This is a genomic window from Ruegeria sp. CDSB113, assembly GCF_059611045.1.
Window position 1 is genome coordinate 1 of sequence record NZ_JBXWOU010000012.1, and the last position, 56,665, is coordinate 56,665.

At 57.0% G+C, this 56,665-nt stretch carries 57 protein-coding genes (1 of these 57 cut by a window edge); 32 read left to right on the forward strand and 25 right to left on the reverse strand.

Features of this window, described 5'->3' with window-relative positions; all coding sequences use genetic code 11:
- Positions 1–409 precede the first annotated feature (409 nt).
- Positions 410–1,597 carry a hypothetical protein gene (locus AC2FIS_RS17885; RefSeq protein ID WP_496774743.1) on the forward strand — a complete coding sequence of 396 codons (1,188 nt, stop codon included), beginning with the start codon at positions 410–412 and terminating at the stop codon, positions 1,595–1,597.
- Positions 1,594–1,962 (forward strand): toxin-activating lysine-acyltransferase, encoded by a 369-nt coding sequence (locus AC2FIS_RS17890; RefSeq protein WP_496774744.1) that lies wholly within the window; start codon positions 1,594–1,596, stop codon positions 1,960–1,962. Before AC2FIS_RS17885 ends, AC2FIS_RS17890 begins: the two co-directional genes overlap by 4 nt.
- A gap of 35 nt (positions 1,963–1,997) precedes the next feature.
- Here AC2FIS_RS17890 and AC2FIS_RS17895 read toward each other — a convergent pair.
- From AC2FIS_RS17895 to AC2FIS_RS17905, 3 genes are all read right to left on the reverse strand, one after another.
- A protein-coding gene (locus AC2FIS_RS17895) for an IS3 family transposase (protein WP_496774745.1) occupies positions 1,998–3,349 on the reverse strand; the annotation gives its coding sequence in 2 pieces (ribosomal slippage) (positions 1,998–3,013 and positions 3,013–3,349; 1,353 coding nt in all).
- Between the two features lie 493 nt (positions 3,350–3,842).
- Entirely contained in the window at positions 3,843–5,111 is a 1,269-nt protein-coding gene (locus tag AC2FIS_RS17900) for a helix-turn-helix domain-containing protein (RefSeq protein WP_496774746.1), read from the reverse strand.
- 365 nt (positions 5,112–5,476) lie between these two features.
- Positions 5,477–5,935, reverse strand: coding sequence for a hypothetical protein (locus AC2FIS_RS17905; protein WP_496774747.1), 459 nt, complete (start codon positions 5,933–5,935; stop codon positions 5,477–5,479).
- Between the two features lie 419 nt (positions 5,936–6,354).
- Between AC2FIS_RS17905 and AC2FIS_RS17910 the strand changes: the two genes are divergently transcribed.
- The 16 genes from AC2FIS_RS17910 (at position 6,355) to AC2FIS_RS17985 (ending at position 20,842) form a co-directional block, all read left to right on the forward strand.
- Positions 6,355–6,711, forward strand: coding sequence for a hypothetical protein (locus AC2FIS_RS17910; protein WP_142638830.1), 357 nt, complete (start codon positions 6,355–6,357; stop codon positions 6,709–6,711).
- Between the two features lie 48 nt (positions 6,712–6,759).
- Complete coding sequence (locus tag AC2FIS_RS17915) at positions 6,760–7,170, forward strand: thermonuclease family protein (RefSeq protein WP_496774748.1); 411 nt, start codon at positions 6,760–6,762, stop codon at positions 7,168–7,170.
- 474 nt (positions 7,171–7,644) lie between these two features.
- Positions 7,645–8,064 (forward strand): TSCPD domain-containing protein, encoded by a 420-nt coding sequence (locus AC2FIS_RS17920; protein ID WP_496774749.1) that lies wholly within the window; start codon positions 7,645–7,647, stop codon positions 8,062–8,064.
- Positions 8,061–9,410 carry a DUF1173 family protein gene (locus AC2FIS_RS17925; RefSeq protein ID WP_496774750.1) on the forward strand — a complete coding sequence of 450 codons (1,350 nt, stop codon included), beginning with the start codon at positions 8,061–8,063 and terminating at the stop codon, positions 9,408–9,410. Before AC2FIS_RS17920 ends, AC2FIS_RS17925 begins: the two co-directional genes overlap by 4 nt.
- Entirely contained in the window at positions 9,403–10,041 is a 639-nt protein-coding gene (locus AC2FIS_RS17930; protein ID WP_496774751.1) for a lytic transglycosylase domain-containing protein, read from the forward strand. The genes AC2FIS_RS17925 and AC2FIS_RS17930 overlap by 8 nt, the downstream gene beginning before the upstream one ends.
- 28 nt (positions 10,042–10,069) lie before the next feature.
- Positions 10,070–10,372: a TrbC/VirB2 family protein gene (locus AC2FIS_RS17935; protein WP_496774752.1), complete on the forward strand. Its 303-nt coding sequence runs from the start codon at positions 10,070–10,072 to the stop codon at positions 10,370–10,372.
- Positions 10,372–10,662 (forward strand): VirB3 family type IV secretion system protein, encoded by a 291-nt coding sequence (locus AC2FIS_RS17940; protein ID WP_372579140.1) that lies wholly within the window; start codon positions 10,372–10,374, stop codon positions 10,660–10,662. Before AC2FIS_RS17935 ends, AC2FIS_RS17940 begins: the two co-directional genes overlap by 1 nt.
- Before the next feature lies 1 nt (position 10,663).
- Positions 10,664–13,105 (forward strand): VirB4 family type IV secretion/conjugal transfer ATPase, encoded by a 2,442-nt coding sequence (locus tag AC2FIS_RS17945; RefSeq protein WP_496774753.1) that lies wholly within the window; start codon positions 10,664–10,666, stop codon positions 13,103–13,105.
- Positions 13,102–13,281: a hypothetical protein gene (locus AC2FIS_RS17950; RefSeq protein ID WP_496774754.1), complete on the forward strand. Its 180-nt coding sequence runs from the start codon at positions 13,102–13,104 to the stop codon at positions 13,279–13,281. The genes AC2FIS_RS17945 and AC2FIS_RS17950 overlap by 4 nt, the downstream gene beginning before the upstream one ends.
- Before the next feature lie 23 nt (positions 13,282–13,304).
- Complete coding sequence (locus tag AC2FIS_RS17955) at positions 13,305–14,063, forward strand: type IV secretion system protein (RefSeq protein ID WP_496774755.1); 759 nt, start codon at positions 13,305–13,307, stop codon at positions 14,061–14,063.
- On the forward strand, positions 14,063–14,467 hold the full coding sequence (locus AC2FIS_RS17960; RefSeq protein WP_496774756.1) for a hypothetical protein: 405 nt from the start codon (positions 14,063–14,065) through the stop codon (positions 14,465–14,467). Before AC2FIS_RS17955 ends, AC2FIS_RS17960 begins: the two co-directional genes overlap by 1 nt.
- Positions 14,464–15,543, forward strand: coding sequence for a type IV secretion system protein (locus tag AC2FIS_RS17965; RefSeq protein WP_496774757.1), 1,080 nt, complete (start codon positions 14,464–14,466; stop codon positions 15,541–15,543). Before AC2FIS_RS17960 ends, AC2FIS_RS17965 begins: the two co-directional genes overlap by 4 nt.
- 159 nt (positions 15,544–15,702) lie before the next feature.
- Positions 15,703–16,440 carry a VirB8 family type IV secretion system protein gene (locus AC2FIS_RS17970; RefSeq protein WP_496774758.1) on the forward strand — a complete coding sequence of 246 codons (738 nt, stop codon included), beginning with the start codon at positions 15,703–15,705 and terminating at the stop codon, positions 16,438–16,440.
- Entirely contained in the window at positions 16,440–17,255 is an 816-nt protein-coding gene (locus AC2FIS_RS17975; RefSeq protein WP_496774759.1) for a TrbG/VirB9 family P-type conjugative transfer protein, read from the forward strand. Before AC2FIS_RS17970 ends, AC2FIS_RS17975 begins: the two co-directional genes overlap by 1 nt.
- Positions 17,255–18,559: a TraB/TrbI/VirB10 family type IV secretion system protein gene (locus tag AC2FIS_RS17980; RefSeq protein WP_496774760.1), complete on the forward strand. Its 1,305-nt coding sequence runs from the start codon at positions 17,255–17,257 to the stop codon at positions 18,557–18,559. Before AC2FIS_RS17975 ends, AC2FIS_RS17980 begins: the two co-directional genes overlap by 1 nt.
- Before the next feature lie 102 nt (positions 18,560–18,661).
- Positions 18,662–20,842 carry a type IV secretory system conjugative DNA transfer family protein gene (locus AC2FIS_RS17985; protein WP_496774761.1) on the forward strand — a complete coding sequence of 727 codons (2,181 nt, stop codon included), beginning with the start codon at positions 18,662–18,664 and terminating at the stop codon, positions 20,840–20,842.
- 356 nt (positions 20,843–21,198) lie between these two features.
- On the opposite strand, the gene AC2FIS_RS17990 is transcribed toward AC2FIS_RS17985, so the two are convergent.
- From AC2FIS_RS17990 to AC2FIS_RS18025, 8 genes are read right to left on the reverse strand one after another with little or no spacing between them, the layout of a single operon-like run.
- Positions 21,199–22,266, reverse strand: coding sequence for a 3-hydroxyacyl-CoA dehydrogenase (locus AC2FIS_RS17990; protein WP_496692114.1), 1,068 nt, complete (start codon positions 22,264–22,266; stop codon positions 21,199–21,201).
- Positions 22,263–23,453 carry a beta-ketothiolase BktB gene (bktB, locus tag AC2FIS_RS17995; protein ID WP_496774762.1) on the reverse strand — a complete coding sequence of 397 codons (1,191 nt, stop codon included), beginning with the start codon at positions 23,451–23,453 and terminating at the stop codon, positions 22,263–22,265. The genes AC2FIS_RS17990 and bktB overlap by 4 nt, the downstream gene beginning before the upstream one ends.
- Positions 23,450–23,965 carry a rhodanese-like domain-containing protein gene (locus AC2FIS_RS18000; protein ID WP_496692112.1) on the reverse strand — a complete coding sequence of 172 codons (516 nt, stop codon included), beginning with the start codon at positions 23,963–23,965 and terminating at the stop codon, positions 23,450–23,452. Before AC2FIS_RS18000 ends, bktB begins: the two co-directional genes overlap by 4 nt.
- Positions 23,962–24,426, reverse strand: coding sequence for a CoA-binding protein (locus AC2FIS_RS18005; RefSeq protein ID WP_496692111.1), 465 nt, complete (start codon positions 24,424–24,426; stop codon positions 23,962–23,964). Before AC2FIS_RS18005 ends, AC2FIS_RS18000 begins: the two co-directional genes overlap by 4 nt.
- A complete protein-coding gene (locus AC2FIS_RS18010) occupies positions 24,427–24,828 on the reverse strand; it encodes a 2Fe-2S iron-sulfur cluster-binding protein (RefSeq protein ID WP_496692110.1) in 402 nt (133 codons plus the stop codon). It abuts the gene before it with no gap.
- Positions 24,825–26,174, reverse strand: a complete 1,350-nt coding sequence (locus AC2FIS_RS18015; RefSeq protein ID WP_496774763.1) for a selenium-binding family protein — start codon at positions 26,172–26,174, stop codon at positions 24,825–24,827. Before AC2FIS_RS18015 ends, AC2FIS_RS18010 begins: the two co-directional genes overlap by 4 nt.
- A 3-nt stretch (positions 26,175–26,177) precedes the next feature.
- Entirely contained in the window at positions 26,178–26,984 is an 807-nt protein-coding gene (locus tag AC2FIS_RS18020; RefSeq protein ID WP_496692108.1) for an enoyl-CoA hydratase, read from the reverse strand.
- 2 nt (positions 26,985–26,986) lie between these two features.
- Entirely contained in the window at positions 26,987–28,153 is a 1,167-nt protein-coding gene (locus tag AC2FIS_RS18025) for an acyl-CoA dehydrogenase family protein (RefSeq protein ID WP_496692107.1), read from the reverse strand.
- 183 nt (positions 28,154–28,336) lie between these two features.
- Here AC2FIS_RS18025 and AC2FIS_RS18030 point away from each other — a divergent pair, with 183 nt between their 5' ends.
- The 9 genes from AC2FIS_RS18030 to AC2FIS_RS18070 all read left to right on the forward strand — a co-directional run bounded on the left by AC2FIS_RS18030 (position 28,337) and on the right by AC2FIS_RS18070 (position 39,629).
- On the forward strand, positions 28,337–29,257 hold the full coding sequence (locus tag AC2FIS_RS18030) for a LysR family transcriptional regulator (protein WP_496692106.1): 921 nt from the start codon (positions 28,337–28,339) through the stop codon (positions 29,255–29,257).
- A gap of 328 nt (positions 29,258–29,585) precedes the next feature.
- Complete coding sequence (locus tag AC2FIS_RS18035) at positions 29,586–31,070, forward strand: ABC transporter substrate-binding protein (RefSeq protein WP_496692105.1); 1,485 nt, start codon at positions 29,586–29,588, stop codon at positions 31,068–31,070.
- Positions 31,071–31,152: 82 nt separating this feature from the next.
- Positions 31,153–32,100: an ABC transporter permease gene (locus AC2FIS_RS18040; protein WP_496774764.1), complete on the forward strand. Its 948-nt coding sequence runs from the start codon at positions 31,153–31,155 to the stop codon at positions 32,098–32,100.
- Between the two features lie 4 nt (positions 32,101–32,104).
- On the forward strand, positions 32,105–32,992 hold the full coding sequence (locus AC2FIS_RS18045) for an ABC transporter permease (RefSeq protein ID WP_496692103.1): 888 nt from the start codon (positions 32,105–32,107) through the stop codon (positions 32,990–32,992).
- 1 nt (position 32,993) lies between these two features.
- Complete coding sequence (locus AC2FIS_RS18050) at positions 32,994–35,048, forward strand: dipeptide ABC transporter ATP-binding protein (protein WP_496774765.1); 2,055 nt, start codon at positions 32,994–32,996, stop codon at positions 35,046–35,048.
- A 101-nt stretch (positions 35,049–35,149) separates the two neighbouring features.
- A complete protein-coding gene (locus AC2FIS_RS18055; RefSeq protein WP_496774766.1) occupies positions 35,150–36,391 on the forward strand; it encodes an alpha-hydroxy acid oxidase in 1,242 nt (413 codons plus the stop codon).
- Between the two features lie 30 nt (positions 36,392–36,421).
- Positions 36,422–38,152 (forward strand): thiamine pyrophosphate-binding protein, encoded by a 1,731-nt coding sequence (locus tag AC2FIS_RS18060; protein WP_496692100.1) that lies wholly within the window; start codon positions 36,422–36,424, stop codon positions 38,150–38,152.
- Positions 38,152–38,499: a hydroxyisourate hydrolase gene (locus tag AC2FIS_RS18065; protein WP_496692099.1), complete on the forward strand. Its 348-nt coding sequence runs from the start codon at positions 38,152–38,154 to the stop codon at positions 38,497–38,499. The genes AC2FIS_RS18060 and AC2FIS_RS18065 overlap by 1 nt, the downstream gene beginning before the upstream one ends.
- A gap of 17 nt (positions 38,500–38,516) precedes the next feature.
- Entirely contained in the window at positions 38,517–39,629 is a 1,113-nt protein-coding gene (locus tag AC2FIS_RS18070) for a dimethylsulfoniopropionate demethylase (protein ID WP_496692098.1), read from the forward strand.
- Positions 39,630–40,234: 605 nt separating this feature from the next.
- Here the strand turns inward: AC2FIS_RS18070 and AC2FIS_RS18075 are convergent.
- From AC2FIS_RS18075 to AC2FIS_RS18085, 3 genes are read right to left on the reverse strand one after another with little or no spacing between them, the layout of a single operon-like run.
- On the reverse strand, positions 40,235–41,212 hold the full coding sequence (locus tag AC2FIS_RS18075; protein WP_496774767.1) for an ATPase, T2SS/T4P/T4SS family: 978 nt from the start codon (positions 41,210–41,212) through the stop codon (positions 40,235–40,237).
- The gene (locus AC2FIS_RS18080) at positions 41,209–43,989 is read right to left on the reverse strand and encodes a relaxase/mobilization nuclease domain-containing protein (RefSeq protein WP_496774768.1); all 2,781 of its coding nucleotides are present in this window, start codon (positions 43,987–43,989) and stop codon (positions 41,209–41,211) included. The genes AC2FIS_RS18075 and AC2FIS_RS18080 overlap by 4 nt, the downstream gene beginning before the upstream one ends.
- Positions 43,986–44,432, reverse strand: a complete 447-nt coding sequence (locus tag AC2FIS_RS18085; protein ID WP_496774769.1) for a MobC family plasmid mobilization relaxosome protein — start codon at positions 44,430–44,432, stop codon at positions 43,986–43,988. The genes AC2FIS_RS18080 and AC2FIS_RS18085 overlap by 4 nt, the downstream gene beginning before the upstream one ends.
- 470 nt (positions 44,433–44,902) lie before the next feature.
- Here AC2FIS_RS18085 and AC2FIS_RS18090 point away from each other — a divergent pair, with 470 nt between their 5' ends.
- From AC2FIS_RS18090 to AC2FIS_RS18100, 3 genes are read left to right on the forward strand one after another with little or no spacing between them, the layout of a single operon-like run.
- Positions 44,903–45,730 carry an AAA family ATPase gene (locus AC2FIS_RS18090; RefSeq protein WP_496774770.1) on the forward strand — a complete coding sequence of 276 codons (828 nt, stop codon included), beginning with the start codon at positions 44,903–44,905 and terminating at the stop codon, positions 45,728–45,730.
- Positions 45,717–46,163, forward strand: coding sequence for a hypothetical protein (locus AC2FIS_RS18095; RefSeq protein WP_496774771.1), 447 nt, complete (start codon positions 45,717–45,719; stop codon positions 46,161–46,163). Before AC2FIS_RS18090 ends, AC2FIS_RS18095 begins: the two co-directional genes overlap by 14 nt.
- A complete protein-coding gene (locus AC2FIS_RS18100) occupies positions 46,160–46,396 on the forward strand; it encodes a hypothetical protein (RefSeq protein WP_496774772.1) in 237 nt (78 codons plus the stop codon). Before AC2FIS_RS18095 ends, AC2FIS_RS18100 begins: the two co-directional genes overlap by 4 nt.
- 225 nt (positions 46,397–46,621) lie before the next feature.
- Here AC2FIS_RS18100 and AC2FIS_RS18105 read toward each other — a convergent pair whose 3' ends face one another.
- The 10 genes from AC2FIS_RS18105 to AC2FIS_RS18150 form a co-directional block, all read right to left on the reverse strand.
- Positions 46,622–47,431 carry an N-6 DNA methylase gene (locus AC2FIS_RS18105; RefSeq protein ID WP_496774773.1) on the reverse strand — a complete coding sequence of 270 codons (810 nt, stop codon included), beginning with the start codon at positions 47,429–47,431 and terminating at the stop codon, positions 46,622–46,624.
- Positions 47,428–47,631 carry a hypothetical protein gene (locus AC2FIS_RS18110; RefSeq protein WP_496774774.1) on the reverse strand — a complete coding sequence of 68 codons (204 nt, stop codon included), beginning with the start codon at positions 47,629–47,631 and terminating at the stop codon, positions 47,428–47,430. Before AC2FIS_RS18110 ends, AC2FIS_RS18105 begins: the two co-directional genes overlap by 4 nt.
- Entirely contained in the window at positions 47,628–48,494 is an 867-nt protein-coding gene (locus AC2FIS_RS18115) for a DUF932 domain-containing protein (RefSeq protein ID WP_496774775.1), read from the reverse strand. Before AC2FIS_RS18115 ends, AC2FIS_RS18110 begins: the two co-directional genes overlap by 4 nt.
- Before the next feature lie 850 nt (positions 48,495–49,344).
- Positions 49,345–49,548, reverse strand: a complete 204-nt coding sequence (locus tag AC2FIS_RS18120) for a hypothetical protein (protein ID WP_496774776.1) — start codon at positions 49,546–49,548, stop codon at positions 49,345–49,347.
- Between the two features lie 51 nt (positions 49,549–49,599).
- The gene (locus tag AC2FIS_RS18125) at positions 49,600–49,731 is read right to left on the reverse strand and encodes a hypothetical protein (RefSeq protein WP_496774777.1); all 132 of its coding nucleotides are present in this window, start codon (positions 49,729–49,731) and stop codon (positions 49,600–49,602) included.
- Between the two features lie 489 nt (positions 49,732–50,220).
- Positions 50,221–50,763: a hypothetical protein gene (locus AC2FIS_RS18130; RefSeq protein ID WP_496774778.1), complete on the reverse strand. Its 543-nt coding sequence runs from the start codon at positions 50,761–50,763 to the stop codon at positions 50,221–50,223.
- On the reverse strand, positions 50,760–51,152 hold the full coding sequence (locus tag AC2FIS_RS18135; protein ID WP_496774779.1) for a type II toxin-antitoxin system VapC family toxin: 393 nt from the start codon (positions 51,150–51,152) through the stop codon (positions 50,760–50,762). Before AC2FIS_RS18135 ends, AC2FIS_RS18130 begins: the two co-directional genes overlap by 4 nt.
- Positions 51,149–51,406: an antitoxin gene (locus tag AC2FIS_RS18140; RefSeq protein ID WP_421596365.1), complete on the reverse strand. Its 258-nt coding sequence runs from the start codon at positions 51,404–51,406 to the stop codon at positions 51,149–51,151. The genes AC2FIS_RS18135 and AC2FIS_RS18140 overlap by 4 nt, the downstream gene beginning before the upstream one ends.
- Positions 51,407–51,580: 174 nt before the next feature.
- Positions 51,581–53,446, reverse strand: a complete 1,866-nt coding sequence (locus AC2FIS_RS18145; RefSeq protein WP_496774780.1) for a ParB/RepB/Spo0J family partition protein — start codon at positions 53,444–53,446, stop codon at positions 51,581–51,583.
- Positions 53,447–53,697: 251 nt separating this feature from the next.
- On the reverse strand, positions 53,698–54,069 hold the full coding sequence (locus AC2FIS_RS18150; protein ID WP_496774781.1) for a DUF3768 domain-containing protein: 372 nt from the start codon (positions 54,067–54,069) through the stop codon (positions 53,698–53,700).
- A 708-nt stretch (positions 54,070–54,777) separates the two neighbouring features.
- Here AC2FIS_RS18150 and AC2FIS_RS18155 point away from each other — a divergent pair.
- Positions 54,778–55,071, forward strand: a complete 294-nt coding sequence (locus tag AC2FIS_RS18155; RefSeq protein WP_496774863.1) for a hypothetical protein — start codon at positions 54,778–54,780, stop codon at positions 55,069–55,071.
- A 137-nt stretch (positions 55,072–55,208) separates the two neighbouring features.
- Here the strand turns inward: AC2FIS_RS18155 and AC2FIS_RS18160 are convergent, their stop codons facing one another.
- Entirely contained in the window at positions 55,209–55,460 is a 252-nt protein-coding gene (locus tag AC2FIS_RS18160; protein WP_496774782.1) for a WGR domain-containing protein, read from the reverse strand.
- A 211-nt stretch (positions 55,461–55,671) separates the two neighbouring features.
- Here AC2FIS_RS18160 and AC2FIS_RS18165 point away from each other — a divergent pair, with 211 nt between their 5' ends.
- Positions 55,672–56,665: the 5' portion of a DUF6429 family protein gene (locus AC2FIS_RS18165; protein ID WP_496774783.1), read on the forward strand. It continues 704 nt past the right edge of the window; the window shows 994 of its 1,698 coding nt (coding positions 1–994); its start codon is at positions 55,672–55,674; its stop codon lies beyond the right edge, outside the window.

Here is a 56,665-nt window from a genome sequence, read left to right on the forward strand (position 1 = left end):
CCGCTGTACTCGACGGCCGCCTGTCGGTCTCCAATCAAAAGATCGCCGCATAACACCCCCAGCTTTTGCCCACTCCCGTCTTTGGCGCTGCGAGATAAATCAGCTCTGTCGTGTTGAGCGAGCATTGGGTTCTGATGGTTTCCATCTCCAAAACCTACCAGATGAGAAGTCGGGGGATGTCCATTCCATTAGAACCATTCTCTGCGGCCGAACAGAACTCTGCTCAAGATTGCGGCCTTACCACTGTTTCACATGGCGGAATGTAGCGCTTGAATGAGACAAGATTGAACATGCATCACTGTCGTATGAGCTTATTTGCTCATAAGCCACATGTCGGCAACCTTAAATCCACATCGATCAAACGGCGTTCCTCTTCTAATTGTGGCCGTGACGATGTTGCATCTAGCGAATGCTTCGCTTGAGCAGAAGATTGAAACGGTCAAAAAATTTCCAAGCTCCTGATTTAATGGTGTCTGAATTGTTCACGATTTCCGATTGGCTGGTACTACACGATCTGCAAGCCCCTCTACTGCGAGATGCCCTCACAGCCTACTACATGGGTGAGTTGAAGGACACTTTGTCGGAAGTCGAAGAGCTGCCCAAGTCGCCAAATGCAGCACTGAGGCTCGGAAGCCAAGCAGAGTGTCTTGAGGCTTACGTGATCCCTGCTTTACTCGAAGGCTTCCCAGGGCACGTTAACATTGGGCAGAAACTCCAATGCAGTGAGTTCAAATCACTGACAGCGGGACAAGGCTGTTGGCCGCATACTGTAGATCGTGGCCTAGATTTGCCGCCAATAGTTGTGATGAACTGGGGTGGCCAGCCCTCAGATTTGATGTGTTTGGCTCACGAAGCAGCACATGTGCTTCAGATCATACTTTCTGGCAATGACACGATGCCCCCCATAGCCCGCGAAACCTGCGCGTTCATTGGAGAACTGCTTCTTTTGCGCTTTGTCCAAAAGAACAATTCTGCTCTCCACCTGGAATTGGAGCAGGTCTGGGTGGCGGAAAATGCGAGCTATCTGCACGAAAACATGGACACATTGGCTGATGGGCTTCTCAATCTGGGAGCTCCTTATCATTATTACGTGAATTACCCTTTGGCGCGGCTTGCGGCGGTGCGGCTCTTCGCCTGCGACAGCGTCTATCTGATGGAACTGTTTTCGAGCGGTGCATCAGCAATGAAGCATCTGCCCATTGCTGAAATGGCGGCACAAACCGCCACTCTCACCAATTACTTCCCCAAGTTCCCTGACCCAAATCCAAACACCCAGAAACCGGACTTTTACAGAAATCTGGGGGCCGTCACTTTGCTTGATCTTGAGGCGAACAACAGTTGGGTGAGATCTAAGCTTCAAGACTACTACTCGACGCTTCAGGCTCACCTGTTCGAAGATACTGTCCTTATCTGGCTCTCAGAAGATCAGCGACCAATGGGGTGCGCGACTTGGGCTGGGCAATCCAACGGCAGTACCTCTGAAGTTACGCGGCTAACCGCACCGTTCGGCGGGCATGCCAAGTTACAGCAATTACTGGATTTAAAACGCAAAGCTGCAAACTTGAATGAGTTTCACGGACGGGGTGAGCCAGCATGATTGCTGAATACTATTCAGGCTTCGGCTTCGCGATCGAGCTACTGGCCCGTTCTGAATATCATCAAAGGTTTGAGATGGGTGGCTATCTCGACACAGAAATTCTACCCCCGATCAGATGCAACCAGATTCGTTATTACGTTAATGACGATGGCTCGCCCACGGCGATGGTAACCTGGGCGTGGCTGTCTGAAGAAGTTCAGACGGACATTCATACGACAGGCCGCGCTTTGGAGGAAGATGAGTGGAACTGCGGAGACAGGCTCTTCTTCAACGATTGGATAACCCCCTACGGCAACACCCGTGATGTTCTCAAAGATATGACGCACTGTCCGTCGTCAGGGATTTTGGGACAGATGGCGGCCTGAGCTAAGAGAGGATCTGGCGCATCTGGTTGGATTGATTATGCGGCGGTTTTGCGGTGAAGCAAGCGCCGGGTTTCGATGGTCTTTCGTTTGATCCTTTCTCGTTGTTTTAGAATGGTCTGCCCGCGTCCGAAGTAGACATCGGCGGGCGTGAGGTTTTGTAAGCTTTCGTGGTAGCGCCGGTGATTGTAGTGATCGACGAAAGCATCAATCTGCTGCTGAAGGTCACCAGGCAGATAGTAGTTTTCCAATAAGATGCGGTTCTTGAGAGTCTGGTGCCAGCGCTCGATCTTTCCCTGAGTTTGCGGATGGTATGGCGCTCCTCGAACATGATCCATTTTCTGATCTTCCAGCCATTCGGCAAGCTCACCAGAGATGTAGCTGGACCCGTTGTCGCTGAGCAGGCGTGGTTTGTGCAGCACCGTTGCCTGATCACAGCCTGAGGCGTGCAAGGCGAGGTCCAGTGTGTCGGTCACATCTTCGGTCTTCATCGTCGTGCAAAGCTTCCAGGCGATGATGTATCGGCTGTAATCGTCTAGGATCGTGCTGAGATAGAACCAGCCCCAGCCGATCACCTTCAGATAGGTAAAGTCGGTCTGCCAGAGCTGGTTCGGTCGTGTTGTCTTGTCCTGGAACTCGTCTGCGGCTGACAAAACCACATAGGCTGGGCTGGTGATCAGATCGTAGGATTTGAGGATGCGGTAGACCGAAGCCTCTGACACAAAGTACTTTTCTGTGTCGGTGAAGCGAACAGCCAACTCACGCGGGGAAAGCTCACTTTCCTTCAGAGCCAGATCCTTGATCTTCTCGCGCACTGGCATGGGAATGCGGTTCCAGACCCGTGACGGCGTGGGTCTACGATCTTCAAGCGCCTCGGGGCCGCCGACGAGATATCGGTCGTACCAGCGATAGAACGTGGTCTTCGGAATGCCCAGTTTTTCCAAAGTGCGTTTCGTTGGCAGATGCGATTGCTCAACCAAGCGGATGATCTCAAGCTTCTCGGATGCAGGGTATCTCATTCCTCGTCGTCCCCATCCGCGATCATGCTTTTTTTGAGCAAACGCAGCTCCAAGGCCTGTTCGGCAACAACTTCCTTTAGATCACGGGCTTCCCGTCTCAAATCTTTCACTTCGGTGGAAGTTGCCGCACGGGCCGTGTCGCCTGCCAGACGTTTCTTGCCGGCTTCCAGGAATTCCTTGGACCAGCTGTAATACAGGCTCTGCGCGATGCCCTCACGACGGCACAACTCTGCAATGCTGTCCTCGCCTTTTAGGCCGTCCAGCACGATCCTGATCTTCTCTTCTGCGGAATACTGTTTGCGGGTCACACGGCGAATGTCCTTTACGATCTTCTCACCGTGGCTCTGTTTGGTTCCGGGTTTCTTTCTCATCTCCACTCCTTGGCGGTTACGATGAGCCAGAAACCCTCTCTTATCAAATCGCCCTAAACTGTCCCATTGGTGCTGACGTCAGACAGGCCAGAACCAGATCGTTGTCGACGTAATACCTGACCCATTCCTCTGGAAACGTAGTGCAGCCGTGAACAACATTATGATGCTTGTCGATATGGGCGTAGGAGGCATTCTCCAACCCGAACCGGTTGCAAATATCCTGGAGGCGCGCTTCGCATGTTTGCCTGAAATCCAATTCAGAACTGCCAATATCCGCAATTTTCATAGATAATCTTTCTGTTCCGCGTTGCCGTCGAGGCCGCATAGCAACCTAAAGCTGAACAAACTACTCGGGAATTCCCGTAGCCAATCACAGATTTGAATACAGTTCTGTTCTTGAGGCGGAAACAGAGCGAAAACCTGCCGAAGAGGCATATCAAATTGAAAGGTTGGCGGGGCACAAACCGAGGAGTTTTGAAATGCTCTTACGACCCTAACGAAGTCCATGTTCCTCCTCCCACGCTCGTCGCGCCAACAGCCCCATGAAACTGGAGATCAGGTTCAGTTCCCCGCGCTCATCGGCCCTAACCATGCCCCGGAGATATCCACCCGGATTAACCACCGGCGGTAGCTTTGGGTCACTCAGCCTTGCATCCGTGATCACTCCAGCGAGGATCGCCCCCATGATGGTCAACCGTTCGATAGCCGCATGCCAGGCGGAGACATTGGTACCGACCTCTGAAAGCCGGGACCAAACGCCGGTCTCGATTACATAGAGACTTGGATTGGAGTTCGGATCTCCACCCCCGGCAATATCGATATGCATACGAAGCTCGGGCGAGGCCAGCTCATACAGAATGCGATTATTCACCCGAGGCAGTTTTTGGGTCTTGCGCGACCTTTTGACCGGCGGATGATTGCTTTCTAAGCAATGCGCAGGGCTGTCAGGCCCGGAGCCAGAACAAAATGGGTCCGAGGCTTCAGCCGAGGGCATTGTTGCTTCGCCATCGGCGTTACAGGACAAAATTTCTTCTTCAATTTGATCTTGTATATGGGACCCGAAACCGGCTTCGGGCCCACCCGAAATTTCACCACGTTTAGCGACATGCCCTTCGATCCTTTTCCAAAGGTTGTGAGCTGCCTGAACATGTGCCCTGAGCTCATCCAACGACAGGTATTTCAGCTTGTCAGCACGCGGCCAGGATCGAAATTTAGCCATCATGTCGTTAACATCTTCGGCAGGGCAGGGGAGTGAGACAAGAACCGCCAGGCTGTGTTTCACATATCGATAAAGCCGTGATCGATTCCCGCGCAACTCATCATGCTCTTTCTTCTCAGCCTTGTTTTGCACCTCCGCGTCAAGCATTTCAGTTATTAGGTTTAGGGCAGGGATCAGGAAGAGGCCAAGCCCCTTGCGCTTACACCGTGCCCCATTTGCCCCAAGCCTGCGTTCGATCAGGCCAATCTTTTCCAGCTCACGTTCATGATTGTGGATTGTCCGATCTGTCAAACCGCGCCCGGCAATGAGAGTTTCCTGGCGCGCGTAGCAAAAGGGTTCCAGAGACGGGTCACGAAACGCGGAAGGAGCGATCATATCGATGATGATCTCGAATGTGCGAATACACTGGGCCGGTGCGCCTCTTATCTGGGCATAACTCACGCAGAGCTGCCGAAACCTGTCGCGGTTCCAGCCCTCGGGAAGGCCGTTGTGGAAGCGCATTTTTTCACGGTGATGGGCGGATGAGATGTGCCGAAAGCTCATGGATTCGACCTCACCTGGCAAAGGCAAGAGTTGTTATCGCAGCTTCGCGGGGCAGGGTGTTCGGAATGGTTCATCAGTTTCATGGTGTGCTTCTCATTGAGGAAGCAAGACGGATCGAACCTCAGCGAAAGACAAAGAAAAACCACTCGCACGGATGCGTTTATCCTTGTCAGAATTTTGGGAGTTTCCTATAAATCAGGTGATCAAACGTGACTTAAGAAGATCCCCGCTGAGGCCCCGCCTTGCGGGGGTTTTTTGTTTTGGGATTAGGTTTTTCCTCCGGGCCAAACGGCCTGGTTTACAAATGCGGCTGGCGATTTTGGTGGCATAGCCAGGAGCAACGCGTTGTGCCGCAGGTAAGCACCTCAGTATCGGATGAGTTCGTAATCGCTGAGCCCGAATATGTCAGTCCACTCGACACCAACGCCGCGGAAGTAGCTGGGAGGCTCACAGCGATTGCCAAGGGGCAGCCATGCTGGGATTGGCGCAGGAGCGCGATCTGACCAGTGAAAGCTCGCGTTGTCGTCATAGCTGCCAACAACCAGATCAAGCGAACGCTCGCAGTCACCCTCACGCGAATGACGGCGATAGCTATAGTGGCGCACATCCCAAACTCTGATGGACCTGACAACGTCGAAATCTGGTGAGGAAAGATCGACGCTGATCGGAGTAACCTGCGACGTCGTAGTGCTTTGCCCGTAGACGGCTCGGGCAGCTTCCGAAGAAATTGAAACGTCCACTACCCTTGGCTCAAAAGCACCGCCAGTCGGAAGCTCTGGAACAGGACTGGCACTGTTGCGCTTGATTGCTTCCAACCTTTCCATAGGACTCACATCTGAAGAGCTTTCTGACGCGTTCATCGGACAGCGCCACAGTTGCAGCGGGGGCTCGACCGGGTAGGGTGTAACACGTCGAATGAACTCCGCCTTGGCAGCGACACAATCTGTCGAACTTGGCCAACCTCCGGTGAGGCAAAGGAATATGGCACAGTCAATTGGATAGGCACTGGCCTGCGGCGCCGGCAGTGCAGCAAGTGCCACTGCAAGGGCCTTCGCGCGAGTTCTACTTCCGGATTTTGAGTGTTTCAAGATGGTCTCTCCTGCTTGCGAATCGCCTAAGCAATATCCGGCCAATATATTTCTGACAATCCAATATCGTATATTGGCGTACTTTCTTATATTGACGTAGATTGTGTTTTAGTCCACAACTTTTGGATGTAGAAGACGGCCCATAGGGGGTCGTCATGGCGGACAACAAGAGACAATACACTGTGGTAACCATCGAGATGGTCCGGGGCCTGAAAGAAGATCAGGTTCCCTTTACATGCCGCTACGAATTTATCGGACTCGCTTCCCTTGGACGACCTAAGTACCACTGCATTTACAGCTCGCCGAACTATGTCGGAGCCTTGTGCAAGTCGAAGATCTCTCGAGCGGGCGCTGAGCCCAGAGAGTTCGATCTTTGGCCGGGGCTTTTTAAGCATCACCAGGAATTTGGCGACGGGCGCATTCTCTGCGTCAAATCAGATTACACGATCGAGTCGATTACCCCAGAGGGTCTCGAAGCAGCTCAGGCCCTGGACGCGAAATCCAAAACCTGATCGGTCACGTTCGAGAACCTGGCTCATCAAAATACTGGGGCAGGGCACATGAAACGGCTCTTGCTTCTCAGTGCTCCACTCGCGTCTTTGTTCATTGCTGCTTGGATTGAACCGTCAAAACAAACAAAGACCCTTAGGGCGTCCGAGGTGATTGCCATTGATGGTGACACAATCGACCACGGCGACGACCGCTACCGGCTCGTTGGCTTCGATACGCCGGAGACCTACCGGCCGCAGTGCCGTGCGGAAAAGACTCTGGGATTGGAAGCGAAAGCAAGGCTGACAGAGCTCATCCAGTCGGCGGACCAGATAGAGCTGGTCATCCAACCAGATCTGGACGTGCATGACCGCTTCCTGGCGGTTGGGCGTGTGGCTGGGCAGGACGTCGGGGCCATCCTGATTTCCGAGGGTCTCGCCCGACCATACAGCGGCGGTAAACGCAGGTCATGGTGCGGTTAAAAGAAAGGATCACACAACAGATTATAACAATAAAGCACTCTCACTAAGCAATAAGCGGTCCTGTCGATTGCGCCAACAATCGACAGGACAAGAAACGCCCCAAATCCATCCGGGCATTCCTCCAACATCAAGAGAGAACTGTACTATGGTAAAAACAGTAACCCTAGATGCCGATCCTAGATTGGACAGCACCGCGCCAGAGTCAATGGGTGCGAACTCAGACAACGTGTCTGAGCTTTCGGCCGCACAGCACTGACCGGCGACAGCGGCGAGCAGGACATCCCCGACATTTCAGTCAGACCTTCAGGCTGATTGAACCAAGCTGAACGCTGGCTGTCTACGAAGCCCGCGAAGGGCTCAGTGCTGTGTCCCGGCATCGAATTTCCTGCTGCTCAGATGATCTGACTCCGAGCCCCATAATAGTAATTATGTGAACTTTGCTGACCCATTAGTGAGAGACGGAAAGGTGATCAAATGACTTTCCACAAAATCGATTGCAAGACCAGCCGCAAAGCGCTTCCTCATCGTCGGTTGGCAGAGACGCGCCGGGTCGAAACCTCGCGCGGCCAGACGGCTTTTGTCACCATCGGATACGATCCGGCCGCACCGATCAAACCCCGCGAAGTGTTCTATAGCCGTGGTTTCCGGTCTGGCAGTGACCTCGAATATCACCTGCATGACCTCTGCGTTTTGATTTCCCTGTTGCTGCAGCATGACGTGGCTGTGTCCTATCTATCCCGCACGATCGCCCGCAAAACCTCTGCTTTTGGTGATGAAGAACATACCAGTCTCGCGGGCTGGCTGGTGACGGCAGTTGGCATCCCTCCGGCCTGGGCCGACGAATACTTGAACGCAACCGGCGACAATCAGAGTCCACATGGGGTATCCCAATGACCCTGTTTCTGAATGGCAAACCGCTGGTGATCGAAAGCGAAGCGGGACAACGCGCCCTGACGACTGCACACAGCGGCGGCACACGCGTTCTATGCGGGTGCTGCAAGCCTGCCCCTGAGATGTATATCGCAGCCACGGCGGGCAAATTCATTGTCAAACGGATGCCGGGAACCGGGCCGGATCACGCGATTGATTGCCCGTCTTTCCTGCCCCCTGAAGAATTGTCGGGGCTAGCGCAGATCCTGGCATCGGCCATCACCGAAGATCCTGACGACGGGACAACCACGCTCAAACTTGGCTTTCCTCTGCGCAAGAACAGCAAGAGCCGCACAGCGCCGGAACAGACCGGTGCAAAGCCAACCGAGGCCAAGGCCGGGGCGCGCACGCTGACGATCACAAGCGTTCTGCACTTCCTCTGGCATGAGGCGGATCTGGACAAGTGGTATCCGAGAATGGAAGGAAAGCGGTTCTGGGGCGTGATCCACCACGCCCTGCGTCGGGCTTCGGCGGCCAAGATCGTCAAGGGCCAGGACCTGTCGCGCATTCTCTATGTGCCGGAATACTTCAAGCCCGATGACAAGGCAGAAATTGCGGCAAGGCGGAACCGTGTATTTGGCAACCTGCGGCCAGCTGGTCGTGGGGCCACTCCGTTTGGTCTTGTGATTGCGGAATACAAGGGGATTGAATCCACAGCGCATGGCGCGCGGTTCATCTTCAAACATGCCCCGGATTGCGCGTTCTTCACCAATGCGGAGCTTGCGCAGAAGTTTGAGAAGGTGTTTGGCGACCAGCTGCGGCTCCTTGAAGCCATGGGATCCGGCCATGCCATCGTGATCGCCAGCTTTTCCATCGCCAAGGCAGGTTATCCGGTTCTCCATGAAATCGGCATGATGCTGGTCACGGAGAACTGGATCCCATTTGAAGGCCTGCGCGAACTGGACGTCGTAACCGCGCTCACCGAACAGTCCCGCGCCTTCCAGAAACAGATGCGGTTCAATCTGCCGCTGGACGCGCCAATCGCCTCCGCCGTGCTTCTGGACACGACCGATCCTGTTGCCGTGTTCGTCGCCGACAATCCTGACGATGCCGGTGCGCTGGCACTGCTTACGAGAGCCTCGGAAGAAGGGCGCTACCCAAGCTGGTGCTGGTTCGATGATGGGCCGATGGGCCCATTTCCGGATCGTGGCGCGTCCCCCTCCAGCCATCACTCACGACCACCGGAGGGGGGCGCTACCGGTCAGAGTGTGAGGCCATTACCGGTAAATGAGTGCCGCGCATCGGGCGATGAGCGCGACACGATGTGGGATAGCCCCATTCTTCCCAAAGGAGCAAGCGACCATGGCTAGAGCCACATTCGTAACTCTTGCTTTTCTATCGACCTTAGCAGCCCCGGCATTCGCCCAGAATGACGAGGCCGCGATTTGTGCGAGCCGTGATGGCCCGCTGTTGAGTGGAGGGCGCTTGCTGTGTGTGACCGCCCCCGCCCGCACCTGCCTGGAACCCGCATTCCGGGCAGGTGCAATGGTTTGCTTGCACTATGAGGATGACGGCAATTCTGAACAGCTCGTCTCAAGGAATGCAAGCCCGCGCGCCAAAGGCGAATGGGCAGCTGAAGCGGAACGCGCCGCCAAACGCCACGGTGTTCCGGTGACGCTGTTTCATGCGCTGGTTCATCAGGAAAGCCGTTGGAATACCAATGCAGTCAGCCCAAAAGGTGCGCTCGGCTTAGCCCAGCTGATGCCGCCAACAGCCGCCGCCCTTGGGGTAGATCCGCATGACCCGGTTCAGAACCTCGATGGCGGCGCGCGGTATCTCAAGGCCATGTTCCTGAAGTTCGGCACATGGCGGCTGGCACTGGCCGCGTACAACGCCGGGCCTGGTGCCGTGGAACGTTATGAAGGCGTCCCGCCCTTCTCTGAGACCACCCGCTACGTCGCAACCGTTCTCGAAGGGGCCGGGCTTCCACCCGACGCCTGAACACCCCAGTCCAAGGAGACTATTTTCAATGAAACGTAACCCTCAAAACGTCACATTTCTGACATTGCTGGCCCTCGTGGCACTCAGCAGCCCGGCCATGGCGCAATCGCTGTTTGATGCGCCGGTGTCTATCCTGACCCAGATCCGCACCTTTGTGACCGGTGCCAATGGTATTCTGCTTGGTGGTGCAGCCATTGCGCTGGCTGGGATCTCGGCCGCCAGCCCACGGGTGCCAGTCACATGGGGCCATTTCTTCGTCATCCTCGTCGTTCTGGGCATTTTCTACGGTGCGTTTGGCATTGCCGAAGCCATTCAGGGATTTGCGACCTGATGAGCGACGATAACCGCATATTCCAGGCGATCACCCGGCCTTCTGAGAGGGCCGGGATGCCGATGACGTTTCACATTGTGGCGATCAGTATCCCTTTGATGACGTTCATCATGACGCAGGGCTTTTTGGGCTTCTGGGGGTTGCTCGCCATCGCGCCATCATACGCCGCTGCCCGCTGGATCGTGAGTGTCGACCCGTATCTGCCGGATCACGTCGCCACGATGGCCGACTGCAAGCTGTTCACCAAAAACAAGCCCTTCTGGGGCGGCAATTCCTACGCCGGAGACTGACATGAACATGCACCCGGAGATTCAAAAGGTCATGCCGTCTGCGCGCCGCGCCGCGCGTGAGGTGCCGGCCACCACACATATCCCGTTTGTGCGCTTCCTACCGGACGGGACATTCACGACGCGCAACGGTGATCTGGTGGCGGTGTTGGAACTCAATGGGTTCATCCACGAAACCGCAGACCGGGCGGCAATCAAGGCCGCCAATGATACGCTCGCCCGGCTCGCCTCCAGCTTTGAAGACAATCGGACAGCGTTCTACAGCCATATCATCCGTACCAAAATCCAATTAGCCGATACGCTGCCGCCTGTAGGCGAGCCCGCTTTCTCTGCAAAGCTGGACAAGCACTACCGAGAACAGCTGGACCAGGACGAAACCTATCAGCTGCGCCACTTCCTGACGATCGTGCGCCGCCCTTACACCAGCGGCAAGCGGCTGCTCGATGCCGGGCTGCGGTCTCTACGATCAGCAACAACCGACCCGGCAACAAGTGCAGCCCGCGAACAGAACCGCAATGCCCTGCATGTGGCCGCAGAACAGGCGATGCGGGATCTGTCGGTGTTTGGTGCGCGGAGGCTCACGGGAACAGAGGCGGATCGTAGCCGCACGCTGTCATTCCTCTCGATGCTGCAAAGCGGGATTTGGCAAACGGCCCCATCCGTCTGGACCCATCTGGCCGATGCCGTTCCAAACGGGCGCATCACTTTCCGCAAAGATCATGTTCACAGCCTTTCGCCGGGCGGGGACAAGGATCGGTTTGCGGCCGTCTTTGCGGTCAACGCTTATCCCGAACGCTCGAAATACTACATGTTCGATGAGCTACTGGGTGAACGCTGCGAATTCATTGCCACCCAATGTTATTCGCCCATGGACCGCGTGTCGGGCGGCACAAAGATCCGTGACGCCATGCGGGGCATGGCAGATGCGGGCGATGAAGCGGAATCGCTGCAAAAGGATCTGAATGAGGCGCGCGACGCGGTTGCCTCGCGTGCCATGTCCATTGGACGGCACCACGTGACGGTTGCAGTGTTGGGGAACACCCGCGAAGAGTTGGAAGATGCGGCCACGCGGGTAAACTCCTGTCTGACAGGTGCGGATCTGCGCACGCGGCGCGAAGACATCGGGTTGGAAGCGGCTTGGTGGGCGCAGCTGCCCGGCAACTTCGCCTATCAGACCCGGAGCAAAAAGCGTTTTGTGTCCGACAAGAACTTTGCCGATTTCGCCAATCTACATTCCTGGCCGACCGGTTCACGGGAAAAGCTGCGCTGGGGCGGGCCTATAGCAGCGTTCCGGACGCTGGGCGGTACGCCCTATTGGTTCTCGTTCCACCGCGAAGGCTCTGACAAATCCAAGGGACCGGGAACCACAGCCATCTTTGGGGCGACTGGGGAAGGCAAAACTCTGTTGGCGAATTTCCTGATGTCCAGCTGTTACCGCCTGCCCGAACACCCGCATCTCATCGCTTTTGACAAGGATCGCGGGTCCGAGACCTTCATCCGGGCCATTGGCGGCACATATCTTGAGCTCAAATCCGGCATGAACCTCGGGTTCAACCCGTTTGCGGTTGCGACCGACGAAGTTGGGATTGAATGGCTTGAGGGCTTCATTCAACGCCTGACCGGCGCGGAAAAACTCACCCCGGAACAGGAACGACGGATCGCCACTGGCCTGCGCCGTCTTGCATCGGGTGATCCCGCGCTGCGCACATTCTCGGATTTTGCCGACATGCTGCGCTCTGTGGATGATACCGACGCGCCTGTGCAGCTGCTGGATGCGCTCAGCAAGTGGCATGGGTCCGGTAGTCGCGCATGGCTGTTCGACAACGCCGAAGACAGTTTCAGCCTCGACCAGGCCGTGACCGCATTTGACATGACAGCGCTGCTCAAAGCCTCCGATATCCGCCTGCCGCTGCTGGATTACCTGTTCTACCGGATCGAGCGCAAACTGGCGCAGGGCAAACCGCTTATCATTATGGTTGATGAAGCCTGGGCCTTGTTTGACGATCCCCGGTTTGGTCCCCGTATCCAGGATTGGATTAAAACAATCCGAAAGCTGGATGGCATTCTGGTGTTTATGACGCAGGAAACATCGGATGCGGCCAAATCCTCAATCTCGGACACGCTGATCCAGTCGACAGAAAACCGCATCTTCTTTGCCAACCCCAAAGCCGATCACAAAACCTATGTTGATGCGTTCCGGCTCACGGAGGCCGAGTTCAGCGCTGTTTCATCCATGCCACCAAAGTCCCGTCTGGTGCTGATCAACGATGGCGACGGATCAGCCGTTGTGTCGACACGGCTTGAGCTGCCCGAGCAATTCTATCGGGTCTTGTCCGCCACGGGTGACAGCGTCGCCGAGATGGACCAGCTGCGCGCCGAGCATGGCGAGGATGGCTGGCTCGATGCCTTCATGACCCCCAAAGCCCCAGAGGAGACCTCCGAATGATCCGCACATACCTTTTCCTTGTCTTCGGACTGCCCTTGCTCGGGGCCTGCACGATTGCTGGTGATGTTGTCGGTCCGCCGCGCGAGCTGAAGGCCAATTGCAATATCGCTGACGCGAAACCGGTCCCTCAGACCGGCCTTGCCACCACTCCGCCACTCAGCATCGGCAAAATCTGACCCACCTTTGAAAGGATAAGATCATGAAGACATTCGTTAATAACACCGCCACAGCTGTAGCCCTCGCTCTGGCCGGTTTTGTTGGAACGTCTGACACGGTCAGCGCGCAGGGTGTGCCGACCTACAGCGCTACAGAACATGCCGAACTGATCGCCCTGCTGAGTTCCACCGGGGAAATGGTGAATCTTGATACTCAGATGCTGGACAACGCGCTGCTGCAGTTGAACGAGCTTCAGGAGCAATTGCGCCAGGCGCGAGCCACGCACAATGCCATCACCGGTGCACGTGAAACGATAGGCAACCTATTCAGCGGCGATATCACGCCGCGCAAGCTATCCTCGTCGCTGTCAACTCTGTCGATGACCGGGAATTCGGTGAACAACCGTCTCAGCAATCATATGGAAGAACTGAAAGTGGATTTCCAGCCAATGACCGGGCTGCAAATCTTTGGGCGCGATGCGGAAGGTCCGGCGACAAAATCGCATGATCTGGTGAGCGGGTCTAGCCTTGCCGGCCTTGCAATCGCCGAAGAGGGCTTTGCAGGCGCGGGCGAAGCAATGGAGCGCTATGACGGCTATCGTGAGCAGATTTCCGCAACCGACGATCTGAAAGCTAGCATTGATCTGAACACACGCATAGCGATTGAAAACGGTATGATGCTCGCCACTTTGTTGCAAACCCTCTCTGCACAAGGACAGCTGGACGCCGCAATCGTAAACCAGCGCCTGCGCGGTCAGGATATCGTCGCGCGCCAGGCGTACAGACCTGAAGGATCAAACTGATGCGCTTCCCCACTCACACCCTCTTCATCGCAGCAATCGTCGCCACCACGCTTGCGGCAGGTCAGCCCGACACTGCATTCGCAGACCAGTCGCCAATGACCGCTGATGAGAAGCGCGAAAAGTCGCGTTTATCTGCGGCCACGAGAGCTACGCTTTTCAGAAAGAAAGCTGAGATTATGAATACCTATGCTGAAGAGTGCGAAGCGGCTTTCGTTGCAGGTGAAGTCATTCCGGAACCGGATATTCGCGTCACAGAAACCATTGTGATCGATCAGGACTTACAAGAGATGACCACCGAGGAAATCTCTGAGCAATACGGTCTAGCCTCGGATGCGACCAGGGAAGCCCGCAAATCCATGAATGACTGCATCCTCAAATTCAGAAAAAGGGATGAAGGTTCATGAGCATCAGAGATTTCCTTGTTGGCACAGATCAAAGCTTTGACAACATCATCAACGGTGGGTCGCAGCAGGTGTTCCAGGCGCTTGCGACCCCCAGCGCCCAATTCCTGACCATGCTCGCCGGGGCCGCGCTGGCTGTTTGGGCGGTCACGGCAGCGTATCGAGGGAGCTTCTCGCTGGATGCTTTCATCGCCTTTGTTTTTCGATTTACCTTGTTCTATCTGGCGGTGTCCGGTGGCGCGCTCTGGACCCAATATATTTTTCCCTTCATTACTCAGTTCCCGGTCGATGTTGGCAACACCATCATCAGCAGATTTGGAGGAGGGGGTAACGCTGGTGGTGTGGCCACTGCCTTCGCTGATGTCGCCGATACCTCTTTCGACAACATTGTAACGGCAATTGGGTCTTATGGGGTTACAGACTACCTCACAGGTGATGCTCTGGGCGTGCTCTTGTTCGCTTTACTTGCCGCGTTCTTCATCCTTCTGATGATAGTGATCGCCCTTGCTCTTCTGATCGCCTCCAAGGTTTTATTGGCGATCCTGCTGGCGATTTTCCCAGTGCTGGCCGTCTGGGCTTATCTTCGCAGTTCCGCAGAAATCTTCAACGGCTGGGTGCGCGGCATAACCATGTTGGTTCTGTTTCAGATCCTGCTTTTTGGAGTGATGGGCATCGCGTTGGCTGCAACGGAAGGCGTTTCTGATGCGGTCGCAATTGGGGTGGCATCAGGCTCGGATATCCCTCTGGAAATGTTCAAGTTGGCGGGCATTAGCGGGATCACTGCTGGCTTGCTTCTGATCTGCCCGATGATCGCACAGCGGATCGGTGGCGCGGCCTTGAACCTAGGTGAGTCCCAACTCAAGGGTGCCGGTCAGGCCGGCATGAAACTTCTTGGCGGCCAGCTGACGGGCGTGAACTCTGGCGGCAACAACCTGGTCGACGTCTCCAATCAACGTGCCATTGCTGCAAATGAGGCCGACAGGCCGTCCGCAACAGAGGCAAATAACCAGCGCATTCGGGATTCTGTAAGGCGCGGGGCCGAACGCATGGCCGAAGACGCACGACGGCGCGGAAGCTGATCTGAATACTCTTTTTGGTTTGATTGAGGCTTCCTTCGCTGCCTCTCCCCTGCGGGTCGAACGCGAACTCAGCCTACCAATTCTCGATGATCCCAGAAAGTGTCGTAACCAATTGAAATCATTGGCGGGCCGGCCCCGCAACAGACGAGGAGTCACCAGATGCAACATGCAGCAGCAGATTTGATGCCCGATCCGCTCAATCCTGACGGGCAATATCAGGGCTCACCCCGGCCCGACACAGCCACCATTCACGACGGTCACGACCGCTGGGAAGATGAGATGTATCTGTCCATGCGGCGCAGGGCCCGGATCGCCTATATCGTGGCCGGGGTTGGCGCATTGATCGGGGTGATGGGTGTTGCGGCCGTCATGGGCCTGGCTCCGCTCAAACAGGTCGTGCCCATCACAATGACCGTCGATAAGCATACTGGCCTGGTCAATGTGGAATCGCGTCTGGGCAATCTCACACTAGACGATGACGAGTATGTCACCCAGGCGCTGTTGTTCCAGTATGCCCGCGACCGGGAAACCTATGACGCCCATGACCAGCGCGACCGGCTGAACCTCGTCTACGGCCAGACATGCGGCGGAGCAGCTGAGGATCTGGCGTCCCTCTATGACGAGGAAAACCCCAATAGCCCGATGAACATCTATGGCAGCTATGGCCGTGTAGATGTGCGCATTCGGTCTGTCACCCTGCACAACGGAAATTCGGCCACGCTGCGCATGACGAAAAGCGCGCGGGCGCAACAAGGCGCACCCGTCTCGGAGCGCAATTTCGTGGTGACGATGGGGTACGAATTCGATCGCACCGGAAACATGACGTTGAAAGAGCGCTGGGAAAACCCGACCGGCTTCTGCGTCACCAATTACCGCTTGGATGAGGAGGCGCGCTGATGCTCCGTTACTTAGGCACCGCTGCTCTGATGCTGGCCCTTGGCACGGCATCAGTCACAGCTGAACAAAAAGGGCGCGGCACTCAGACCGATAGCCGTATTCGGACGCTCAATTACCATCCTGACGATGTTTACAAGATCAACGCCTATACCGGCTATGCCACCACATTCCAGCTGGAAGAGGGCGAGGTGATGGTTGATGAGGTCCGTGGCGATCCCAAGACCTGGGATTTCATCCCGAACACCGCGCGGGATGGGTTTGTCATCAAGGCAAAATACGCCACCCCGCAAGCCAGCAACCTCATTCTGGAAACCAACCTGCGCACCTATGTCTTCCTGCTACACGCTAAGAAGGGTGGCCCTCCAGCAGAGGTGGGATTCCTCTACAGGTTCAACTACCCGGATCGCAAGAAGGGATACCGGCCTCGGCAGGCCGGAAACATCCAGACAGCATTCAACACAACCGGGCGTCCCGCCAATCTCCAGTATAGCGCAAGCGGCGACAGGCTGTTGCGCCCGACGGTGGCGTTTGATGATGGCCGCAAGACCTACCTACGCCTGAAAGAGCAAAGCGTGCGTCCCTCGGTCTTTGCGATGGGTGCAGACGGCCGCGAGCGGCTGGTGAACTCATCCGATCTGGCTGACGGGACTATTGTTGTGACCGGTGTTTACCCGCGCCTGGTGCTGCGTGACGGCCCTTACGTCGTCTGCGTCTTCAACATCCTGCTCTATGAAACGGACCAGAATCGAGACCCGAACCGCCCAAGAGCAAGCAGATCACAACGGGCTGCTAATCAGAGTGGGGAGAACCGCTGATGTCAGATCAAAACAAACTCCTGTCGGGGCGCATCGAACCCGAAGAAGAGCAAAAGCGCGGCGTCAACCTGCCTATGATCCTGGGCGGGCTTGCCCTCGTCGGATTCTTTGGGGCGGCACTCTGGGTCAATCTCGGGGACGGTGAGGCTGGTCGTCGGGCCGGTATCATTCCCGAGGTCGATCAAACACCCGATCCGCGCCAACTGGGCGGCAGCTTGTTCGGAACAGTCCCGACGCAGCCGCTGGCTCCGGTTGAGCCACAGCAAGATCCGCGCGTCGCGGTGCTGGAGGTCGAATTGGCAGAATTGCGCGAATTGATTAACGCCGCACAGGCCGAGGAACCCGAACCGGCTCCTGAAGAACCGCAAGAGCTAACGACTGATCTGGATGCGCAGGCACTTGCGGCATTAGAAAAACGGGCTGAACGGCAAGAGGCGGCGCTGGAGGCCTTCCTGAAGAAGCTGGAGGATGATCGACTGGCTGCAGAACGGCGCCAGCGCGAACTCATCGCGCGGATACAGGCGAACAGACCGATTACAGAGCCGGGCCAAACTGCAGAGACAGCGCAAAATGGCGACACGGAAGCGCAGCGCCTTGAAGCTGCTCGCAAAGCTGAAGAGGAACGGCTGGCGCAGCCATTGACCAACAGCCTTGGCGGCTCCAGCACGGGCCCGGGTGTAAGCACGGGCAACCACAACAGCAGCGGCAGCGACTTCCTCGATGCCGCTGCCTCCCGTTTGGTGCAAACGGCCCGGGCCACGCAGTTGAAAGATGTTCATCGCCTTGTTCCGCAGGGGCGCACGATCCCGGCGATCCTCGAAACGGCTATCTCATCTGACTTGCCGGGTGAGTTGCGCGGTCGCGTCAGCCGGGATGTCTGGTCCGCGGATGCCACAACGGTCCTGATCCCGCGTGGCTCAACTCTGATCGGTGAGTATTCTTCGGATATTTCGCTGGGCCAGCGCCGGGTGCTCGTGGCCTGGAACCGGGTGATCACCCCTGATCAGCGGTCCATCATGATCGGGTCGCGTGGCGTCGATGCGCTGGGGCGGGCCGGTTTGACAGGCAATGTTCAGCATCACTTCGGGCTCAAGTTCGAAGCGGCGTTCTTCATCTCGATCTTCTCCGGGATTTCCAGTTTCGGAAACCGCACTCTGAGCGACAACGACCTGACAACCGGTACAGATGGTTTTGCGAATTCCGGTCAGAGCGCGTTTGAGGAATACCTGTCCATTCCACCCTCGATCTGGATTGACCAGGGCGAACAGTTCAACGTGTTCGTCTCGCGGGATCTGTACCTGTGATCCCGTCCAGCTGAGCCAAAGCGGGGTGCAACGGCGTTGTACCCCGCTTTGCGTTGAAGCCTGCGCCCCCTCCCCAACATTCTTGCCCTGAAGGAGAAAGCCATGAGCACCATACAGGCAAAGACCCACCTCCCCTATACGATTGCAGCTGGCGTCATCAGCATCCCGCTCTGGGCGGCGCTTTTGATAGCCTGGAAGGTGAATGGCGACATTGAGACATGGCGACCGTGGCTACTGCTCAGCCAGCGCAATACTATGCACCCGAAGGATTGGGATTTGGTTCTCTGGGGCGGTATCACCCTCGGGCTGATGACTGGCGCCGGCCTTGCCTATCTCTTCGGCGGCATGGTGTTTGGCGTCACCGCAACCGATGCCCATGGGGATGCGCGATGGGCCACGGCAAAGGAGATCCGCACGGCGCGGCTGGTCAGTGATTGGGGCCTAGTTCTGGGCAAGCTGGGCAAACCGGAGAGAAAGGCCCCGCACCTGCGCGCCCATACCGATGATCAAGGCACGGTGCTGGTCTCGGGCCCACCGCGCTCCGGTAAGGGCGTCGGTATCATCGTCCCCACCCTGCTCGATTATCCCGGCTCCCTGATCGTCTATGATGTGAAAGGCGAACTCTTTGAAACCACGTCGCGACGGCGGCTGGCAAAGGGTGACAAGGTTCGGGTCTTGTCTCCCTTCGATGTCCAGTTTCCCAACAATCCGGACGGCTCGCTTGTCGGCCGGTCACACAGCTTCAACCCGTTGATCGAAGTCGCCGCAATGCCGGACCTCGAAGACAGGCTTGTTCGGATCTCTGAAATCAGCGCGGCGCTGTTGGCCTCCAAAAGCACAACCGGCGCTGAGGTATCTTTGATGGAAGATGCCCAGGAAATATTTGAGGCCGCGGCGGCGATCGTTTGTAACGAGCCGGAACCCTCGCTTGGGCGCGCGCTGCAGGTGTTGACGCCGGAGGTCGCTGGTGACGATGAGGTTCCAGATTACAAAGCTATGTTTGCGGCCCTCGCCCCGCGCACGCCAGATCCTGTTTCGAAAGGCGCGATGCTGCGCATGGCAGGTCAGGACAACAAGCAATTGGGGATCTACCTGTCGGTCCTGATGGGTGGTGGTCTGAATGCCTGGCGCAACCCCGCGATCGTGCGCGCGACAAAGACTAATGATTTTGACTTTGAATCGATGCGTTGGAAACCGCAGACCTATTACATCTCGATTCCGGAGGCGCATAAGCAGGTGTCGCGGCCTTTGGTCCGTCTATTCATCCAGTGTGCCATCAACGCGCTGCGTCGACGGCTCATGGCTTCAGGCGAGGAATTCCTGCCGGTCCTGTTCCTGATCGATGAGTTTCATTCGCTGGGGAAAATGCAGGGCGTGCTTGATGCTGTGACCACCCTGCCCGGCTATGGTGGTCGGCTGTGCCTGGTCGTTCAATCGCCGGCCTCGCTGCGCGAACACTACGGACCTGCAGGAGAAGAGATCCTGACCGAGAGTTCGCATCTGCACGTCTGGCTCACACCCAATTCGGAAGAAACCAAGCAAAAGCTGTCCAAGGTGCTTGGCAACAAGACGGTTACGCAGAAATCCGTCTCGGGGCGCAACTGGTCGAAAGAGCCCGGTCGGTCTGAAAGCTGGTCGGAAAAAAGCCGGGCGTTACTGACCCCTGAAGAAATCGGCCGGTTGGGCAAGGAAGAGGTTATTATCACCGGCAAGGGTATATTCCCGATCCGGACAAATCGGGTGTCTTATTACAAAGATCATCGGTTCAAAGCGCTGAGTGACAGTCAAATGGGCAAGCCCTGGCCGGCGGTGCCCGTGGTCAAGGATGGAGTTGTGACCCGCTATGATGAGTTCCTGAAGGATGCCGGCTCGTCAAAATCGGCTGAGGCCGAAGAACCGGAACCTGAGCCTGTCGCCAAACCGCCCTTGTCACAACGTGCGGCCGTCACCGGACCACACTCTTACGATCCACCCGAGTATGACGGATATCTTGATCAAGGTGTGGCCGGCTACGGGTATTTCGAAGATCCGCGCGAGACTGCCGATGACGAGGAAACCGCCGAGGACCGCCAGCTGATGCAAGCCATGGAATCTGTGAAAGCACCAGGCTTCGCAGACAACCTCGGCAGTCTCTTGAACCTCGCACCGATCAACCCGGACAGTGAGCCCGAACTTGCCGATCTGGCACATCGGCTCTCACCTGACGAGCTGGTCAAAAGGCTGATGCCACTGTTCAGCGGCAAAAACGTGAAGATCAGTGGCCATTCGCTGCGTGGGGCGTAAACTGGCAAGAAGCGGAACATTGCGGACATCTCCCTTGCGGGTGCTCGCTGACGCAGCATTTGTTTGCAGGCGCAGTGCGAAGATTGCGGCATCACGGTGGATTTCACCGAACCAGACCTTCACCTGCGCTGATCCAGCTGGATTTCGAATCGTCCATTTGCCGCAGCAACGATCGATTACTAAGGAGCCAACACACCCGCCCTTTGTGATCGAAGTTATGGCTGACGTGGAGATCATTCACGAAAGGAGTATGCCTGAAGCTGCGACGCAGCTCGCCTCGCCGAAGCGGCTATGGAAACTCGTTTCGACCCGTAGAGTCCCAAAAGGCTCTCTTACTTCATCAACTCCCAAGTTTTCTAGGAAAGCTCCACTTGCGGGCAGTGAACCAAGTTGACGAGTCGGGTCACTTCTTGCTCACGAATGCCCTTCATCATTTCAATGGGACCTTTGGCAAAGGCAAAGGCTTCGCGTGCGCCTAGGTCTATGCTTTCAGGCTTAGCGATCTCCTCTTCCAATGCCTCCAATACTGCCAGAAATACCGCTCCCTTCAAACGGTCAGCGATTTGGTTGTACGCGTTAGCAGAAAGAGGTGTTCCGCGATCTGACAAATCCCAGCTATCATCAGCCTCTCCACATCTTTTCAGGCTGTCGGCAGGTGCATAGAAAGCGCCCAGCGAGGCCAGATTCCGCACAGCGGCGAGGTTGATCCCGGGTTTGACGATATTCATCACGAAAAAAGGACCGACGGGCACGCCAAACACCTCTTTTGCGACCTGATCAATCTGTGCCGGGTTTCCAAGACCATCATCCAGACAACGTGCTGCCTCGTTTGTGTAGGGGCAAAAGAACCGGTTGAGGGCAAATCCGATGTGATCGCTGCACTCGATCGGCTTTTTTTGGCACTCAGCCAGAAAGGACAGTACCGCCGCAATGGTATCAGATGACGTTTGGTCGGCTTTAATGACTTCCACAATTGGGTTGACCTCGGCCGGGCTAAAATAATGCATCCCGCAAAGCCGCTCGGGATGCGCCATTTCAGCACCGATATTTGCCACTTTTAGGGCGCTCGTATTGGTTGCCAGAATGGTCGAAGGGGAAACAGCTGCCTCAATCGCCTGAAAAACAGACTTCTTTACCAGCAGATCTTCGAACACTGCCTCGACTATCAAATCTGATCCAGCAGCATCGGACAGATTGTCCGACCTGCTCAACCGGGCTTGAGCTTCTGCTGCAGCACGACGGCTCATCTTTCTCTTTTCGACTTGACGGTTCAGGTACTTTTGGGCGCGAGCCAAAGCACGTTCCAGCGAGGCAGAAGATGTATCGATCAACATCACTTTGAAGCCCTCGCAGATCGCCGAAATGGCAATCCCGCTGCCCATTGTCCCGGCACCAATAACGGCAATACTGTTGATCGCCCTCATTTTGGCGCATCCGGGTTTTCGACGATCATGGCAATGCCTTGTCCGCCACCGATGCACATCGTGGCCAGGCCGTAACGCCCGCCCGTGCGACGCAACTCGTAGATCAGCTTGATCAGGATAATCGCTCCGGATGCGCCGATGGGATGTCCAAGCGCAATGGCACCGCCGTTTGGATTGGTGAATTCTGGGGGAAAGCCCAATTCCGCCGAGACAGCACAAGCCTGCGCCGCGAAGGCTTCGTTCGATTCTATACACGCCATGTCACCAACGCGCAGCTTGGCGCGCTTCAACGCCGCGGTCACGGCGGGCACTGGTCCCATGCCCATGACCCTGGGGGCGACACCGCCAAGGGAAGCGGCGCGAATAAGGGCCAGTTTGGGCAAACCTCTTGCGTCGGCGTGATCTTCGGCCGCCAAAACCAATGCGGCGGCGCCGTCATTGATACCCGAAGCATTGCCAGCGGTGACGGAGCCATTCTTTTTGAACGCAGGGCGCAGCTTCTCGAGATCTGCCAGCGAGACATCGCCGCGCACATGTTCATCTGTGTCGAAAGTGACTTCCTTGCGACCAAGCCTCACGCGAATTGGCAGGATCTGTTCTTTGAATCGCCCTGCTTTGATTGCCGCGGCGGCGCGCTGGTGGCTTTGCTGCGCCAGAGCATCCTGAGCACCGCGACTTACATCGCTGGCTTCGGCCACGTATTCCGCGGTCACGCCCATATGACCATTGCCGAACGGGTCGGTCAGCGCCCCGGTCATCATGTCAGTTGCGCCAATGTCACCCATCTTGGCACCGAAACGCGCGGCATTTATCAAATGGCCAACCCGGCTCATGTTTTCGGCACCGCCGGTCAGAACCACATCCGCATGACCCAGCATGATCTGCTCGGCCCCTGTGGCCACCGCCTGAAGCCCGCTGCCGCAGAGCCTGTTCAAGGTTAGTGCCGGAGCTGTCTCGGACATGCCAGCGCCGATCGCGGCCACGCGCGACAGATACATATCCCGCGGCTCAGTGTGAATGACATTGCCAAAAACCGACTGACCGACGGCAGAGGCGGCAATGCCGGAACGCGCGATAGCCTCTTGCGCGACCAGTGTGGCCAGTTCGCAGGGCGGTGTTTCAGCCAGTGACCCGCCAAAACTGCCAATAGCGGTGCGGGCACCTGAGCAAATTACCACATCTCTCATTTCGAACCCCCGTCGAGTGCGCCGCCTGCCTTTTTCCAAGCTGCAACGCCGCCCGTGAGGTTCATTACCGGTGACAGCCCCATTTCCATTGCTGCCTGCGCGGCGAGTGCAGAACGGCCACCCGATGCGCAGTAGAAGACGTAGGTTTTGTCTTGGTTGAGCGCTGGGATATGAGCGGGGCTTTCCAGGTCGATATGGAATTCCATCATGCCGCGGGACGACGCCACGGCACCGGGGATGGTGCCGGATCTTGCCTGTTCCGTCCCGTCGCGCAGGTCAACAAAGACATGAGCTTCGCTGTTCACCAGCGGCAGCGCGTCTTCGACGCTGATGGCGGGCACGGTGGCCAGCGCTTCTTTGACGAGGTCTTTGGCACTTTTCTGAATGGTCTGAGACACGGTGTCATCCTCTTGTTTCAGCAGCCGCTTCACGGTCTCGATCAGCGCCTCCAGAGGCCAGTCGAGCGGCGCTGCCCCGGGACAGCAGCAAGCGTGATGCGGGTACTCCCTCATATTTTCAGATCGAGCCGGGGCTTCCAGAACGGTCGGAAAAGCTCGATCTTGGGACAGCGGTTCATCACAACCTTGAGGCCCGCATCCTCGGCAAGCTTCGCGGCCGCGTCATCATAGACACCGATCTGCCCCCAGAGCACCTTGGCCCCGATAGCAATAGCTTTCTCGGCGAAGCCATACAGCTCTTCCTTGGGGCGGAACACTTCGACCATATCGACGCGGCGGTCGATCTCTTCCAGCGAATGGTAGACTTTGATGCCGCGAATCTCAGTGACATTCGGGTTCGGATTCACCGGCAGCATCTCATAGCCGATCTCGTGCAGCTGCCGCAGAACGCCATAGCTGAACTTGGTCTTGTCGGCGCTGGCCCCCACCATGGCAATGGTGTTGACGGATTTCAGAATGTCAGCCAGGTATTTGGGATCATAGTCGTAGATGTGATCGATATCTGCTTCAGGCATTTACGCCTCCTGTTCATTCTGCCCTATCGCTTCGCTACTTGAGGGCGGTGGCGTGGCGATATCCGCCTTCAGTTCATGAGGGTCCAGAGGGTCGAGAAATGGGTTGCGGTAGAGCGTGTCATGGCTTTCCACCCCGATCTCAAGCGTGATGTCAGTGGTTGCGCGCGCCACGCAGAGGATCACATAGCCATTTGCAATCTGGCGGTTGTTGAGCGCGACCTGACGGCGCTGGTCTACCTCACCGGCCGTCAGCTTGGCGGCACAGGTGATGCAGCCGCCATATTCACAGCCATAGGGCAGATCGACCCCCTGATCCCTCAGTTGCTCCAGCAGCGGACGGCGAGAATTGACCTGGAAGGTTGCGTTCTCGCGGTTGGCAAGTGTGACGGTATATTTAGTCACAGCCAGATATCGCTTGTGCAATCGCCGCCGGGATAGCGCATTTCGTGACACCGTGCGGGGCCGCCGGGTTCCTGGCCAAAGTCGACGATAAAGTCGGGATTCAGAGACATGCCACCGTTTTCGGGATCGCAATCAATCATCACCATCACGCCGCCCTTTTCACGGATCTCGGGATAAAACTGATTGTCCCAGGTACTAAACAGGCTTGTTGTTACATAGAGCCGCCGCCCATCGAGGCTGAGCTGGAACATCTGCGGTCCACCCGCCATCTCGACGCCATTCACCACCGGCGCCTTGCCCAAAAGCCCGCCCATGAAGACCTGTCCGGTCAGTTTGGGATTATGCGGGTCAGAAATATCATATTGGCGCATATCGCCGTGCAGCCAGTTGTTCAGGTAGAGATACTTGTCATCCATCGACACCAGAATGGCCGACATTACCCCCGGCAGCGGGATTGGCCAATCGGGGTGCATCTCATTCTCAACATCGATGATCTTTTCCCATTGCCACTTGCCTGCGTCGGCCTTCCACCAGTGAATGACATTGGAGGACAGTGCAGCCCCACAGAAGCCATGTGTACTCTCCGGATCATGATGGAACTTGACTTCCAGCGGGATCAGCCCGTCCTCACCCAGATAGAAGCTCTCAATCGGTTCGCGCTTTTCGAAGTCCCAGAAATGCAATTCGCGCCCGTATTTCAGGTGGCCGACCTCCTCCAGATCAAACCCCGGCATGAAGGTGTTGGGTGCGGCCCATTCGGAACTCACCATCACGTTGTGGCGCGGCTGGTACCAGAAATCATAGCCGAATTTGATGTCGCCCATCGAGTTTTCCCACCGGCCGATAATGTTGAAGTCCTTGTCCAGATGCAGATACCCGCCCGGCGCCTCACCCTTGGCGTTACCCAGAAACGAAATGATGATCTCGGAGCCCAGACAATGCACCGTATGCGGCCCCGAAAGATCGGCCTTGGCCTTGATCTCGGCCCCGTCGGTGATCTTGTGCAGCCGCGGCGCGCGCGGATCGGTGGCGGTATCGACAATGTGCAGTTTGTTCGACCGCACCCCGGGCAGGATAAGGTATTTGCGGCTCATCGAACCGTCGTCATGGCAGGACGAACAGGCGTTCCACCCCATGTGGTGCAGCTCATCCCCGATCCCTGGCATCTCAAGCCGGTGGATCACCTGGCTGTATGTCGGGCTTTCCGGGTCAACATCCACCGTGGCCAGATAATCGGGTTTCTGGATGCCCGTCCCGGTATAAATCGCAATCGTATAAAGCAACTTCTCGCGCGGTGCCTCAATCGCTGCTGCTGGCGATGCATAACCCGGTCCACAACATTCCATGCGCTATTCTCCCAATGGCTGCCATTGCGGCGCGCGCTTTTCGATGAAAGCCTCAATGCCTTCTTCGGCATCCGGCTTCATCATATTGGCGACCATGACCCGCGACGCGTAGCTATAGGCATCTTGCAGGGGCATCTCGGCCTGCTGGTAAAAAGCTTCTTTCCCGATCCGCAGCGTTGCCGGGGCCTTTGAGGCGATCTTGCTCGCCAGAGCGTCCGTCTCGGCCACCAATTCCTGGGGCGCTGCGATTTTGTTCAACAAGCCAAACTCGGCGGCCTGTTCGGCAGAGATCATGTCTCCGGTCAATAGCATCTCCATTGCACGCTTGCGCGACACATTGCGGCTGAGCGCCACCATCGGGGTCGAACAGAACAGGCCGATATTGACGCCTGGCGTGGCAAATTTGGCGTCTTGCGCGGCCACGGCCAAATCGCAACTTGCCACAAGCTGGCACCCGGCGGCGGTGGCTATGCCATGCACCTGCGCGATCACCGGCTTGGGGCAGGTCACAATAGCCTGCATCAGTCGCGAACAGGCCTCCATGGTTCTTTCAAAGAACCCGTGCCCTGCATCCTCGGACGCGCGCGCTGCGGTCAGCTCCTTCAGGTCATGACCCGCGCAAAACGCGGGCCCATTGCCTGCAAGGATAATGACATGAATGCTTTTGTCGGCACCAAGCGCGTATATTGCGCTGTGCAGCCGCTCCAGCATTGCAAGGGACAGGCTATTGCGCGCAGCCGGGCGGTTGAGCGTCAAGCGCGCAACATTGTTTGATGTTTCACAAATCAGGATATCGCTGCCAAATTCCATGATCAGCCCCTCAGCAATCCACGCGCGATCACCAGCTTCATGATCTCGTTGGTGCCCGCATAGATCCGCTCGATCCGGTTGTCGCGATACATCCGTTCCAGAGGATATTCCGCCATGACGCCATAGCCACCAAAGAGCTGCAGACAACGGTCGATGATCTTCGCCTGCAAATCTGTCAGCCAGTATTTGGCCATCGAGGCTTTCTCGGTGGTCAGCTTGCCTTCGATATGTTCGGAAATGCAGGCATCCAAAAAGGTCTTTGCAATCGTCGCTTCTGTGGCGCATTCGGCCAGAACGAATTGAGTGTTCTGGAAGTCGGCAAGTTTTTTGCCGAACGCGCTGCGTTCGCTCACATAGTCCAATGTGATACGCAGAGCCCGTTCGATCCGACCCACCGCATAAACGCCAATCAACAGGCGCTCTTGCGGCAACTGCTCCATCATCTGAACGAAACCCTGTCCTTCCTCCCGACCCACAAGAGCCGAGGCCGGAACGCGCATGTCATCAAAGAACAATTCAGACGTATCGTTTGATTTCATCCCCAGCTTGTCGAGGTTTCGTCCACGTCGAAATCCCTCCAACCCGTCGGTTTCCACCAGAAACAGCGAAATGCCGCGTCCGCCAGCCTTTGGGTCGGTTTTGGCTGCAACGATGATCAGATTGGCCAGAGCGCCGTTGGTGATGAAGGTTTTGGAGCCGGAAATCCGGTAGTGGTTGCCGTCTTTGACCGCTGTGGTCTTGATGTTTTGCAGATCTGAACCGGCACCGGGCTCGGTCATTGCGATGGCACCGATCAGATCGCCCGAGATCATGCGCGGGAGGAGGCGCTTTTTTTGATCTTCGGAACCGTAGTGAATGAGATAAGGGATCACGATCGAGTTGTGGAGACCACCGCCCCAGCCATCGATCCCGGCGAGGTTGCCTTGATAGGCGATCACCGCATCATGCGCAAAACTGCCCCCCAATCCGCCATATTCTTCAGGGACTTCCGCCCCCAGCAGGCCCATCTCACCTGCCTTTAACCAAAGACCGCGCGGAAATGATCCCTTTGTTTCCCAGTCCGCGTAATGGGGCGTGCATTCCCGTTCGTAGAACTGCGCACAGGCATCCGCCAGCATTGTCAGCTCTTCATCCATCCAGCGTGATGACGGCAGTTCTAGATCAGGCATGCGGGGTGCTCACTATCCGGCTGTGTTGCGAAAACGCTAGCCAGCCCCCAGTGGCGAAACAAATTCAATTTGATTTGCGAGTCATCCAAAAAACAAATGATTGTCCGGATTGCATAGATAAACCGGTTGAGTTTGACTTGGCCTGCGTTAGGTTTGCGGCGCGACGGATAGCGGGAACACCAGATGAATTTGCGCCAGCTTGAAGCCTTTCGTGCGACGATGCGATCAGGATCGATCACAGAAGCGGCTGAGATGATGCATATCTCGCAGCCCAGCGTCAGCCGTCTGATCTCGGATCTGGAACGGTCGGTGGGGTTCCCGCTTTTTCTGCGGGTCGGCCGCGGGCTGACACCGACGGTTGAGGCAAATACCTTTTATCACGGCGTCGAAGGCATGTTCATCGGAGTTGACCGGCTTGAGGATCTGGCAAATTCGATCCGTACATCCGCTGGCGGTGTGATCTCTATCGGGACCATTCAATCCGTTTCGACCTTTGAACTGCCGAAGGCGATAAACACCTTGTATCAGCGCTATGGTGATATCCGTTTCATGGTGCACACGCGAAACACGCCCGCCATTCTGAATGAAATCCAAATGCGACAACTCGATCTGGGCATCGTTGGCCGCCAACCTCCCTATGAAGGTGTCGAGACGCTCTATCAGGCTGCGGCGCCTTATGTTTGCCTTATGCCGGAAGAGCACCCGCTGATCGGACAGTCCGGTGCCGTGGATCTGGAAGAACTGGCGAGGAACGAGACCTTCGTGACGTTCGGTGGTGCGTTCCCGGATGACATGATGTCGATTGACAGCGCATTGTCGCAACGGCTTCAGGACGCATCCAGATTGTCGGCGACCAACATGCACGTCGCTGCTGCGCTGGTCAGGGAAACCGGTGTCTGTGCCATTGCTGACCCGTTTACCGCAGAACAAGCGGTTCGCATTGGGGGTGTCGCGTTTCGCCCGATTCAACAGGACCTGACATATTACATTTCCCTCGTCTCACCCGGCAGGGAATACCTGTCGCGCTATGCGTTAGAGCTCGTGTCCATCCTGTCCGACCGCCTCTCGCGCAGAGTCTCCACGGTGGAAAACTTCCTGCGTTGACCGCTTTGGCCGTCCGGACCCTCGGCTTTCGGCGCGAAAAAGTGGCGATCCCGGTCGAAATCGACACGCCCAATTCACAACCGTTTACATAGTCAACCCTCACGGAATTTCCCGAATGCATTCGATTTTCGAATGAGTGGCGCAATATTAAGTATTTGTTCGACAGGCATCACCGCAGAAATACTGGGTAATGAAAAGTCGATAAGGATCTGAACCAGGTTCACGTGTCGTCATAGAATGCGACGCTGTTTTCCGCAGGGGAGGCGGATCGGCGCCAAAAAACAAGATCCTTCTAACAGGACAGCATTCAATCAACGGGAGGAATACCATGAAGAACTTGTTTGGAATGACGGCGGCAACAGCCTTGCTCGCTGCATCCGTAACGTATGCCGAGCCTAGCGGGACTTTCCGGCAGGCGCATGAATATGGGTTTGGGGCGCAATCGAGCCTGGATCCGAGCTCAAGCGGTCGCGTCCGTCAGATTACCGAGAAGGTCATGAATCGATTGGTTCGCCCCGGTCTTGATGGCAAGCCAGCTCCGGATCTTGCGGTGAGCTGGTCATCCAATGATGATGCAACCGAATGGACCTTTGAGTTGCGGGACGGGGTCACATTTCATGATGGTACAGCCTTTGACGCCGCTGATGTCCTGTATTCCCTGAGTCGAATTCTGGACCCGGAGTCAGAGTCACCCGCCAAGTCGGCCATCAAGATGGTTCAGAGCGTTGAGGCGGTCAACGACCTGACCGTAAAGTTCACGCTTGATACGCCCTTCGCAGATATGCCGCTGCAGTTGCTGGACTATCGCTTACGGATCATTCCCGAAGGCTCGAGCGACAGCATTGCGTCAACGGGAATAGGGACTGGCCCGTTCAAGGTTGAAACGTTCGACGCCGAGGGCACCTCGGTGCTTGTCGCCAACACAGACTATTGGGAAGGCGAACCTGGTGTCGCACGCGTGGAAGTTATCGGTATTCCCGACGGTCAGGCACGTCTTCAGGCTCTGCTGGGTGGTCAGATTGACATGGAGCGGGGCATCACAACTCAACAACAAGTGATGCTCGCGGGCAGTGACAAATTTCAACTGCAGGAAATTCCGACAGGTGATTGGCAGGGCCTGGTTTTCCGCACGGATGTAGAACCTTACAACGATCCACGGGTGCGCAAGGCGCTTCGGTTGGTCGCGGACAGACAGGCCTTGGTTGATCTGGTTCTGGGCGGGGGTGGTGTCGTCGCCTGTGACGCGCCGGTTGAGCCGAATGACCAATATCGGGCCGACATGACTTGCGAGCAGGATATTGAAGGCGCCAAAGCTCTGCTGGCTGAGGCGGGGTATCCTGAAGGATTGGAAATTGACGTTCATGTTGCCACTCTGGAACCGACCTGGCCAACATTGGCGGTTGCCTATCAGGCACAGGCCGCAGAGGCCGGTATTAGGGTCAATGTGGTACAAACTCCGACTGACGGTTACTGGAACCAAGTTTGGATGCAGAAGGACATCTATGCGACGCGCTGGAATGAACGCCCTGCAGATCAGGTATTGCACGAGGTCTATCTGAGCACTGCAAGGTGGAATGAATCCTATTTCATGGATGCTGCCTTCGACCAGATGCTGGCCGATGCACGCCGTGAACTTGACTTTGAAAAGCGCCGCGATCTCTACGTCGCTGCGCAGGATTACCTGCAGGAAAACGGCGGCACCCTGATCCCCTATCACGTGACGCGCACTGTCGGTGTGGGATCCCGGGTCAAGAATTTGGACAATGTGAAAAACGACGCCGTGCGCTGGCACCTGATCACCGTCGAAGAATAAACGTCCAAACTCCCGGTGCTCCGCCCGGTTCTCTCCGGGCGGAGCATTTCCTTAGTGCCGAGGTCTAACGCTCATGCTGCGTATGCTCATCAGAAGACTGTTTCTTGGGTTCATCACCGTCGTCATCGTGTCGGTTATCATTTTTACCGGTGTTGAAATCCTGCCGGGTGATGCCTGCACGGCGTATCTGGAGCGCGACGCCCATGGCCAGCTGCTTGAAAACTGCCGTGAAGATCTGGGCCTGAACCGCCCTGCGGTTGAACGCTATCTGGAATGGTCGATGAATGCGCTGCAGGGAGATCTGGGTGTTTCCGCCAACGGCCAGGACAGTATCGCACAGCTGGTCAGTGCCCGTCTGGCAAATTCGCTTTTGCTTGCCTTTTGCGCCTTGGCAGTTGGTGTGCCTCTCGCGATCATCCTGGGCGTGATCGCCGGGCTGTCGCGGGATAAACCAATCGATCTGTTCGTCTCGACCTCGGCGATTTTCGCAATGACAATTCCGGAGTTTGTGTCCGCAACCGTCTTGATCCTGATCTTCTCGGCCTGGTTGGGGTGGCTTCCTGGGATAGTTTTGGTCTCTGCAGATGCTCCTGTCAGCGCATTCTTTCCTGAAATCATCCTGCCGGTGATCGTGCTGTCGATGGTGATGACGGCGCATATCCTGCGCATGGTTCGCTCATCCGTGATTGAAGTCATGAGCAGCGATTACATTCAGATGGCCATTCTGAAGGGCGTTCCCTACTGGCGCATAGTTTTCCGGCATGCACTTCCAAACGCACTCTTGCCCGCAATCAATGTGGTCGCTCTGACCATTGCCTGGCTTCTGGGCGGCGTCGTTGTGGTCGAGGTGGTTTTCAATTTCCCCGGGATGGGGCGGATGATGATCGACGCGATCTCTGACCGCGACCTTCCGGTGGTTCAGGCGCTCGCACTGATCGTGGCCTCTGTCTATGTCGGCGTGAACCTATCGGCTGACATTCTGACCATGATCGCCAATCCGCGCCTGCGAACCCTGTATACAAGGACGTAAACCCGTGACTGTCATCACCGTCATCCCGCAAACCACCGCCATGGGACGCCTTCGCAGCGTGCTTCGCGACGTGTTGAGCCGCCCATCCGGTGCGGTTGGTCTGTTCCTTGTTGTCTTTCACATCGTGATGGCCCTGATCAGCCCCTACATTGCCCCTTATGACTACAAAGAGATGAACGCGGCAATGATGCTGACCGGACCAGAAGCCAATCACTGGCTGGGGACGGATCATCTGGGCCGGGATGTCTTTAGCCGTACAATACAGGGCGGGCGCGAGGCGATGCTTGTGACCGGTATCGCAACGCCGGTTGCTGTTCTTTGGGGGGGAATGTTGGGCATTTTCTTCGGGCTGATTGGCGGACGCACGGATGAAATCCTGATGCGTGTTGTCGATGCCTTCCTGTCCCTGCCTTGGATCCTGAAAATGCTGGTGCTGATTGTGACCTTCGGAACGGGCATCGAGGTATTGATCCCGACACTGGCGTTTTTCTACGGCATCCCCGTCATCCGAATTGCGCGCGCCGCGACCCATGATGTTGTCGCGCGCGATTTCGTGTCCGCCGCGAGGGCGCGTGGCCAGACGCGCATTACAATCATGCGCAAAGAGATTTTGCCCAATGTCTTGGACACCTTGATGGTTGAAGGCGCGATGCGCTGGTCGTGGATGCTACTGGCTTTTTCTTCCCTCTCATTCCTTGGGTTCGGCGTATCGCCCCCAACGCCTGACTGGGGCCTGATGATCGCGGATGCGCGTGGCTTCATGTCCTTTGCGCCCTGGGGTGTGTTGGGGCCGGTCATCGCGCTCTCATCCCTGATCATTGGCATAAACCTGACGGCGGATGCCTTGGCAAAGGCGCTTGGCATCGACCGTGCACAGAAGGCTCCGGTATAAGATGGTGACCGCTCCTATCATTCACATTGACGATCTTTCGATCGGCTTTACAGGCCGGGCCGGTCGGACCCTGCCGGTTCTGCGGAATATCGATCTGGCTGTGCGCCCGGGTGAAACCGTGGGGCTGGTTGGCGAGAGCGGGTCCGGCAAAAGCACATTGGCGTTGGCCGCCATGGGTTTTCTCAAACGCGGTTTGCGCGTGCTGAACGGCTCCTGCCACTTTCAAGATCAGGACCTCTTTGCACTCGGTCGAACCCAGCTTGAGCGTTTGCGTGGCGGCAAATTGGGCTTGGTGCCGCAGAATTCCGGGCAGTCCCTGACACCAACGTTGCGGATCGGCGCGCAGTTGACCGAAGCGTTGCGTTTGCACAGCAAAATTGACCCGGCACGGCATCGTGACCGTGTGCTGCAATTGCTGGCGCAGGTACGTTTACCCGACCCGGAAGCGATTTTCACCCGCTTCCCGCACGAGCTTTCGGGGGGTCAACAACAGCGCGCCGCAATTGCGATGGCCTTGGCAGGAGAACCCGACGCACTTCTTCTGGACGAGCCGACTACAGGGCTGGATGTGACGACACAGGCCCATATTCTGGAGTTGCTTCGGGATCTGGCTGCCGAAACCGGCATGGCGATGGTCTATGTTAGCCACGATCTGGGGGCTATCGCGCAGGTTTGCGACCGGGTTGTTGTGATGTATGCGGGCGAGATCGTTCTGGAAGGGACAACCCGGCAGGTTTTGAAAACACCGACCCATCCTTATGCCCGCGGGTTGCTCAGTTCGATCCCCAAGTTAAGTGATCCACATTTGCCGACCGCGCTGCACGGCAGACCACCAGCACCTGGAGGTGCCGGAGACGGCTGTGCGTTTGTCGATCGCTGTGCCATCGCCAGTGCGATATGCCGATCCAGTCGTCCACCCCTCGAAGCGGGCCCCGATGGGGCTTTGGTCAGGTGCCATCACGCCGATCAGTCGCACCGCCTGTCGATGGTGCCCGGTGGCAAAATGTCTCGCGCCGCCAATCTGGACGCGGACCCGGTGTTACGTTTGCAAGATGTGGCGATCCGTTATGACAAACCAGGCCTCTTTGACCGCTGGCGCGCGCACTCGCCAAATAGACCGGCGACCGTCGATGACATTTCCATTGCACTCAAGAAGGGTGAAACCCTTGGGCTTGTGGGCGAGAGCGGCAGTGGCAAGTCGACCATCCTGAAAACGGCAGCAGGGCTATTGCCGCCCGCCCAGGGCACGATTGAATTCGGCAACGGTGATCCGCTGCAACCGGAAGTCGAAAAACGCGGCCCTGATCATCTGCGCCGCATTCAGCTTATCTTTCAGAACCCAGACGAAAGCCTGAACCCGCGCCACACCATTGCCGAGATACTCGAGCAACCCTTGAAACTGTATTTCGGGCTGTCCGGTCAGGCGCTGCACGATCGCAGCGCAGAATTGCTGGAGCGCGTTCGGCTTGGCGCGCATTACCTCGACCGCCTTCCCAGTCAGTTGTCGGGGGGTGAAAAGCAGCGTGTTGCGGTTGCGCGGGCCTTTGCGGCAGAGCCTGAACTAGTTCTCTGCGATGAGGTTACTTCGGCGTTGGATGTTTCGGTTCAGGCCGCTGTGCTGGACCTTCTCAACGATCTCAAACAGGATCAGGGCACAACTTATGTCTTTGTTTCCCATGATCTCGCGGTCGTGCGGGCCCTGTCAGACCGGGTCGCGGTGCTCTATCAGGGGCGGCTGTGCGAAATGGGACCAGCGGCGAATGTCTATGCAATGCCGTCGCATCCTTATACCGAGGTTTTGCTGGGGGCTGTATTGGAGCCTGACCCCGATGTCAGGCCAATGCTGAGCGCGGATGATGTTGTGGAACTGGCGCCGCCCGCACAAGGCTGCCCGTTTCAGCGCCGGTGTCCGCACAAGGTGGGGACGATTTGCGACACTGACGTGCCGCCGTGGCGCCAGAAACAGAATGGTCATGCCATTCGTTGCCACATAGCATTGGAACAGCTGGAGAAAATGCAGGGCGGCGATCTGGGAGCGGAAGCGATCAATGGCTAAGCTCAGAACTCACGATCCGTATGGAAATCAGCATCTCATAGAATTTTCAAATGCATCACGCATGAATTTCGATTGGAGGCGAATTTTCCAATCTGACAACAGTGTATCCACGCATGAATGCAGATCGCAGGACCAGGCCGATTTCAAAGACAGCTGACATAAATGCCAGTTTCAGCAGGCGCATTTTCTCGACCGAGGATGCCCGGTGCCATGCCCGACGGCGACAGCCGAAAGTCATCTTCGATTTCGTTGAAGGTGCGGCTGGTCGAGAGGTGGCGACGTCGCGCAATCAGTCGCGCTTTGACGAGATAACACTGCAACCCAAGGTCATGGAAAACGTCAGAGACCGGCAGCTAAGAAAGTCGATTCTTGGACAGGGCTTTGATCTGCCATTTGGGATTGCCCCTATGGGCATGTGCAATCTGTCCTGGCCGGGTGCCGATTGCGCTATCGCCGAGGCGGCAAACATGTTCAACATTCCCGTTTGCTTGTCGTCTGCGGCCTCAACCTCGATCGAAGACATGCGGGAGTGGGCCGGCGAGAATGCCTGGTTCCAGCTCTATGTCGGAGGCCCCGTCGAACAGGCATTGGAGATGGTTGAACGCGCACGAGCCGCAGGTTACCGCAACCTGATCCTGACCGTGGATGTCCCTGAAGTCTCTCGCCGGGTGCGGGATCTGAGAAACGGGTTTTCCATGCCGTTTCGCATCGGTCCAAGACTGTTTTGGGATTTTGCCACCCATCCGAGGTGGTCCGTGTCCACGTTGTGGCACGGTGCCCCGCGACCAAGAAACTTTGACACAGGCAAGGACGGCACCCGGTTTGACCGCAGCGCCAGCCGGGCCGGAGCCGATTGGGATTTCCTGGACCGATTGCGAGCGAATTGGCAGGGGAACCTGATTGTGAAGGGCGTCACGTCCGCACAGGATGCCCTGCGTATAAAGGCGGCCGGTGCTGATGCGGTCTATGTCTCCAACCATGGTGGGCGTCAGTTGGACAGTGCTCCGGCAGCGATTGATCTGCTCCCGGGTATCCGAAACGCTGTTGGGCCGGATTATCCGCTTTTGTTCGACAGTGGCGTTCGCAATGGCGAGGACATCGTAAAGGCGCTGGCCAAGGGGGCTGACTTTGTCATGATTGGCCGCCCGGCGCTCTATGCTCTGGGTGCAGATGGCTCCAAAGGTCTGAATGCGCTTGTTAAAATTTTTGCTGACGACCTGAGCCTGACACTTGCCCAGACAGGATTGAATGACATCTCGGCGGTGTCAGCCAGCATCCTGCATGGCGCCGAGGCCGGTTCCGCCGCCGAAAATGTGACCCAGATTAAATCCGTAGCAAAGTAACGCCAAAGGCCCAAGGAGGCCGAACCACGAATGAATGCACAATCAAAAATCCGGGGCGGTGCGATACTGGCGCGCGCATTCAAAGAAAAGGGCGTGGACCATGCCTTTACCCTTGCAGGCGGGTTCTGCAACCCAGCGCTGGAAGGCTTCATGGAATGCCAGATGCCGGTGATCAACTGCCCGCATGAACAGGTAGCAGGCCACCTGGCGGACGGCCATACGCGGATTACCCGTAAACCGTCGCTGTGTCTGGTCGGGCCCGAAGGTTTTGCCAACGCCGTGCCCGCGATGCTGGAAGCCTGGGGTGAGCGCTCTCCGGTGATCTTTGTTACCGGATCTTCCACGCTGAAGCGCCAGGGCTCTGGCGGGTTCAAGGAAATCGATGATGTGGCAATTGCCGCGCCGCTTTGCAAATACTCGGAGCAGATCGTGGATGGCGAACGGATCAGCGAGTTTGTCGACCGCGCCTGGACCGCTGCCACCACCGGTTATCCCGGGCCGGTACATCTGGCACTGCCGGTGGACATCATGTTTTCGTCATTCGAAGAAGATGTGGGACGGGGCGAACGCCCCTTTGACCGCTCGGATCGCCCCGTGCCGCGCGCCTGGCCTGATCCATCGGTTCTGGCGCAGGTGCTGGACACGATCAAAGCCGCCGAACGGCCGCTGATCATCGCCGGGCATGGCGTCTGGTGGACGAAATCCGAAGACAAGCTGGACGCCGCAGGAACCGCGCTGAGGATGCCGGTCTATAACGTGCCCTATCACACCAAGAATCTTGGCGAAGCGTCCGAATGTTACATCGGGCTTGCCGATTTCCATCAATTCCATCCCTCGAAACCGGCCATTCATGAGGCCGATGTGGTGATCATGGTGGGATGCCGGTTGGACAACCAAATGAACTTTGGCAACCCGCCGTTCATCCCGGAAGGCACCAAGCTGATCTGTGTGAATGGCAGCCACGAAGAGCTGGAGTATAACTTTGGCGCCGACATTCAGCTTTTGTCTGATCCCGGTGCCTTCCTTGAGGCTTTGGCCGACATCGACAAAACATGGGACAGCTGGTTTGACCTGCAAATCCAGCGGCGCAAGGATTGGGTGCAGGAATGGAGCGATCACCTCGACGCCGAAGCCGCCATTGATCTGGCGGAAGGGCGCAAGATGCATCCCCTTCAATTGGGCGTCGATGTTCAGGCCGAGATGAAGGACGGCGACTGGCTGGTCTTTGACGGCGGCAACACACATTTCTGGAACGAGATTGCCACCAATATCGCCGCTTCACGCGGGCTCAAGCTTGGCGGGATCATGCATCCGGGCAACTACAGCCTGCTGGGGGTTGGCGTGTCCTTCGCGCTCTCGGCCAAGAATGTGCATCCCGACAAGACTGTTGTCTTGGTGTCGGGCGATGGGGCCTTCTTGTCGGGCGGTTTGTCGATTGAGGCTTGTTTTCAAGAAAACCGCCCAATCGTTGTTGTGATCGACAACAATGGCGGACTCGACTGCATCAGCCAGCAGCAGGAAAAGCTGTTCTCCAACGGTCAGCACTATGCCACCGATTTTCGGGACATTCCGTTCCATACAATGTTCGAAGGCATGGGGGGCTATGGTGAACTAGTGACAAAGCGCGAGGACCTGTCCGGCGCCATTCAGCGCGCGATTGCCAGCGGGAAGACAGCCTGTATCAACGTCAAGGCACGCGGGGTGATCAGCCCGATCGTGGCCGCAACGGCCGACAAGCGCGACAAGGCCTCGATCGAATAATGGCTGTGGTCAGTTCACATACGCTGAATGGGACCGATGGCACACATGCGGGTGGCATCGCGGTAAGCCTGTCCCGGATGGGCGACACGGACCCGTTGTTTGTCACCGAAATGGATGCTGGCGGGCGGCTTTCACAACAGGTAGACCTCAGCGGGTCCAGCCCGGCGGATACCTACGAGCTCACCTTCCAAACCAGTGCGTATTGGGCCGCGCGCGGCCTGCCAAAGGGCCGCGAGCGGATCATTGGCGAAATTGTGCTGCGGTTTTCGATGCCTGACCCGCATGGCAAATACCACATGCCTGTCATCCTTAACCCAAACAGCTACTCTACCTGGGCGTCAGGTTAAACCAGAGGAATATTTCCATGGCCGACGGTCTAAATATGTCCCGCCGCATTCGCCGCACGCCCTATACGGACCGTGTCGAGCAGGCTGGTGTGCGCGGGTTTTCAGTGGTCAATCACATGCTTCTGCCCAAGGCGTTTCAACGATCCGTGGAAGAGGATTACTGGCACCTGCGCGCGCATGTGCAGATCTGGGATGTGTCCTGCCAGCGCCAGGTTCAGATCGCCGGGCCCGATGCAGAGCATCTGGTGCAACTGATGACGCCCCGCAACATCTCCAAAGCCAATGTGGGTGATTGCTATTACATTCCCATCGTCGATCATCAGGGCGGTATGATCAACGACCCTGTCATGCTCAAGATTGCCGACGATCGGTTTTGGCTTTCGATTGCCGACAGCGATGTGCTTCTCTACGCGATGGGTCTTGCGATCGGGATGGCGTTGGATGTCGAGATCGACGAACCGGATGTCTCTCCTCTGGCGGTCCAGGGACCCAAGGCCGAGGACCTGCTGGTCAGCATTTTCGGCGAAGATGTTCGAAAGGTCGGTTTCTTCAAATATGGCCGATTTGATTTCATGGGTACCAGTCAGGTGATCGCCCGCTCGGGGTATTCGCGTCAGGGTGGCTTTGAAATCTATCTTGATGACGGATCGCTGGGTGCAGCCCTCTGGGATACGATCTGGGACGCTGGGCAGGCTTTCGACATCTCGCCAGGCTGCCCAAATCTGATCGAACGGATCGAAGGTGGATTGTTTTCCTATGGCAATGAAATGACCCGTGAAAACACCCCCCTTGACCTGGGGCTTGGTAAGTTCTGTGTGCTGGATGGCAGCATCGATTTCGTTGGCCTGAAGGCGTTGCAGGAGATTTCGACCAAAGGCGTTTCGCAGGAAATCCGAGGTCTGAAATTCGGCGGCGACCCTGTTCCGACCTGCTCGAAACCCTGGCCAGTCCTTGCTGGGGACGGGCAGGTCGGGCAAATCACCTCGGGCATCTGGTCTCCACGCCTAAAGGCCAACATCGGCCTGTCGATGATCGACCGCGATTTTTGGGATATCGGTCAGGCCGTCCGAATCAGGACACCGGATGGAAAATCACGCGCAGGAGAGATCGTGGCCTTGCCTATGGCATAGGCGGTCAATGAGGTTGATCACCAGCTTTGCGGCTGCACAGCCTTAACATGTCTTGATGTGGTACGTTCTGGCCAGTTCCTCAATCGAAGCCCAGGTCCTCTGCGGTACTCTCAAAGGCTGGCTTATGAGGCCGCGTAACCGAGGCTGCTTGCTTGGAGAGAACCTCGACACCGTCATCAACGTGCAACTTGCTACAGCGCCTCCTGCGATTAACGCCTGCTAACCGGCTTGATTCCTTCAAGCGATGTCACATGACGGTCTCAGTTGCAGTATTTTTCATCTTTTGCGAGGATTTGTATGTCATGAAGATCTCTACCCACGTGCAGATTGGATGACAGATCCACCCACGGGTCGTAGCGCTTTGTTTCCTGCGGCAGAATGCACGAATGGCCGCTATTCAAACCACGTTGCCTTTTTGAAGACGATGCGCGCGCGGCAAAATCTGTGCTGCGAGCGCGCGCAGCTAGATTTTGACATTTCCGCTCAGGGCTCATTCCCGCCATTCTCCGCGAGATGCATGAACGTCGGCTTGACCCTGCTCGAGAGTTGCGTTGTCCAACAACCGTTACCTGGTCGACTCCACGCGCGGCTGTTCGAAAGACTCCCTATGTTACTTTCTCCCTGAGCACCCTGACGGCAACCGGGCGCCTCTGATCCCCCGCTTTCCGAAACTGCACAATCACGTCGATCATCGACCGGCAATATTCAAGGATCTCGGAGTAAGTCAGGCCTGTATCTGCCTGCAGGACCATCAACGCCAAACGAGAAAGCGCAGATTCTGGCGAGGCCGCATGCAAGGTCGAGATCCCGCCCGGATGGCCCGAGTTGATGGCGGACAGAAAATCATAGGCTTCGGCCCCGCGCAGCTCTCCCATGATGATCCGTTCCGGCCGAAATCGCAGGCACGCTTTCAATAGATCGCTGCTCGATGCGTTCTTGTTCACCACAAGAGACACCGCATTGGGCTGGCTGGGTCGGATCTCCAACACGTCTTCTATGGTCATGATCCGCTCTGAGTGGTCAACTTCACCAAGACAGGTGCGCAACCAAGTCGTTTTGCCAGAGGATGTCCCACCCGACAAAAGGATGTTCCATTTGGCCTTGACGGCCGCGCGCAAGAAATCGCCAAAACCTTTGTTCTCGTAGGCGTCGAACACAGCCTCATCGGCGGGATCAACGCCGGATATCAGATCGTCCATATTGGCGTCCAGGTCCGGCAAGCCCTGCATCAGATCATCGAGCGAGAGTTGCTTTGCCACGGCTCGACGCAAGGCAAAGGCAACACCATCTTCCACGGCGGGTTTGACTGCAACCTGCGCCCGCCACAGTGACCCGTCGATTTCAAACTGCGACCCGGCCAGCGGTGTTTTTTCTGAAATAGGATTACCGCCCGCAAGGTCCTGCGCGAGCGCCAAAGCGTCGTCTTCTCCCATGGGCTCGTCCAGCTGACGCATGGCGGGCTCGCCGCTGCGCTCAATCCAGACCCGACAGTCCGGGTTCAGGACGATTTCGGACAAGAGAGGATCGGAGAGCAATTGCCCTCCGAATACCCGATTCAATGTACTTTCGAGATGACGGCTCATCGGCTCACACTCCGGTCGCCCTTGGCGCGTTCTTCCCGTTCCCGGCGCCGCTGCTCTTGCACAACCGGATCACGGTCAATTTGTCGATCGAGGTTTTTCACATCCCAGGCCGTGCGGGTGACATTGACGCGCTCCGGCTCGTCCGTCTCAGGGTTCCGGCGTGACCGGGTGACTTCCTCATTGCCCGCTTTGACGAATGTGGCCGTGTCACCGATTGAAATATTGTTCCGTGCCATCTGGTCCTGCAGGGCGGTGCCCCAGATCCGCTCTGGCTCGTCTTTGCCCTCTACCTTCATATCGACATAGAACGATTTGCTGTTTGGATCATCGGGGCGCACCAGAGCCTCTTTGGCATCGACAATGACACCCGTGACACCGGTTTCAATGGAGACCTCCTGCCGAACGGCGCGGTCCTGCTGGGTCTTCTCACCTGCCTTTGCATTCGCAACATCTGGTAACAGGGCCTGTTCCTGTGACCGATCGTTGTCGCGCGGTACGCGCTCGATGTCGGTTGCTTTCCATGCCCGGCGGTTTGCCTCGATAGTCTTCGCTTCGCCGGTCTCGGGATCGATCTTGCTGACCGTCACCCTCTTGTACCCGTCATGGGCAAGTGTGGCGGTGTCACCAATGTTGAGGTTTTCGCGCTGCATCATGTCGGGCAGATCAACGCCCCAGACACGGAACGGTTTGTCGCGGCCGTCCACCTTCAGATCAACATAAGGTGACATGCTGTCTTTCTCGTCTTCTTTGTAGAGCGCAGACCCTGCATTGACGATCTGCCCCCGCACGCCTGCGTCCAGGTCGGGACGTTGCGGTGCGGTGCTGGCGGCGCCAGTATCTGGGACCTGGCTTTGACGTTCCGGGCCCGGGCGCGCTTCTCCCGCTCTCCGATCCGGCGCGCGGCCTGTCACCCGCTCTTGTACGCGATCCTCGATTTCAAGCAAACGTCCACCGATAGCAGCCCGGTCGAAGCCCTGCCCTTTCATCCTCTGCATTTCGTCCTGAACGCCGGTCTTGATCTTCTCCTGCAGGAAGTCGTCTCCCCTACCCTCTGCAAAGGCGCGGTTGATGTCACGGATTTCACCACGGGCATCGCGGTAAGTCTCAGCGGCATCTTTGTACGCGGCCTTCATGTCGATCCGTGCTTGGCTCTCGCTAAGCGAATGCGCGTTGGCCAAGGTCTTAACATCGCGTTCAAACCAGTTCTCGCGGGTCTGCTTATCCACGTCAGCGCCATTGCGGATGCGCGACAACACCAGATCGCCATTAATGCCCATCGCTTCGAACCGCTCAGCCACTTGCATGTCGGCATCCTTCAGCACAGCATTGGTGGCCGCGCTGCGCGGATCGTTTGCATCGGCCCGCTCCCGATCACTTGAGCCTGCCCATTCCTGTCCGATTGTCTGGGTGCGTGATGGATCTGTTGCATCCTGTTCGGCGGCTCTGCGCTGACGTGTCGGATCGATGTCATCGCGGCCAACTTCGACCTCATCGTCCCGCTCCAGGCGTTTGCCAAAGAACGTCTTGGTCTCTTCATCCATCAGCGGTTCATAATCCCGCAGGACACGAGAAATCGCAGCCTCCGTCTGGATGCGCTTTTCTTCATCCTCCATTGCCTCGGCCTTGGCGTCCATGCCTGTGATAAATCCACGGACATCGGTTCCAATGGCCTTCATCTCGCCGTCTATTCCTGACGCGTGGGTCGGGTCCATCTGGTTGGCAACTTGAGCGTTCATGTCGATTTCCTCATTGTTGAGAACCCCGCCCCGCAACAGGATTTTGGCTGCGCCGAGAACAGCCGTTGAAAAATTGCCCAGGGTCTCGGCACGCCCTGGGTATTGGGTTGTGAAAATGCCCTGCGCGACCCCGGCCTGATGTGACTGGAGTGTTTCGCCCAAAGCGGCGTATTCGGAATTGCGTTGGTCGTTCAGGACCCGCAGCTGGTCCGGTGCAATCGGCTGCTCGCGGCCGATGCCATAGAAAGGGAAACCGCTGCGCCGCTCTTGGGCTGGCCGCTCACGCAGATCCCGGCCGTCGCGCCGCGCATGCACCCGTGCGCTACTTTCGCGCTCGGGGCGCAGGTTGCGGCTAAACCGGCTGGTCGCGGTCAGGACAATGCCAACGTCCCGCGCGGTCTCAACCTGCAGGTCGCGTAGACCTTGGGGGGTGATCCCGTACCGGCTCAGCTGAAGAGTCTTGCCCAAGGCCCCTGCCCGGCTGATCACCAGATGCGTATGTGGATGCCCAGTGTCGTCGTGATGGGCCATGACGTATTTGTAGCGGTCGCCATACTCGCCGTTCGTCAACCGCTCGCCAAAACTGCGCGCAGCCTGCTTGGCGGCCTCCCGGTCCGTGTCCTTGGGGTAGGACAGGATCACATGGTAGGTGTAGCTGGTGACACGCGCATCCATCTGGGCCCAATCCTTCGCCCAGTCGTCCTGCACGTCGCGCAGGCCATCCATCCCATGCGTCAGCTCGCCGGTATCGCCGCGTTCCATTTCAATGGTGCCCTTGCGGGTGATGTAAGACAGCTGGCCACCCAGACGCCCGGATGCCGTGACGCTTCCACCGCGAACAACCTTGACCACCGCCTGATTGGTCAGCAGAGCGTTGGCGATCATGCCAGCTGCCCCACTGGATGCGCTCGCTCGTTGTGCCGGCCGACGATGTGACCGCGCAAGGTTCTGACCAGGCCGCGGCTTCAGATCCGGGATCAACTGAAACTCTCCAAAGAGCGCGTCCCAGGCCGGATCATATGCGGTGGTCAAGCTGGTCATCCGTCACTCTTTGCGTTGGGTGACACACGATGCGCGCGTTGGATTTCCGCCAGCCGCTCAATTTCAAGAGCGCGGGTAAAAGATCGTGCACGGGCCGCATCCGAGTAATCCACGAACAACTGACGCAACTCGCGGATCTCGACCTTCATGGCCTCGATCTGATCTTCGGTGCGCTTGTTGAGCCGGAACTTCCCTGCGTTCGCAGCCTTGGTCATCTGGTTAAGGTTGTTGGCCATGCCGATCAGCTGAGCCAGGTGCTCTTTGAACTGCAGCGTCCGGAATTCTTCTTTGGTCGGAATCCCGAAGGCCACACGCAGGCACATACGCACCAGGCCGGTGACGCTGCGCAGTCGCATGGCCTTCCTGCGCTGTTCTAGGAACGCCCATTCGTCCTCGTCAAAGCGCATGGATTTTACGAGTGATTTGGGTATGCCAGACGGCATCGGGGCGGCTCTCCTCGATCAGAAATCGGGCGAGGCCCCCGCAGGCCGCGCATATGGTGATTCAATGGTAAGTTGAACTGTAAGCCGACTGCAAGTCCCAATGAATGTCGGTACTACATTCACTAATATCCCGCAAAGTAAGCGTAGGACGTACACGATCTGTTGTACGAGGCGCAACCGTTTTCCGCCTGCCGAACGCCAGTTGCCGTATGGCGGTAGGTGCGTGGCCGATGCCCTTGTGCTGCCGCCGTTTGATCGCTGCCAACCGCCGTTTGGCACTCGGTGCCAGTCTTTTGCCAGATGGTGTCAGGCATGATGGGAGTTGCCATAGGGCTTGTGGTAACTGTCTGTATCTATTTGCTATTTGGCTTTCCAAGTGGTTGACGGTTGAGTATTGCTTAGAAAAGCAATAGCGTAGATTTCAGCGCGGGTGCGGGATCGCGCGATAACTTGAAATCGCGAGCCCGGTTGTGGCACGCCGCTCCGCGGCGTGGCTTTCGGGCGCAGACCCGGAGACCAAATTGAAAATCTATGCAGCCGTAAACTCCAAAGGCGGGGCGGGGAAATCTTCCATGCTCGTCGCCTTCGCTTCTGCTTTGCACCATCAGGGCAAACGTGTTCGTATCCTCGATCTGGATTCACAAGGAACACTCTCGGAATGGTTGAATCCGAATAACGGACTGGAACCGATCCCAGCCGATGAACTTCTGATCGAGGCCGGGCAGTTTGCCAAAGAAGATGCAGAGAATGCGAAACTGGCTTATGCCCACATTCTTGAGGCGGAAAAGGCAGGGGGCTTTGACTACCTGCTGATCGACACCAAAGGCGAACCCAGCATGACGGCCGCGATGGCGATGGCTGTTGCCGACATGGTGCTGTGCCCGTCTGATGGATCGTCAGCGGAATACAAGCCCATCATGGTCACGTACAGATCCTGCGAAGCGGCATTGCAGCAAATCGGCAGCACGGCAGACCCGAGAGAAAAATTCCGCATCATGTTTACCCGGCAGTCCGTTGCGCAGTCAGCCGGTATCCAGAAGGGCAAACAAGCTCTGGCAAAGCAGTTTACCTGCATTGGTGGCATTGCCGATTCCGCTGCGATGGATGACGCGCTAAGGGCGGGGACAACGATCGGGCGGTTGAAGGGTTTTGCTGAGGGAGCCATGGAACGAGCGGAAACCCAGTCAGCCCGGTCAAATGCACGGCGCATGGCGGATCGCTGCAAAAAGGCGCTGAGCAATGCTGACTATGCTCTAAACGCTCTGAAGGAAAGCGAGGTGCATCATGTCGCGGCCTAAGAGCATTGAGAGCCTGTTTGAGAGGTCCGAATCCGAAATCGCGCCAACCGTGACAGAGTTTAAGAAGCAAGGGCAGGATGAACTCTCGGCTGAACCAAAACCGGAACCCGCCAAACCGGCGAAAACCGAACCGGTCGCAGATCGGGCACCAACCCAAAAACCCAAAAGGTCTAAACCAGCCACGGGCAGGCCAAAGCAAGATGCGCCGGCGAGATCCGAAGGGCCTTGCGTGGCAGGGCAACCGATCAGGGTTCAGATATCAACCTCAGACGGCAGCGAGATTGCGGCTGCACTTGAAGAAGTCCGCAGCAATATACCTGCCCCCTTCCAGAAGAACTTCAACCTTGGGGCCTTCTTCAAAGAGGTTCTGCAAGACAACGATGCACTTATTGCAGACATGATCCGAAACAACCTGAACGGGGATGCACAATGACCAAGCGCAAAAAAGCCACTGGTGAAATCAAGAGTAACGTGCGTACACCGATCCGGTTCCAGATTTCGGCTCCTGAAGGTGGTGAAGTTGAACGCGCCTTGGAGGAAATTCTGGTTGGTATTCCAAAATCCCTGCGCGCAAGCGTCAATGTCGGAAGCCTGTTCCGGCAAGTAATGTTGGAAAATGACAAAGCAATTGCCAAGATGATCCGAACAACGGTACAGGACAAATAGGTGTATTGATCCCCGTTTGTTCCGTCTGTGCAAAACTCCAAACTCGCGCTGGCAGTCAGGGCATCGCCGGCCGAGGGTTATCCACAGGCTGACGCTGAGATATTTGGGGTCTCTGCTTACAGCCTGCTCCGGTCAGGTCAATTTCGCCCAAGGTTGAAATTGCCCAGACTGGATAACCCTCGACCGCGCAAGCGGAGGCGACATACCAAGAGAAATAGCCCAGCCTCAAAAGAAGTTGAGTTGGTCGCCTTGAATCGCCGGGCCATCACCCAGCGTTTTGAAGCGCTCCTTGCGGGCCGTTTCGTCTTGTGCGGCTCTTTCTGCATCGGCTTTGGCCTGCGCTTCCCGTTCGGCGCGTTGCTTGGCAAACGGATCACCATTGGCCGCAAAGAATACAGGCGCAGCGGCGGTGTATGCGCCAGTGTAGGTTTCCAAGCTGATGCTGTTGCCATGAATGACCTGCCCGGCCAGACCGCGCGCGGTGAGTTGCAGATAGGCCATGTGATAGGTGGCGCGTGACAACTCAGTTGCCCGAAACCAAACGCTTGTTTCCATTTCAAAGCCCATACCCTCGATGGTGTCGGCCACGGCCAGCAACATGCCGCCCGCCCCGGCGGCAGGTTCGTCAATCGTTATGAACCCCTCCGCTTCGATGGTGGCTTTCGCATCGGTCAAGGTTATTTCCGCCATCATGCGCGATACTTCATAGGGCGTGAAGAATTGCCCCAGCTTGGCGTCCAGTACGCCAAGCTCACCCGCGACCATGCCGAGAAAATCACACCCACCGTTGCCGATCGTGCCCGCCATGATTGCCAGCAGTTCCGGCATTCGACGGATGTCGTCTTTGTTGCGATAGCGCCCGACCACCTCCATGTACTGCGCCTCAAGCGCGTCTCTTTGGGCTTCATCGGGACAGGCGCGCTTTGCCAGCGCACAATAGGACAGTTCGCAGAAATCACGGAAAACCTCGTCCCGGTGCTTGGATCGGTCAAGCTCGTTGATGATCCGCACAAAATCAGTGACAGCCGAAATCATAACGACGCCTTGATTTCGGATGGGTCATTAACGGCCTGCTCATAGACTGAAGCCGCATGGCCGCAATCGTCGCAATCCCATGCGTCATAGACGGCGCAAAGCTTCCATTGCTGTAGCTCTGCGTTCCATTCTGCATGGGCGTCCCGCTTGATGTTCTGCCCACCGCAGTTCGAGCAATTGACCGTGAAGGGGGCGCTCATGCGCCACCCCCTTTCAATTCGGCCATTTTCTCGGTCAGCGTCCAAAGGGCGCGATTGAGCGCTTTGTTCTGGTCGATCCCAGCAACAGGGCGGGTCCGCTGACGGCGGGTCCGACCATCGGCTGTCCGGACGCGCCCGGAAATCCCACCACGGATGACATTTTCCTGAACCACGTTGAACGCGGTCCACAGATCGGCGGAGCGGTCGGCGTTACGGCGCGTGCTCAGCAACCGTGTCGCATCAATCGGCGCGGGTTTTCCGTCCTCTTTGACCGCTTCAGGAAAACGCAGCTGGTGCGCGGCTTCGGCCAAAATCTTCCGTTCGGCGTCGTTCACGGTGATGGCCTTGAAGTCTTGCACCTGCTCGGTGATCTCTTCGGCATCATCCAGAACGGTAAACGCGCCTTCGATGACTTCGGACACCGCGTTTCCCGAGTGCCGCACTTTCACCTCGTTAAAGGTATCGCCCACCATCAGGCCATTCGCGCAGACAAACCGGAAATAGCCCGGGATCATCTGATAACTGCTGGTCCCGTCATTTGCGTTGACCAGAACTATTTCGAAGGACTCGCCGTCGCTATTGGTGATCGAACGGTGACGAAGCCGCAGCATGTGCTTGGTGAACGCGGCCTTGCCCGGTACACGGGTGTTCGCCTGCTGGGCAAAGAACGGGTCAAACCCTTCTTTCCGCAACCCGTCCAGAACGTTTACGGTCGGAACCGGCACAAAGCGGTCAGAGCGGCTCTCGTGGCCTTCGGTTGCGAAAATTGACGGGACAGCTTGGCGCAGCTGGTCGTTGGTCAGCGCCTCCCCTGTCACCAGTCCGCCGCATGACATGCCCCGCATGTAACGATTGTAAGTCATCAGGAAAATTCCTCTGTGGTGATGCGGTGGTCGATTTCCGCCCGACCTGTCCGCTAGCTGTTTGTTGTGAACACAGCAGGCCAAGGAAACGGCCTGCTGGACTGACATCAGCCACCCTCGCCCCACCGCGTTTTTCCCGGCGAAGGAGGGGGCCGATGGAAAAGATCCGGATCTGATCGGAGGACCGGGGGTCAGGCTGAAAAACGGAAGGTTTGCGCGCATTGCGCGTGAAAGCCGGTTTTCTGCTTGAGGCGCATGCGAAAGAGAAATGTGAGCCGTGCCAGGCGCGGGTCCCTTTTCGCGCCTTCCCCCTGGACCGGATCAGATACGAGAGATTTTCGGCCCCGCGACGTTCGGGAAAACAAGCGCAGCAGACCGCTTGTCGGTCTGCGCTTTGCTCGATGTCTATCGAGCGTGGTCTTCGCAAAAGGCGAAGCGAACGGGCGTCACCCGAAGGGCCGAAACGGACGTGACCAGCCGACTTGCGGCCGCGGTGAAAGCTGGCTCGGATGAGACAGGTTTCACAGCACTCGGGCCGCAGGGAGAATGGACATGTCTGGTTCGGGGTGGAAGCCGGCTAGGCCGGCTGGAGCCAAGCACGCGGTCACGCGCTGAAGGCGCGTGATTTGCCCCTATCATTATGCTGACTCTCGGCCACTTAGTTACTTGGGAAAAACCTGCTCAAGACTGCCCGACGCGATCAGGCTATCAGGCGTTACTATTGATGCGTCGCTCATCATGTCCCAGCACTGCTCTTCGGTGATAGCATCAAGATCACCTCCAGATGATCTTGATGCCGACCAAAAGCCGGAGCACGGGAAAGGGCAACTTGCGCCGCCCTGCCCTTCGGTTATTCGGTTACGCCGTCGTCGTCATTCCGTTTTGGGAAGGCCACCATTTCAACGCCGGGGAACATGCTATGTTTGACGGTGATCGACTTGATTTCGCCGGTAACGTCGTCGGTGTTTACAAAGAGAACCCCGCATTTGTCCCAGTAATTCGTGCCATCTTTTTCACCGGCTTTGACGTTCAGCTTCAGAGTTTGAGTTGCCATTGTTAGATCCTCGCTTTTGAGTGTTTCGATGAACATGGCTCTTGCGGGCACTCAGGGGATGTCAGCGGCTATTTTGTTTCGCGGTGCAAAGCCGGGCTGGCCCGGCTGCGGAAAATAGCCGTTGAAGCTGCTGATCTGTTGCCAGATCAGCAGCGCCAAACCCGACTGCTCGCATATGTTCATCTTGAAGAAACACGGGGAGCGAGGATCTTCCTTGGCAACGGGTTGAAGATTGTCAGACCGGATTAGTGGCACGAACTATTGGGGCCGATGCGAGCGAAAGGCTGGAACACTGATCCACCGGGGATGGCGGCGAAATCAAGCCGATCTGTCACATTCACATAGTTCAGATCCGCGAGTTGGTGGCCTTCCCGAATTGGAATGACATTTAGGAGAATGGCACCGCGCGTGGTGGCGCAAGTTGCTCTTTCCCATCAGCGGAGGCGGTGGGCCGTGTGTGTCCTGGCGCCAAGGTTCGGGGATGCATCGGACGCAATCGCGGCCGTCAAAGCGAAGCGACCAGTCGTGCGGGCAACTGGGGCAACGGTCCCAGGTGCCAAGCGACACCAGAGGAACATTGACGCCGGTACAATGGCAAAAGGAGACCCGACGATGCGGGCCAGTGCCTCTCACCACAAGAGAGAACAGGAATACAGGGACGTTGTTAGCCTGCTACCGTTTCCGCGCGCGATCGACAACGCCGTCATGTGTGATGGCCGCAATCCGGTCGTCGGTGCGTCGGGACATTTCGATCCCGTCGCCGGTCATCATGGCTTCTGCGTGCGGTGTCCATTTGAAAATGCTGCCATCCGCTTCGACATGGGTTTCATCCTCGGCGGACCGGCGCTTGATTGACCCATCATGACGGATTTCAATGGTCGTGTTGTCGGCCATGCGAACGGTTACAGAACTATCGTCAACCGCTACGCCTTGCCACCATTTGTCGGCATCACGGCGCACCACAATCCGGTTGGGATGCAGCTTGATCTGCACATCCTGGGTGTTTTCAGGATCAGCGGTTTTGACGACAACGATGGCCTCCTGTTCGGCGATATCATCATGCAGCGACGCGCTACCGTTCTTGGGTGGCCAGAATTTCGGCTCCTCGCGTTTGCGCTTTTTCTGGTCCTTGTGGAATGCGATATACATCTGAGCGGATTTCCACACGCGGCGGATTGCGCTCTCTGAAATGGTTGGCGTGGTAACTTTGGTCATGTTTGCCAGTCCTCATAGATCAGATTTTCAACCCGGCGAAACTCTTTGACGTTATTGGTGATGAGCGTCAGGGACCGCGAAACCGCCTGCCCCGCAATCAAAAGGTCATATGCCCCAATGGGGGTGCCTTTCCTGTACAGATCAGCGCGGATCAGACCAGCGGCTTTCGCATCCTCTGCTGACAGGTCCAACACTTCGAACCTGTGCGCATCGACCCGCGCAACATTCTCTGCAACCTTCGCGCTTTTGTATGCACCCCAATAGAGTTCATACATGACGACAGAGGGAACTCCGAAATCACTGGGCACATGCTCAGACAATCGGGAAAGCAGGCTGCTATTGGCCGCAATGATCCCAATGACGGCGTTGGTGTCGAGCAGGAATTTCACCTGAATACATCCAGTTCCGGGCGATCCTGCGGCGGCACATCTTCCTCGGCAGCCTGCGCGGCATCCTCATCAAGCGGACCCAACTTGTGCAGCTCGTCCAACCACTCCCAATCGTTTTCGATGGGTTCAAGAATGACCTTTGAGCCTTCGGCCCTGATCCGAACTTCATCGGTCTTGAACCGGAATTCTTTCGGCAACCGAACCGCCTGAGACCGGCCGGTCATGAACACTTTTGCAACCGCTGTATCTGGCATTGTCACCTCCAATTGGTATCTATCATCAATATATATCTTCTTGCCGCTCTATTCAAGCCAAAGCTGACAGAAGCCCGCCTCCATCACCTGCTTACCGTGTTCACTTTCAACCAGTAATCGCCTGCAGAAGCCACATCGGTGTGGCAGGGCGCTTGCGCGCCCCGCCTGCGGTTTTTAGGCCATACCCTCCGGCACCCATGTGGCGATCCGCTTCTCGACCGCCTGGCTCAGTTGCATGGCAGCGCGGGTGTCGGGATCGTTGAACAGGGCGTCCAGCTTCTTCCGCTTCTCGCCCACTTTGAGCGCTTCAAAGCTGAGAGCTTGCGGCTGGGTCTTTTTCAACCCAAGAACAGAGTTCCAAATCTCGTTGAGGTAAGGCCCTGCGATGCGGCTAAAGAAATTGTCGAAATTCGGCGTCCAGACTGCGCGAATGTCGGTCTTTACCTCTTTGTCGATCAGCGCTTTCAGCTTCTCGTCACCACCGCTCAACAGCGCCGCAAGGAAACGGGTCAACTCGGCCTGAATGTGATCTGCACCTTTCTTGCGAAAAGCCCGAAACGCCTTCGCAAAGTCACCGGTGCCGGTGTCATGGCTCCATTCGGTCGGCGTCGTCAGCCGCTCGTCCAGCGCATATCCCGCCGCCTCGGTGGTCGGGTAGTTGGGCACGATTTCCTTGGTCAGACCGATCGGTCTGCCGTAACTTGCGCCACCCGACACCTGAAAGGCCAGAAGGGAAAGGATAAGATCGGGATCGTTGACCGCCGCATGTTGGCGCGCACCTGTCACCACACGGCACAGATCATCGGCCAGCGCTTGCGACATGCGGGGCTTGCTGGACGTGTCGGCGGTGCTGTCGCTCTTTTTGTGCCGGGACGCTTTCAGGACACCGGCCTCAACCGCCGCTGCCTTGTCCTCCGGCTTCACCAGACCTTCGGTCACTGACAGCCCACCCGAGTTGGTGACATAAAGGATGATCCCGGCGCAGTCCTTTTGAACATCCGTATAGACCCCATCCATGATGGTTTGCAGCACCTGCAATTCGGCTTCACCTGCCTCGTCCTGAACCTCGGCTTCCGCAAGTTCGGCCAGTTCGTCGTAGCGCTCGGCCTGTTCCTCGGTCAGTTCGCCTTGCACGGCATAGATGCGGGCGCATTTCATCTGGTCGATGTCATAGCCGCCGAAAAAACTGTCCTCGACCACCTCGGCCCATTTCCAGCCCTGCTCCTGACGGATTGTGCGCGCTGTTACGGCAAGCTTGTCACCAAAGCACTGGTCAAGGATCGCCTCATCGTCCAACAGTGTCATTTCAGCAAAGAGGTCGCCCGAAACCCGGCCACCGGCCTCTTTGTAGGCGTCCAGTCCAACAAACTTTGCCCGTCGATCCGTCGCGCTGACCGCATCCGGTTTCAACATGTTCTTGATCTGCTGTTCGGAAAGGCGGCCTGTCCGCGCCTGTTCCAGAACGCTCAGGGTCAGGTCAGTATCGTCGCAGATGGTGAAGGCTGCTGCTTCACCAAGGCTGATTTCCTTAGCTTCCAGCGCGTCGATCACCTGTTCGGGCAGGCTTGCCAGTTTCAAGCGCTTGTAAACATGTCCTTCCGTCACGGCAAAGGCGCGCGCAATGCCAGCGGCGGGCGCACCCGCCTTGTCCATCTTACCATAGGCGCGGATTTCTTCGGCGGGTGACAGGTTCTTGCGGGTGATGTTCTCCGCATTGGCCCATGTCTGCGCCGTTTCGACATCCGGCGCGATCATCACCAGCGGGTTCGCCAGTTCGGGGCGGATGCTGGCAAGGTTGTCGTGTTTCTCTGCCAGATATTGCAGTGCGCGCAGGCGACGTCCACCAGCCACGATTTCAGCGCCGCCCTTGTCGTCGGCCAGACCGGCGATGCTCTGGATCAGGCCAACAGTCCAGATCGAGTCAGACAATTCAACAATCTCGGCCTCCGGTACGGTCTGGCGCGGGTTGATCGGGGAAAGTGTCAGCGATGCCAGCGGAAAGCGGGCCTCGGTTGCGGTGATATTGGTTTGCTTAGTCATAGGGGTAACCCTTTTCTCATGGTGAAGTTTCGTGGTAAGGGTGCCCTACCCCTTCCGGGGTAGAGCGAGGCCGCTTAGACGGCTCCGTGATGTTTCAAGAAGGCGCGGGCAATCTTGCCGGAGAGGCCGCCCTTCTTGAGGTTCTTCCAAGCCAACTGACGTTGACGCTCAATGGTGTATGGGTTCATTTTCTCACCTCCTTTCCTGCGCGGGTTGCGCATCCAAACCCGACCGCATGGCCGGGACCGAACTCAATAATCGCTGGGGATCAGGATGGTCAGGACGCGGTGCGTCTTGCTCAAATCGGTGGGGGCCGGTGTCCCGTACTGGTAGTTCTCGTCGTACAGGTCGATTTTGAACCAGACCTTGTGGCCCATGATTTCCATGAACCCCATCTCGTGAGTGCCATGGGGGTCGTTGTCCTCGGTGAAATCGTCATAGGTGACGATCTGGGCCAGACACGCGGCGACAAAAACAGGCCCCATATTGTCGATTGCGGTTGTCTGAACGATGATCCCCTCCCCACCCTGGGGCAGCCGCTTGCGGAACGCGTCATTCTGCTGAGCGATGAGGGCATAATCGACCTGACCTGTTTCCTCGGTCTGTTTTGCGATTGCAGCCATAGTAGACCTCTCTTTCATGGTAAGGCGGCGGCCGATCTGCGCCCGGCCTCACCGCTCTCGGTTTGTTGTGAACACAGCAGGCCAAGGAAACGGCCTGCTGGACTGACATCAGCCACCCTCGCCCCACCGCGTTTTTCCCGGCGAAGGAGGGGGGCCGATGGAAAATATCCGGATCTGATCGGAGGACTGGGGGTCAGGCTGAAATCGGGCAAATTTGGGAGGGACCCGCGCTTGCGCGTGGGAGGAACCGGGATTTTCACGAGTTCTGCTTGAGGCGCACAAAAAAAGGAATTGTGAACCGCGCCCTTGGCGTGGGCCTCTCTTTGCGCCTTCCCCCTCGACCGGATCAGATACGAGAGATTTTCGGCCCCCTGACGCACGGGAAAAGAAGTACAGCAGACCGCCATCAGCGGGCTGCGATCGCAGTAGGTGTAATGTCAGGGTTGGGGTAAGCGCGAGCAAGCGCGTCGAGCCCCTACCCTGTCTCATCGATTAAGTGAGCCGCGCGCGGCGCGCGGATCTCCACCTATCATTTATCTGACACCGTCAGTTGTTGAATGCTCTGAATTGCTTTCAATCCAGAATACACACAAAGACACCATATTTAGTGTCACTGATGGCAGAGGGCACAATATAATTGCTTTTGAACCCTTTTTGTTCTATCATTTACAATACGATCAAAGGGGAAAGCAGATGTCCGAAGCTGCCATTTCAGAGACACAGACCGCACTGCCAGCCACAGCCAAACAACTTGCCTACGCACGTAAGATCGCGGAGCAGCAAAACATAATTCTACCCTGGGAAATCCAGCAAGATCGGCGCGCGATGAGCCAGTGGATCGACACGCAGAGATCAGCACCTCGCGTTCGCGATACCCGGCCAAGCTCCAAGCAGGTGGCATTCGCGGAACGCATAGCGCGGATCAAGCGTCGCGCTGTTCCAGACGAATGCTTTCGGGATCGCTCCCTGATGTCCCGCTGGATCGATAGCAACAAGCCCTGAACAATATCACGCTGGTTTGGCATCTTTAGCGTTGTCTTGCGATGTTGGAAGAACCTCCGATGCGGTGCTTTCACACCTGCCTCGCTGCATACCATTCCATTGAATGGATCGCATCAACTGACCATGGGATCAAACGTCTATGCTCCGACCGGGACATACCCTCGACGACGTTTTTGTATTTCAAGTTTATAGAGCGCGTCAGCAGCCTGGGCTTCGTCATCATAGGTCACCATCATGGCTTGCCCGTTCGTACCAATTCGTCCCCAGGTGCGAAGGACGGACACTTCCCCAAAAAGCGTTGGCTGCAACTCTATTCCATAGAACCGCGCCATGTTGACGTCCGGGTCCACATGGATCAAGTGGACAGGTGTGGTGTCTGTCAGCTCCATGCTCCCAGTATTGCTTGGCGTAGCCCAGCTGTCCAATGACTTTGCGGTATCTATTCTCTGGAAGCGATTCATATCCGTGATGTGAGGCGGCTCGGGTTTCACCCGGCCTTATCGGTCCGATCGCACCATATGCTGGCTAAAGATCTTTGCATTTTCGCCATGCACCGGATCAGGGTTGACGAGCCCGGCCCTTGTCGCGTCCGCTGTGGGTATGGACATAGATGAGAACAAGGTGGATGAGGCCGTCCTGGCGCTGCTCTGGTTGACGCTGCATGACGAGCGCCGCGCGTGGAAAGGTTTTGACTGGGACGCGCTTGACCGTTTGCACCGTAAGGGGCTGATTTTGGATCCGGTTGGAAAGGCAAAATCGGTGGTGCTGACCGATGAAGGCCTACGCCGCTCCGAAGCACTTTTTGCGGAGCTTTTTTGCGGGAGCCAAAGAAATAGCATTCACCGAGACGGGACCATCCATGTAACGCAGGTCTGCACAAGCTTGTGGTCTGGCTGGCGGTTGCAATCTGCGCTAGATCGCCTCTGTCCGGCGAACAGGGAGAAGCTGAAGATGACAACGGGGAACGATCTTGGTGGGCTCATCGGGTATATCACCCGTGACAAGATTTGGCACGAGCGGCTCGCGGCTGTTTTGGACGAGCATTTTTTACCAAGTCTCGAAGCTTTTGATCTCGATTTCGAGGATTTGGGCGACCTGCTGGGCGATGACTGGCCGATGGTTCTGTGGGGCGGTGGCCTGGAAGACTTGCTGGGCAGGACATTCGGACCGGGCGCCGAAAACGCTGCAGATGCCTATCTGAACGGGAGAGGTTCCAAGGAGAGCGTCCGGACCCGCGCCTACATCAAAGGATTGCGGGACGCACCGGCCAGCCTTTATGAGGTGAGCGAGATAGACCCCGGCAAATCCATGGTATTGCGCGACGCGCTTTCGGACGCAGAGCCGGTCACCGTCCGGGAACACAGCGCAACGCAGATGCTGCAGCGGTGGGATCGCATCGCCGCTCGGGTTGTCATGCAGGGCGATCACTATGTGATCTCGGGGGCGCTGCTTCCCTTCGAGCCGGACACTGTCGCGTTGTTTGAGGATGGGCTCCGCTCCGTGTTGAAATTGAATCCCGACGATGAGCTGAAGCTGACACAGGATCAGCTACACCGTTCCGCACCTCTCTTCACCAATGCCTGGCTATTCGCAC

Coding starts and splice junctions, on each gene's coding strand:
- AC2FIS_RS18130 (WP_496774778.1), bottom strand. CDS start 50,763: ATGACCAAAGTTACCACGCCAACCATTTCAGAGAGCGCAATCCGCCGC.
- AC2FIS_RS17940 (WP_372579140.1), top strand. CDS start 10,372: ATGAGCGACGATAACCGCATATTCCAGGCGATCACCCGGCCTTCTGAG.
- AC2FIS_RS17905 (WP_496774747.1), bottom strand. CDS start 5,935: ATGGAAAGGTTGGAAGCAATCAAGCGCAACAGTGCCAGTCCTGTTCCA.
- AC2FIS_RS18005 (WP_496692111.1), bottom strand. CDS start 24,426: ATGCCTGAAGCAGATATCGATCACATCTACGACTATGATCCCAAATAC.
- AC2FIS_RS18120 (WP_496774776.1), bottom strand. CDS start 49,548: ATGGCAACTCAAACTCTGAAGCTGAACGTCAAAGCCGGTGAAAAAGAT.
- AC2FIS_RS17975 (WP_496774759.1), top strand. CDS start 16,440: ATGCTCCGTTACTTAGGCACCGCTGCTCTGATGCTGGCCCTTGGCACG.
- AC2FIS_RS17950 (WP_496774754.1), top strand. CDS start 13,102: ATGATCCGCACATACCTTTTCCTTGTCTTCGGACTGCCCTTGCTCGGG.
- AC2FIS_RS18160 (WP_496774782.1), bottom strand. CDS start 55,460: ATGGAGCTGACAGACACCACACCTGTCCACTTGATCCATGTGGACCCG.
- AC2FIS_RS18020 (WP_496692108.1), bottom strand. CDS start 26,984: ATGGAATTTGGCAGCGATATCCTGATTTGTGAAACATCAAACAATGTT.
- AC2FIS_RS17885 (WP_496774743.1), top strand. CDS start 410: ATGCTTCGCTTGAGCAGAAGATTGAAACGGTCAAAAAATTTCCAAGCT.
- AC2FIS_RS17955 (WP_496774755.1), top strand. CDS start 13,305: ATGAAGACATTCGTTAATAACACCGCCACAGCTGTAGCCCTCGCTCTG.
- AC2FIS_RS18050 (WP_496774765.1), top strand. CDS start 32,994: ATGGTGACCGCTCCTATCATTCACATTGACGATCTTTCGATCGGCTTT.
- bktB (WP_496774762.1), bottom strand. CDS start 23,453: ATGAGAGATGTGGTAATTTGCTCAGGTGCCCGCACCGCTATTGGCAGT.
- AC2FIS_RS18075 (WP_496774767.1), bottom strand. CDS start 41,212: ATGAGCCGTCATCTCGAAAGTACATTGAATCGGGTATTCGGAGGGCAA.
- AC2FIS_RS17960 (WP_496774756.1), top strand. CDS start 14,063: ATGCGCTTCCCCACTCACACCCTCTTCATCGCAGCAATCGTCGCCACC.
- AC2FIS_RS18125 (WP_496774777.1), bottom strand. CDS start 49,731: ATGAACATATGCGAGCAGTCGGGTTTGGCGCTGCTGATCTGGCAACAG.
- AC2FIS_RS17930 (WP_496774751.1), top strand. CDS start 9,403: ATGGCTAGAGCCACATTCGTAACTCTTGCTTTTCTATCGACCTTAGCA.
- AC2FIS_RS18030 (WP_496692106.1), top strand. CDS start 28,337: ATGAATTTGCGCCAGCTTGAAGCCTTTCGTGCGACGATGCGATCAGGA.
- AC2FIS_RS18105 (WP_496774773.1), bottom strand. CDS start 47,431: ATGATTTCGGCTGTCACTGATTTTGTGCGGATCATCAACGAGCTTGAC.
- AC2FIS_RS18000 (WP_496692112.1), bottom strand. CDS start 23,965: ATGAGGGAGTACCCGCATCACGCTTGCTGCTGTCCCGGGGCAGCGCCG.
- AC2FIS_RS18070 (WP_496692098.1), top strand. CDS start 38,517: ATGGCCGACGGTCTAAATATGTCCCGCCGCATTCGCCGCACGCCCTAT.
- AC2FIS_RS18060 (WP_496692100.1), top strand. CDS start 36,422: ATGAATGCACAATCAAAAATCCGGGGCGGTGCGATACTGGCGCGCGCA.
- AC2FIS_RS18100 (WP_496774772.1), top strand. CDS start 46,160: ATGACCAAGCGCAAAAAAGCCACTGGTGAAATCAAGAGTAACGTGCGT.
- AC2FIS_RS18015 (WP_496774763.1), bottom strand. CDS start 26,174: ATGGAATGTTGTGGACCGGGTTATGCATCGCCAGCAGCAGCGATTGAG.
- AC2FIS_RS17985 (WP_496774761.1), top strand. CDS start 18,662: ATGAGCACCATACAGGCAAAGACCCACCTCCCCTATACGATTGCAGCT.
- AC2FIS_RS18110 (WP_496774774.1), bottom strand. CDS start 47,631: ATGAGCGCCCCCTTCACGGTCAATTGCTCGAACTGCGGTGGGCAGAAC.
- AC2FIS_RS17915 (WP_496774748.1), top strand. CDS start 6,760: ATGAAACGGCTCTTGCTTCTCAGTGCTCCACTCGCGTCTTTGTTCATT.
- AC2FIS_RS18065 (WP_496692099.1), top strand. CDS start 38,152: ATGGCTGTGGTCAGTTCACATACGCTGAATGGGACCGATGGCACACAT.
- AC2FIS_RS18145 (WP_496774780.1), bottom strand. CDS start 53,446: ATGACTAAGCAAACCAATATCACCGCAACCGAGGCCCGCTTTCCGCTG.
- AC2FIS_RS17970 (WP_496774758.1), top strand. CDS start 15,703: ATGCAACATGCAGCAGCAGATTTGATGCCCGATCCGCTCAATCCTGAC.
- AC2FIS_RS17900 (WP_496774746.1), bottom strand. CDS start 5,111: ATGAGCTTTCGGCACATCTCATCCGCCCATCACCGTGAAAAAATGCGC.
- AC2FIS_RS17980 (WP_496774760.1), top strand. CDS start 17,255: ATGTCAGATCAAAACAAACTCCTGTCGGGGCGCATCGAACCCGAAGAA.
- AC2FIS_RS17935 (WP_496774752.1), top strand. CDS start 10,070: ATGAAACGTAACCCTCAAAACGTCACATTTCTGACATTGCTGGCCCTC.
- AC2FIS_RS17945 (WP_496774753.1), top strand. CDS start 10,664: ATGAACATGCACCCGGAGATTCAAAAGGTCATGCCGTCTGCGCGCCGC.
- AC2FIS_RS17965 (WP_496774757.1), top strand. CDS start 14,464: ATGAGCATCAGAGATTTCCTTGTTGGCACAGATCAAAGCTTTGACAAC.
- AC2FIS_RS17990 (WP_496692114.1), bottom strand. CDS start 22,266: ATGAGGGCGATCAACAGTATTGCCGTTATTGGTGCCGGGACAATGGGC.
- AC2FIS_RS18080 (WP_496774768.1), bottom strand. CDS start 43,989: ATGACCAGCTTGACCACCGCATATGATCCGGCCTGGGACGCGCTCTTT.
- AC2FIS_RS18035 (WP_496692105.1), top strand. CDS start 29,586: ATGAAGAACTTGTTTGGAATGACGGCGGCAACAGCCTTGCTCGCTGCA.
- AC2FIS_RS18040 (WP_496774764.1), top strand. CDS start 31,153: ATGCTCATCAGAAGACTGTTTCTTGGGTTCATCACCGTCGTCATCGTG.
- AC2FIS_RS17925 (WP_496774750.1), top strand. CDS start 8,061: ATGACCCTGTTTCTGAATGGCAAACCGCTGGTGATCGAAAGCGAAGCG.
- AC2FIS_RS18025 (WP_496692107.1), bottom strand. CDS start 28,153: ATGCCTGATCTAGAACTGCCGTCATCACGCTGGATGGATGAAGAGCTG.
- AC2FIS_RS17920 (WP_496774749.1), top strand. CDS start 7,645: ATGACTTTCCACAAAATCGATTGCAAGACCAGCCGCAAAGCGCTTCCT.
- AC2FIS_RS18085 (WP_496774769.1), bottom strand. CDS start 44,432: ATGCCGTCTGGCATACCCAAATCACTCGTAAAATCCATGCGCTTTGAC.
- AC2FIS_RS18140 (WP_421596365.1), bottom strand. CDS start 51,406: ATGCCAGATACAGCGGTTGCAAAAGTGTTCATGACCGGCCGGTCTCAG.
- AC2FIS_RS18115 (WP_496774775.1), bottom strand. CDS start 48,494: ATGACTTACAATCGTTACATGCGGGGCATGTCATGCGGCGGACTGGTG.
- AC2FIS_RS18150 (WP_496774781.1), bottom strand. CDS start 54,069: ATGGCTGCAATCGCAAAACAGACCGAGGAAACAGGTCAGGTCGATTAT.
- AC2FIS_RS18095 (WP_496774771.1), top strand. CDS start 45,717: ATGTCGCGGCCTAAGAGCATTGAGAGCCTGTTTGAGAGGTCCGAATCC.
- AC2FIS_RS17890 (WP_496774744.1), top strand. CDS start 1,594: ATGATTGCTGAATACTATTCAGGCTTCGGCTTCGCGATCGAGCTACTG.
- AC2FIS_RS17910 (WP_142638830.1), top strand. CDS start 6,355: ATGGCGGACAACAAGAGACAATACACTGTGGTAACCATCGAGATGGTC.